The organism is Nonomuraea rhodomycinica (assembly GCF_013363995.1).
GTDB classification, from domain to species: domain Bacteria; phylum Actinomycetota; class Actinomycetes; order Streptosporangiales; family Streptosporangiaceae; genus Nonomuraea; species Nonomuraea rhodomycinica.
The window spans coordinates 1-57,351 of the sequence record NZ_JABWGO010000022.1 but is presented as its reverse complement, the minus strand read 5'-3'; the positions used below and the strand labels follow the sequence as shown (position 1 = coordinate 57,351).

The following is a 57,351-nucleotide window of genomic DNA, read 5'->3' as shown; positions in this document are numbered from 1 at the left end:
CGTTCGTGTCGAACCCGGCGCGCGGCTCCGACGGCCAGCCGCTGGGCTCGGACGGCCAGGACGGCATGGCCGGCCAGCCGTTGTGCTGGGCGGGACCGGACGGGCCGGACGGGAAGGACGGGTGGCCGGGTCCCGGCTGGTAGCCGCCCGCGGTCCAGGTCGGCGTGGGGGCGGGCGACGGCGCGAGCTGCGGGCCGCGGTAGGCGTCCTCCTGCGCGGGGCCGGGCGGGTTCGCGTACGCGGGCGAGGGGTTGCCGAGCAGGGAGTCCGGCAGCAGCACCATGGCGGTCAGCCCGCCGGAGGCGTGCGGCCGGAGCTGGACGCGGATGCCGTGGCGGTGGGCCAGCCGGGCGACCACGAACAGGCCCATCCGGCGGGAGGCCGACACGTCCACGGTGGGCGCGTCGCTCAGGCGCTCGTTGGCCTGGACCAGCTCGTCCTGGGTCATGCCGATGCCCGCGTCGGTGATCGACAGCATGACGCCGCCGCCGTCGATGCGGCTGCCCGACACCGTCACCCTGGTCTCGCGCGGCGAGAACGACAGCGCGTTCTCGACCAGCTCCGCCAGGAGGTGGATGACGTCGTTGACGGCCTGGCCCGCCACCGAGACGCCGTCCGGGACCTGGAGCACCACCCGCTCGTAGTTCTCGACCTCCGAGAGCGAGGCGCGGGTCACGTCCACCAGCTTGACCGGCTGGCTCCAGCGGCGCGGCGGGTCCTGACCCGCCAGCACCAGCAGGTTCTCGCTGTTGCGCCGCATACGGGTCGCCAGATGGTCCAGCTTGAACAGGTTCGCCAACCGGCTCTCGTCCTGCTCACCCTGCTCCAGACCGTCGATCAACGTGATCTGCCGCTCCACCAGCGTCTGACTGCGCCGCGACAGGTTCACGAACATCGCGTTCACGTTCGAGCGCAACCGCGACTCCTCGCCCGCCAGCCGCACCGCCTCCCGGTGGACCTCGTCGAAGGCCCGGGCGACCTCGCCGATCTCGTCGTCGCCGACCACGCCGATCGGCTCCACGTCGGGCACGCCGGCCGTGTCCGAATCCCGCAGCCGCTGGACCGTTTCGGGCAGGCTGCGCCCGGCGATCAGCAGCGCCTCGCGCCGCAGCCGGCGCAGCGGGCCGCTGAGGGAACGTGCCATCAGCACGGTGACCAGTAGGACGAGCACCAGGAGGCCGGCGATCGCGATCGCGAAGACCATCGCGCCCTGCTGCTCGGAGACCTGGACGGTACGGCTGCGCAGCATGATCGAGTCGGCGACCCGCTGCTCGACCTGCCGCATGCCGTCGATGGTCTCGGTGACGGCCGTGAACCACGCCTGGCCGTCGCCGGTCAGGTCGAGTCCGGGGTCGGTGAGCGGCTGCCCGGCGTCCTGCAGGGCCAGGGCGCGGGCCTGGATGAGCTCGGCCCGGTCGACGGCCTGGCCGCTGACCGTGTCGTCGTAGGCCTGGCGCAGCGCGAGCGGCACCTGCGCGCGGAAGGCGGCCAGCTCGCTGTTGCGCTGGGCGCGGGCGGCGATGAACGCGTCCAGCTCGTCCTGGCTGAAGTGGCCGACGGCCAGCGCCGAGACCAGCAGCGCCCGCTGCCGCGACACGTACTGCTTGGCCCGCGACAGGGCGGCGAAGCCGGCGACGGTGTCGGTGAGCTCCTTGTCGACGGCGCCCTGGTCGATGGTGGCGTTGAGGCCGAGGAAGTCGGAGATGGAGCGGTCGTACAGCTCGATGACGGAGGCGACGTTGAGCTTGGACTCGGTCGCGGTCCTGCGCGAGCTGGGCAGCTCGTCGAAGCGGTTCTTGACGCGCACGGCCTCGGCCCGCAGGGGGCTGTCGGAGGCGGCGAGGGCCGCGACGTCGGGGCGCAGCTCGGCGACCAGCCGGTCCACGGTGGAGTACTGGGCGGTAACCGGGTTGCGGTCACCCTTGCGGTCCTGCGCCACGAAGGTGGCGGTGAGGTCGCGTTCCAGCTCGGTCTCGTGGGCCAGTCCGGTCAGCTTTCCGGCCAGGACGGCCGTCTGGTAGACGCGCTCGTACTCGGAGGCGCTGGCGACGGAGGAGACGACGCGCAGGCCGCCGAGCGCCAGCGCCGCGACGGTGGGGATGACGATCAGGACCAGGAGCTTCGTGCGCACGCGCCAGTTGCGCACGATGCCGCCGGGGCCCCGGGCGTGCCCGGGGTGGCCCGCCGGCCCGGTCCGCGTATGGGATGACGGAAAGGACGCCTCGGCGGGTAACCCGGAATCGCCGTTCGCAGGGGGCAATGTAGTTCTCACTGGCCTCCGCAACCTCTCCTTGGATGGCCTTGGTGCAAGAGATCGAATCGTGCCCGTGCTCGTCCGCGTGCCGCCCCCGGCACCGGTGGTCCGAAAACCTATTTATGTTCAACAGATAATTCGACAGCCGGTGTGGCCACACCGGCAAGTCGATCATCTGACATATGTCTCCACGTCCCGACAGTAGCCACACGTTCTCGATGAACGCCAGCCATATCATCACCTATATCTGGACATACCTCCAGAAAAACAGTGTGATCGTTTTTTCGCCAGATATATTGATAATTTCCAGAATCGGGGGACCATGCGCAAGGGTTGCCTGCGCTTTGGGGTGCGTCGAGTGTCGATCACCCCCGTTCAAAGGAGACGCGACATGAGGCTCGCTGCGGCAGGGCGCATCGCCCTGATCGGACTGGTGGCCACCCTTGCCCTGACGAGTTGCTCCAGCACGGACACCAAACCGGGAGATGCGAGCAACGCCAACGGGCTGGAGAAGACCGACCTGCTCATCGGGCAGTACCCGGGAGCGGACTCCGCCCCGCTGTTCATCGCGATCGAGCGCGGCTTCTTCAAGGAGCAGGGGCTCAACGTGAAGACCGAGGCCATCCAGGCCCCCCAGGCCGTGCTGCCCAAGCTGTCCAACGGCAGCATGGACGTGGTCCTCGGCAGCTACGCCACCATCCTGACGATCCAGAGCGAGGGCCTGGAGAAGTTCAAGTACATCGCCGACTCCTACCAGGGGGCCGCCGGCGCCTTCGGGATCATGGTGCGGCGCGACTCCCCCATCAAGAAGGTCGCCGACCTCAAGGGCAAGAAGATCGGCGTCAACGCCCTCAAGGGCCTCGGCGTCCTGACCATGAACCCCCACCTCAAGATCGCCGGCCTTGACCCGACCCCCGGCAAGGACATCCAGTACGTCGAGGTGCCCACCACCAACTGGCTGACGGCGCTGCAGAAGGGCGACGTGGACGCCGTCTGGATGACCGACCCCTACGTCAGCGAGGCCAAGAACAAGCTGGGCGCGACCATGCTGGTCGACACCATGTCCGGCCCCACCGAGAGCCTGCCGATCACCGGCTGGGCCGCCACCGAGAAGTGGGTCGCCGCCAACCCCAGGACCATGGGCGCCTTCCAGCGCGCGATGGCCAAGGCCCAGAACATCGCCGCGACCGACCGCAGCGCGGTGACCAAGATCCTGCCCACCTTCACCAAGATCCCCGCCGCCACCGCCGCCACCATCAACCTCGGCAACTACCCGACCACGCTCAGCGCCCAGCGCATCCAGCGCGTCGCCGACCTCATGGTCGAGTACGGCTTCATCAAGAGCAAGATCGACGTCGCTCCCATGATCGTCACCTCGCAGGGATGACGAGCACGGCCGCCCTGGCGGGGAGGGGGCGCAGCTCCCCCTCCCGCGCCCGGCTCGCGAAGTACCTCCGCCACGCCACCGGTGTGGCGGTCTTCCTCCTCGTCTGGGAGCTGGCCGGCCGCACCGGCCTGATCTCCTGGCTGCCCGCCGCCTCGACGTCGCTGGCCCGGGTGGCGCAGCTCGCCGCCGACCCGGCGTTCCTGGCCGACCTGGCCTCCACGCTCACCGCCGCGGCCGTGGGCCTGCCGCTGGCCGTGCTCGTCGCCGTCCCCGTCGGCCTGCTGCTCGGCACCGTCCCCGTGGTGGAGGAGATGACCCGCGCCATCGTCGAGTTCCTGCGGCCGATCCCGTCGGTCGCGCTGATCCCGCTCGCCCTGTTCTTCTTCCAGCCCGAGATCAACGCCAAGGTCGCGCTCATCGTCTACGCCGCGTCCTGGCCCATCCTCATCAACACCCTGTACGGCGTGCGCGACGTCGACCCCGTGGCCACCGAGACGCTGCGCTCGTTCGGCTTCGGCTCCGGCGCGGTCATCTGGCGGGTCAGCCTGCCGAGCGCGGCGCCGTTCATCTTCACCGGCGTCCGGCTGGCCGCCTCGATCACGCTCATCCTGGCCATCAGCGTCGAGTACGTCGTGGGCGGCGCCGGCGGCATCGGCGCCTTCCTCATCCAGGCGAGCACCGGCATCGGCGCCGACGCGATGGTCGACGTGATCGCGACCCTCGTGTGGGCCGGGCTGGTCGGGCTCGTCGTCAACACGCTGCTCCTGCGCGCCGAGCGGCGGCTCTTCCGGTGGCGGCACGCATGATCGCGACACTCGTCCGGCGGCTCTGGCTGGTGCCCGTGCTCCTGGCATGCTGGGAGCTGCTGGCCCGGGCCCAGGCCAGCCCGTACCTGCCCGCGCCGACCCGGATCGCCTCCTGGATGTACGAGCGGTGGTTCTCCGGGCCGTACGTGCTGACCGAGGAGGCGGTGGACAACTTCGTGCCGAGCCTCGTCCGCGTCGTCGGTTCCTGGAGCGTCGCCGTGGTCGCCGGGGTCGCGCTCGGCGTGGCGATCGGCCGGGTGGCGTGGCTGTCCGACTACGTGGACCCGCTCGTCGAGTTCGGCCGGGCCGTGCCGCCGCCCGCGATGCTGCCCGTCTTCCTGGTGCTGTTCACCATGGGCACCCAGGTGCAGGTGGCGACCATCGTGTTCGGCGTCGTCTGGCCGATCCTGCTCAACTCCATCGACGGGGCGCGCAACGTGGACCCTCTGCAGTTGGAGACGGCCGCGGTCTTCGGCGTGCCCGCCAGGCTGCGGCTGCTGCGCATCATCCTGCCCTCGGCCTCCCCGAAGATCTTCGCGGGCCTGCGGCTGAGCGTGTCGCTGGCGCTCATCCTCATGGTCATCTCCGAGCTGAAGGGCAGCACCGACGGCATCGGCTACCTGCTGAGCACGGCGAGCAACAACGCCGACATGCCCGGGTTGTGGGCCGGCGTGGTGGTGCTCGGCGTCCTCGGCTACGCCCTCAACTCCCTGTTCCTCATGGCGGAGCGCCGCGTGCTGACCTGGCACCGGGGAGCCCGCCGTACCGCGTAGGAGGCGGATGTGACGGACCTGCTGCTGAAGAACGTGCGGGTCGTGACGCATGACCGGAACGAGCCCGTCATGGCCGACATCGCCGTGACCGGCGGGCGCGTGGACCGCGTCGCACCGGGACTGCCCGCGGAGGGCGTGCCCGAGGTCATCGAGGGGGCGGGACGGCTCGCCTTCCCCGGCGTGGTGGACGCCCACCAGCACTGGGGGATCTACAACCCGCTGGCCGAGGACGCCGGCTCCGAGAGCCGCGCCTCGGCGCAGGGCGGGGTCACGACCGCGCTGACCTACATGCGCACCGGCATGTACTACCTCAACCGGGGCGGCGCCTACGCCGACTTCTTCCCCGAGGTGCTGGCGCGGGCCGAGGACCGCGCCTACGTGGACTACGGCTTCCACCTGGCGCCGATGTCCAGCGGCCACATCGGCGAGCTGCCCGACCTGGTCGAGCGGTTCGGCGTGCCGTCGTTCAAGATCTTCATGTTCTACGGCGGGCACGGGCTGCACGGCCGCTCGGCCGACCAGAACGCCTTCCTCATGCTGCCCGAGGGCGAGCGCTACGACTACGCCCACTTCGAGTTCGTCATGCGGGGCGTGCAGGCGGCCCGGGAGCGCTTCCCCGAGCTGGCGAGCGAGATCTCGCTGTCGCTGCACTGCGAGACCGCCGAGATCATGACGGCGTACACGCGGCTGGTGGAGGAGGCCGGCGAGCTGAGCGGCCTGGCCGCCTACAGCGCCTCGCGCCCGCCGCACTCCGAGGGGCTGGCCGTGTTCATCGCCTCCTACCTGGCCCACGAGACCGGTCTCGGCAACGTCAACCTGCTCCACCTGTCCTCGCGCAAGGCCCTCGACGCGGCCGTGCGGATGCAGCGGACCTTCCCCCACATCGACTTCCGCCGCGAGGTGACGATCGGGCACCTGCTGGCCGACATCGAGACGGCCAGTGGCATCGGCGCGAAGGTCAACCCGCCGATCAGGCCCCGCGAGGACGTGGAGGCGCTGTGGGAGTACGTGCTCGACGGCACGGTCGACTGGGTCGTCAGCGACCACGCCTGCTGCCGGGAGGAGCTGAAGTTCGGCGCCCCGGCCGAGGACGTGTTCCTGGCCAAGGCCGGCTTCGGCGGCGCCGAGTACCTGCTGCCCGGCCTCATCACCGAGGGCCGCCGCCGGGGGCTGTCGTGGGGCCGCATCGCCGCGCTCACCTCCTGGAACCCGGCCCGCCGGTACGGCCTGCGCACCAAGGGCACCATCGCCCCGGGCTTCGACGCCGACATCTGCCTGGTGGACCCGGACGCCACCTGGACCGTGCGGGCGGCCGACTCGGAGTCGGCCCAGGAGTACACGCCGTTCGAGGGGTTCGAGCTGAGCGCCAAGGTCACCGACACGTTCGTGCGGGGTCACCACGTGCTCGACACCGGCAAGATCGTCGGCCGGCCCGTCGGCCGTTACCTGCGCCGGCCGGTGGCCTGAGCAGGCGCCGGGAACGACCATCCTGATGTTCAACCATCCCTGACTTCGGTACAGTCAGCCTGTTATCTCCTCATCTCCGGATTCGCCTGTCCTAGGACGTCACTTGCTCGAGATAGACAACCTCACGCACGTTTACGGTCCCGGCAGTCCCAACGAGCACCGCGCGATCGACGGGCTCAAGCTCAGCGTCGCCGAGGGCGAGCTCCTGTGCATCGTGGGCCCCTCCGGATGCGGCAAGTCCACGCTGCTCCGCTCGATCGCCGGACTGATCACCCCCACGGGCGGCGAGATCCGGGTCGACGGCAAGCTGGTGCGCCAGACGCCCGACAACCTGGCCGTGGTCTTCCAGGACTACAGCCGCTCCTTGTTCCCCTGGATGTCGGTGGCCGACAACGTCGCGCTGCCGCTGCGCCGCAGGGACATGGACAAGCGCGCCCGGCGGGAGGCGGCCCAGGAGGCGCTGGAGTCGGTGGGCCTGCTCGGCGCCGCCGAGAAGTACCCCTTCCAGCTCTCCGGCGGCATGCAGCAGCGGGTCGCGATCGCCCGCGCCCTGGCCTACCGGCCCAGCCTCATGCTCATGGACGAGCCGTTCGGCTCGGTGGACGCCCAGACCCGCGAGGACCTGGAGGACCTCGTCCTCAAGGTGCGCGGCCACCACCGCATGACGATCGTGCTCATCACCCACGACATCGACGAGAGCGTCTACGTCGGCGACCGCGTCGTGGTGCTGTCCAAGGCGCCCGCGCACGTGGTGGGCGACCTGCGGGTGGACCTGCCGGGGCCGCGCGACCAGATCACCACCCGGGAGCACCCGGACTTCGTGCGCCTGCGGGCCGAGGTCGGCCGCCTGGTGCGCGGGGTGGACGTCGCGACCCCCGCCTGACCCGCTCCTGGAACGACGAGACGCCGCCGGACCGTGGTCCGGCGGCGTCTGTCGTACGGGCGGGGTCCTCCGCGCCAGGTGTCAGGCGGGCAGGTGGCTGTGCCGCGTGAGCGCGTGCTCGACCAGCGTGATCAGCGTGCTCTTCACCGAGTCGCGGACGCGGGCGTCCAGCCGCACGATCGGGATGTGCGAGCCCAGCGACAGCGCCTCGCGGATCTCGTCGTCGTGGTGGTTGAACTGCCCGTCCCAGCCGTTGATGCCGATGACGAACGGCAGCTTCGCCTCCTCGAAGTAGTCGATCGCGGGGAAGCTGTCGGCCAGGCGCCGCGTGTCCGCGAGCACCACGGCCCCGATCGCGCCGCGCACCAGGTCGTCCCACATGAACCAGAACCGGTGCTGTCCGGGCGTGCCGAACAGGTAGAGGATCAGGTCCCGGTCCAGCGAGACACGGCCGAAGTCCATGGCGACGGTCGTGGTGGTCTTGTTCGGGGTGAGCGAGACGTCGTCGACCCCTGCCGACGCGTCCGTCATCACCGCCTCCGTGGTGAGCGGGAGGATCTCCGAGACCGCACCCACGAACGTCGTCTTGCCCACGCCGAACCCGCCGGCCACGACGATCTTCGTCGAGGTCAGCCCGGCGCTAGAGCCTGCGAAGTCCACTGAGCACCCTTTCGAGCAAGTTGAGGTCCGGCTTTCCCGCGTCCAGCGCAGGCTGGTGCACGCGGATCAGGCCTTCGGACGCCATGTCGGCGATCAGCACCCGGACCACGCCCAGAGGCTGGCGTAAGAGGGCCGAGATCTCAGCAACCGACCTGACGTTCCGGGTCAGTTGAATGATCGCCTGATACTCCGGACTCAGCAGTGATATGTCTTGGTATTCCGACGTCACGGAGGACACCAGCGCCTCCATGGCGAACTTCATCCGCGGCGCCGTGCGCCCCCCGGTCACGGCATAGGGCCGTACCAAGGAGCTCGACTTCTGCGGACGTGGAGCCGCCGGATGCGGCGGAGTGCTATCACCAGCCCAACCCTGACCTGACACCATCTTCTCCTGTCACCGCCCGCTAACGGGGGCGGGCCGCCTGCAGCTCGGCGCGTACGGCAGGCGTGAGCACCTGACCCGCGCGCTCGACGAGCAGCGTCATCTGGTAGGCCACCAGGCCCATGTCACAATCGGGCGCGGCCAGCACAGCCAAACAGGAGCCGTCGCTGATCGACATGATCATCAACAGGCCGCGCTGCATCTCGATGACGGTCTGGGTGACCATGCCGCCCTCGAAGACACGGGCCGCGCCCTGCGTCAGGCTGATGACACCCGAGGCGACCGCGGCGAGCTGGTCCGCCCGGTCCTTCGGGAAACCCTCGGAGAACGCCAGTGGCAGACCGTCCGACGAGACCACGACGGTGTGCGCGACTCCCGGCACGTTGTTGACGAAGTCAGTGATCAGCCAACTGATGCCACGCGCTCCCTGGCTCAGTTCTCTCATTTCTCCTCCTCCTCGTTCCCTTCTCCGCGGGTGAACGCGCGGCCTTGCCGTACACCCTGTTGGAAGCTGGAGAGCCGGCTCCGCAACCTGTCGGGAGAGATCTGTGGCGCGGGTGACTGCACCTGGGGCTCGGCCAGGCTCGCCGTGCCGGGCACCAGGTTGGCCTTCGGCACGCGGCGGGGCAGGCCCGAGGACGTCGTGCCACCCTGCGCGGGCTGGGCCGCGGCCTGGGCGGCCTGGAAGCCGCTGTCGGCGGGCGACGACCACGCGGCGCCCGCACCGGACTCGCCGGGACGGCGGCGCGGCAGGCCGGAGGGGCTCAGGCTCTCCGGCTGGGCGTCCGGCGCGCCTCGCTTGGGCAGCGGCGGCGCCGGCGGCGGGCCGTCGAGGCGCACCGCGGGCTGCACGGCCGTCTCCGACTCCTCGGGCTCCTGCTCACGCGGGCGCAGCACCTCGGGGTCGGGCTTGCGGAACCAGTCGGAGCCCACCGACGAGAAGATCGGCAGGAACTCCTCGCTCGGCGGCTCCATCGCCGAGGTGCGGACGACCGGCAGCGGGCCGGTCATGTCCTGCGAGGAGTACTCGCCCGGGCCGAACGGGTCGAAGCCCTGCTGCCCGTTGGGCGCGAAGGAGTCGGCCGGCTTGACCGTCTCGGCGAAGGACGGCCAGCGGTACTCGTCGCCGAAGGGCGAGCCGCCGTCGTCGCCGAAGGCCGACCGGGACGGCTCGTCACCGAAGGACGGCCTGGACGGCTCGTCGCCGAACGGGGAGCGGGACGGCTCGTCGCCGAAGGACGGCCTGGGCGGCTCGTCGCCGAACGGCGGGCGGGACGGGTCGTCGCCGTACGGGCGGGCCGGCTCGGCGGGGGTGAACAGCGAGGCGGCCGGCTGCTCGCCGAACGACGGCCAGCGCGTCTCCGGCTCCTCGCGCATCGGAGGCGGCTCGGTGGCGAAGGACGGCCAGTTGGGCACGTCCTGGGCGGGCGCCGGGTCGGCGAAGGAACCCCAGCGCTCCTCCTGCGCGGGCGCCGGGTCGGCGAACGAACCCCAGCGCTCCTCCTGCGCGGGCGCCGGGTCGGCGAACGAACCCCAGCGGTCCTCCTGCGCGGCGGCCGGCTGCTCGTCGCCGAAGCCGGGCCAGCGCGGCTCGTCCGGCCGCGGCTGCTCCTCGGCGAACGAGGGCCAGTTGCCGGTGCCGGGTGCGGGCAGCGAGCCGGGCCATTCGGTGTCGACCGGCGCGTCGGAGCGGGGGTCGGCCGCGGCCGTCGGCGAGGCGTAGGCGCCGCTGCCGTTGGAGGCCGCGCCCTCGAAGGAGGGCTCGCCGAACATGCTCGGGTCGAAGTCGGTGAACGCCTCGTACTGGCCGCGCTGCTGCGGCACGCCGCCCGCGCCCTGGGCGCCCACGATCAGCGTGTTGGGCAGCATGACCAGGGCGCTCAGGCCGCCGGTCTCGCGCATGCGCAGCTGGACGCCGACGCCGTGGCGCAGGGCCAGGCGGCCGACCACGAACAGGCCCATGCGGCGGGAGACGGCGACGTCCACCACCGGCGGGTTGGCCAGCCGCCAGTTGGCCTCGGCCAGCTCGTCGGCCGACATGCCGATGCCCAGGTCGTTGATCGTCACGAGCACGCCGCCGTCGACGGCCGAGCTCGTGACCTGCACCTTGCTCTCACGCGGGGAGAAGGAGATGGCGTTCTCGATCAGCTCGGCGAGCAGGTGGACGGCGTCGGTGACGGCCGGTCCGGCGATCTGCACGTTCGAGGGGATCTGGATCTGGACCCGCTCGTAGTTCTCGACCTCGGACAGCGAGGCGCGGGCGACGTCGACCAGCGGCACCGGCTCGCTCCACTTGCGGGCGGCCTCCTGGCCGGCGAGGACCAGGAGGTTCTCGCTGTTGCGCCGCATGCGGGTGGCCAGGTGGTCGAGCCGGAACAGGTTGGCGAGCCGGTTCTCGTCCTCCTCGCCCTGCTCCAGGCCCTCGATGAGCTGGAGCTGCCGCTCGACCAGCGTCTGGCTGCGGCGGGAGAGGTTGACGAACATGGCGTTGACGTTGGCGCGCAGCTTGGCCTCGTCGCCGGCCAGCCGGATCGCCTCGCGGTGGACCTCGTCGAAGGCCCGGGCCACTTCCCCGATCTCGTCGCGGGTGTTGACGCCGATCGAGGGCACCTCGGGCAGCGCGGCGCCCTCGCCCGACTCGCGCAGCACGCGGACGGTCTCGGGCAGCCGGGTGGTGGCGACCTGGAGCGCCTCGGCGCGCAGGCGGCGCAGCGGGCGCACCAGCGAACCGGCCACGCGGGTGGTGATGACCAGGACGAGGAGCAGCAGCGCGAGGATCATCGCGCCGGAGATGATGGCGCTGCGCTGCTCGGAGTCGCTCAGCTCGCGGGTCTCGGTCACGATCCGGGTCGTCAGGCCGTCCTCGACCTTGCGCAGGGCGCTGACCTGGAGCGAGGTGCTCTCGTGCCAGAGGTTGAGTTCGCGGCGCGGGGTGGCGGTGATGTCGAGGTCGCGGATGAGCTTGTACTCGCGCAGCTGGGCCAGGGCGCGCTGGCGCATGGCGTCGGCGCGGTCGATCTGCAGGCCGCGCATGTTCTTGCGGTACGCCTTGAGGTCGTCGGCGCGGGCCTCTTCCTCGAAGGTGGTGAGCTCCTGCTGCTGACGGTTCCAGGAGCCGAGGAAGTCGGACAGGTCGTCGTAGTCGAGCTTGCGTTCCACGAGGGCGACGACGAGGATGCCCTGCTGGCGGGAGACCTCTTCCTTGGCCCGCTGGAGGGCGCCGAGGGCGACGACGTCCGCGCCGATGGCGTCGTCGTCGGTGCCGCCGGCCAGCTCGTCCTGGAGCTTGCTCATGACCTCGATCATGGAGCTGAAGGTGCGCAGGGCGGCTCGGGGCGGGGCGCTGCCGGTCTGGCCGATCGACTGGCGCAGGCCGTCGAGGCCGGTGAGCCAGCGGCGGATCTCCTCCGCCTCTGCCAGGGTGCGCGGCGAGTGCGCGGGGTCGAGCGCCGACACGGCCGCCAGGACGCGCTTGCGCACCGTGTTGACCGCGTCGCGCTGGGTGTTGAGCTGGGCCCGGCGGGCGGAGCGGCGGCCCTCGGCGATGTACCAGGCCGTGAGCGTCCGCTCCTTGCCGAGCTCGTCGGACATCGCGCCGACGGACTGCACCAGCTCGGCGATCTGGGTGAGCCGGCGGTACTCGGCGCTGGTGCCGATCGAGTTGGCCAGCTGGACGCCGGCGAGGAGCACGCCGACGACGGTCGGGATGAGGATCAGCGCGACCAGCCTGGTGCGCACGCGCCAGTTCCCCAGCCGGAACCGGCCGCCTGTGTACTCCTCCGGCCTGGTGTGCCTGGGGTTATCGGTCCTCACTGACTCTCGCAACCTCTCGCCGTACGTGCTCGAAAAATCTGACACGCTTGGGGCGCATGGGATTTGTGCGGGCTGGGTAATTGGAACACAACCCGTACCAGATCAGCCAACCGGACATATCCCATCAAATGCGACCAGACGTGCCATTTGGGTCGCATATCACCGCGCGTCTTCTTAGGCGTCTCTTCAGGCGGGCCGGAACGAGTCCCGCTCCGCCGGCGCCGCGTGCTTGACCATCAGGTGACGGGTCACCGCGTATTCCTGCACCGCCTCCTGGCTCATGTCCTTGCCGAACCCGCTGCCCTTGACCCCGCCGTGCGGGGCCTCGCTCGCGATGGGCAGGTGGTCGTTCACCCACGTCACACCCACGTCGAGACGGTGCGAGACCCGCATCGCCCGGGCGACGTCGCGCGACCACACCGAGGAGGCCAGGCCGTAGCGCGTGTCGTTGGCGAGCCGGACCGCCTCGTCCTCGCCGTCGAAGGGCAGGACCACGAGGACAGGACCGAAAAGTTCCCCTTGAACGATATCGCTCTTCTGATCCACCCCGGCCACGAGCGTGGGCGGGTAGTAGAAGCCGGGACCCTCGGCCGGGGCGCCGCCCTGGAGCACCTTCCCGGCCGCACGCTGCACGAACCCGTGTACGCGATCACGGTGCGCGGCCGAGATGAGCGGCCCGATGTCGGTGGCCGGATCCCACGGATCTCCGGTCACGATTTCGGCAAGAGTCGCCCGAATCGCCTCGATCGCCTCGTCGTGGACGCGGCGGTCGACGTACACGCGGGTGGCCGCCGTGCAGTCCTGGCCCGAGTTGTACGTCGCGCCCATCGCCACGCCCGCGGCCATGGCGCCGAGGTCGGCGTCGTCGAACACCAGCGCGGGCGCCTTGCCGCCGAGCTCCAGGTGGACCCGCTTCAGCGTCCGGGCCGCGCCGGTCATGACGGCCCGGCCGGTCTCGGTGGAGCCCGTGACGCTCACCATGTCCACGCCCGGGTCGGTGACCAGCGCCTCGCCCACCTCGGCGTCGCCCGTGACGACCTGCACCAGGCCACGGGGGGCGCCCGCCTCGGCGAACAGCTCCGCCAGGCGCAGCGTGGTGCGCGGCGTCTGCGGGGCCGGCTTGATCACCACGGCGTTGCCCGCGGCGACGGCCGGCCCCAGCTTCCAGATCGCCATGACCAGCGGGAAGTTCCACGGGGCGATCGAGCCGACCACCCCGACGGGCCGGCGCACCATGATCGAGGTGTAGCCGCGGCTGAACACCCCGGCGCCCGTGCCCTCCAGCGAGCGCGCCGCGCCCGCGAAGAAACGCAGGTTGTCGACGGCGAACGGCAGCTCGCCGTCGCGCACGACGGCGGCCGGCTTGCCGGTGTCCTCCACCTCCAGCCGGGTCAGCTCGTCGCTGTCGGCCTCCACCAGGTCGGCCACGCGCAGCAGCAGCCGCGCGCGCTCGCCCGGGGTCGCCTCCGCCCATTCGGCGAAGGCGGCGCGGGCGGTGGCGACGGCCGCCGCCACGTTCTCGACGGGGGTGTCCGGGACGCGGTCCGTCAGGTCGCCGGTCGCCGGGTTGATCAGTTCACGCATGGTTCTCGCTCCTGGCCGGCTCTCGCCGGCCCGGTCGTCGTTGCCGGCCCGGCTATTCCTGGCCGAGCCGCTCGATGAGGTCGGCCGCCTTGCGCAGGCCGTCGCGGCGGCGGATCTCCTCGCCGGCCGCCGCCAGCCGGGCGCGCAGCCCGGCGTCGCCGAGCAGCCGCTCGACGGCGCCCGTCAGCTCCTCGTCCGTGAAGGCGTAGGTGGACAGCCGGACGCCGTAGCCGAGCTCGTGGACGCGCTGGGCGTTGTCGTACTGGTCCCAGAACAGCGGCAGCAGGATCATCGGCTTGCCGAAGTGCGCGGCCTCGGTGGTGGTGTTGTTGCCGCCGTGGGTGATGACCAGGTCGCAGAGCGGGATGATCTTCGTCTGCGGCAGGAACTCGGCGCCCCACATGTTGTCGGCGAGCTTGATCTCCTCGTGCAGCGGGCCCTTGGAGACGATGTACTGGTGCGGGGTGGTGGCCAGCACGTCGATCACCCGCTGCATCAGCTCCACGTCGGACGAGCCGAGCGAGCCGAGCGAGAAGTAGACCAGCGCGCCCTCGCCCCGCTGGAAGGGCAGCTCGAACGGCTCGTCGGTCTCGCGGACGGACGAGTCGAGCCGGTGCCACGTGGGGCCGAGCGGGCGCTCGGCGGTGTAGTCGAGGATCTCCGGGTAGACGTAGAGGTTCAGGTCGCCCTGGTGGATGAAGTCGAGGTCGGGCAGCGGCTCGGTGCCCTGCTCGACGCACCACTCGTTGAAGGCCGTCCACAGCTCGCGGTGGGTGCGCTCGTACTCGGCGCGGAAGGCGTCCCACTCGGCGCGGTCGTCGGCGGGCAGGCCGGAGAAGACCGGCGCGACGTTCTCGCCGCGCACCTCCAGCGGGTTGCAGGAGACGATGCGGACGAACTTGCGGCCCGCGGTGAGCAGGGCCGGGAACGTGATGACGTTGTCCTCGACGATGACGTCCGGCTGGACCCGCTCGATGATCGCCTTGAGCTGCGGCTCGCAGTACTTCACGCCGTCGATGAGCGACTCCCAGATCGGCTTGGTGACCGTCTCCAGCTGCTCCAGCGTGCTCTTGCGGTACTCGGGCGCGGTCTCGCGGATGAAGTCCTTCCAGAACTGGCCCGGGTCCTGCTCCTCCTCGGCCGGCGGCGCGAGGTCGACCAGGTCCTCCTCGAAGCCGAGGGCCTCCAGCTTGCCCTTCCAGGACGCCTCGGCGGCGAACACGACGCGGTGACCGCGACGACGGAGGATGTCGCCGATGCCGATGCAGTTGTTGGTCGGCCCGTAGGCGCTTTCTGGCATGAACAGGATCGTGAGAGACATCACGCTACTCCGGAGGGGGCGAACTAGTTGAACGTGAATTCAAATACTCATCTAGCGTAGAGGTCAACTTCAAGGCACTATGGTCACGGCTTCCTGAACGGGGGCCGAACAGCTCGGGGGAACGAGGTGGTGAGCATGGCCCAGCGCAAGAGCCGCACCGACCGGCGCATCGACCTGATCGAGGCGGCGCGCCGCGCCATCATCCGCCACGGCATCGACGGGGTCCAGCTCTCCCATGTCGCCGAGGAGGCGGGCCTGACCTCGGGCGCGGTGCTCTACCACTATCCCGACCTGAGCGAGCTGCTGGTCGAGGCCCAGCACGCCGGCATGGAGCGCTTCTACGAGCAGCGGCTGCGCCAGCTCGCCACCGTGACCGACCCGGTCAGGAAGCTCGTCATGACGATCCGCTCCGGGCTGCCCACCGGGCCGCTCGACCCCGACGTGCGCCTGCTCAACGAGCTCGGCGGCGCCGCCGGCCGCAACCGCGTCTACGGGGTGCTGCTCACCTCGCTCTACGACCGTCAGGTGTCGATGTACCAGTCGATCCTCGACACCGGCGCGGCGCTCGGCGTGTTCCGGCTGAGCGGCGACTCGCTGTCGCTGGCCCGCAACCTGGTGGCGCTGGAGGACGCCTACGGGTACCGCATCACGGCCCGCCACCCCGTGATCGGCCCCGACGAGGCGGCCGAGCTGATCCTGTCCTACGCGCGCACGGCCACGGGCAACGACCTCGTCGCCTGAGCCGCGCGCGTGCGGGCCGCTCCCGGCTGCGTCGCTCCCCACTGGACCGGTCATCACGGGACGGGGATGACGACGGCGTCGCGGGCGTCCCAGGTCAGGCGCACCTTCGCGCCCGGCCGTACGGCGCTCGCGCCCTGCACGGCCACCAGCACCGGTTTGGCGTGGCCCGGCACGTCCACCGACAGGTGGGAGACGCCCCCGTAGAAGCTGACGTCCAGCACGGCGCCCTCCAGCCCCTCGGCCGGCCCGTCCGCGCCTTCCCCGGCGTCCTCGGCGCGCTCCTCCGGCTCCTCGGCGGACTCCTGCGCGGCTTCCCGGGCTTCCCGGGCTTCCTGGGCGTCCTGGGCGTCCTGGGCGTCCTGGGCGTCCTCGGTGGACTCCTCCGCGGCCTCGCGCGGGTCCTCGGCGGGCTCCTCCGGCTCCGTGGCCTTCTCCTCCGGCTCCGTCGCCGGCTCGACCGGCTCGACCGGCTCGGCGGCCGGGGCCGCGGCCTCCTCGGGGATCTCGCGCAGCGTGATCTTCTCCGGGCGCACGCACAGCAGCGCGCCGGCGCCCTCCTCCAGCCCGTCCAGCGGCGTCCCGGCCAGCTCGCCCAGCTCGCCCGCGTCCAGCCCGGCCGCGCGGGCCTTGCCCTCGAAGGTGTTGTTGGCGCCGACGAAGCCCGCGACGAACGGGCTGCGCGGACGCTCGTAGAGGGCGACCGGCTCGTCCACCTGGCGGACGCTGCCGCTGTCGAAGACCGCGATCCGGTCGGCCAGCGACATGGCCTCCTCCTGGTCGTGCGTGACGACCACGAAGGTGATGCCGACCTCGTTCTGCAGCCGCTTGAGCTCCAGCTGCATGTCGGCGCGGACCTTCTTGTCCAGCGCCGACAGCGGCTCGTCGAGCAGCAGCAGCCGGGGCCGCTTGACGATGGAGCGCGCCAGCGCCACGCGCTGGCGCTGGCCGCCGGACAGCTGCGCGGGCCGGCGGTCGCCGTGCGCCGACAGGCCCACGGTCTCCAGCACCTCGCCGACGCGCCGCCGGATCTCCTCCCGGGGCAGCTTCTCCCGCTCCAGCCCGTACGCGACGTTCTTGGCCACGGTCATGTGCGGGAACAGCGCGTACGACTGGAACATGAGGCTGATCGGCCGGCGGTTCGGCGGCAGCGCGAGCAGGTCGTCGCCGTCGAGCGTCACCGTGCCGGAGTCGGGCGTCTCGAACCCCGCGATGATGCGCAGCAGCGTCGTCTTGCCGCAGCCGGACGGGCCGAGCAGCGCGAAGAACTCGCCCTGCCCGATCTCCAGGGAGACCCCGTCGAGCGCGGTGACCTGGCCGAACCTGCGGGTGATGCCGTCAATCTTGAGCACGTGCTTCGCCGATCTTGGTCATGCGCTGGCCCGCGATCACCGCGGTGAAGCTCACCAGCAGGAGGATCGCGCCGAGCGCGTTGATCTCGGGGGTCACCCCGAACCGGATCATCGAGTAGATGACGATCGGCAGCGTCTGCTGGAGGTTGCCGATCGTGAAGAAGGCGATCACGAACTCGTCGAGCGACAGCGTGAACGCCAGCATCGCGCCCGCCAGGATGCCGGGGGCGAGCTGCGGGAGCGTGACCTTCAGGAAGGTGGTGACCGGTCCCGCGCCGAGGTCGCGCGAGGCCTCCTCCAGCGACGTGTCGGTGTTCGCCAGCCGCGTGCGGACCACGGCCGCCACGAACGCCATCGCGAACACGCCGTGCGCGAGGATCACCGAGTACAGGCCCAGCGTGAGTTGAATCAGACCGTAGAACAGCAGCAGGCCGATCGCGAGCACGAGGTCGGGCAGCACCGCCGGCATCAGCGCGATCGCGTCGAGCGCGCGCGAGCGGGTGTGCCGGGCCAGGCCGACGGCCAGCAGCGTGCCGAGCACCGTGGCGATCACGGTCGAGCCCGCCGCCACGATCAGCGTGTTCAGCAGGCCGTCCAGCACCCGCTGGTCCTGGGCCAGCACGCCGTACCACTTCAGGCTGAAGCCCTCGTAGGTGTAGGCCGACTTGCCGGAGTTGAACGACATCGCGACGACCACGGCGATCGGCGCGTACAGGAAGACGATCGTCACCCAGAACGGGACGTACAGCAGCCTCGACCTACGCACGGCGGGCCGCCCATGCCTGCGCCAGGAGCAGCACGACCAGCACGGCGACGAGCGCGAGCGCCAGCGCGGAGCCGAACGGCCAGTCGCGGGCCTTGAGGAACTCCGTGCGGATCAGGTTGCCCACCATGACGGACTTGCCGCCGCCCAGCATCTCCGGGATGACGAAGTTGCCGAAGCTCGGCACGAACACGAACAGGCAGCCGGTCAGCACCCCGGGCACGGTCAGCGGCAGCGTGACCTTGCGGAAGGTGGTGAACCCGGACGCGCCGAGGTTCGCCGACGCCTCGCGCAGCTGCGGGTCGAGCTTCTCGATGGCCGCGTAGAGCGGCAGCACCATCAGCGGCAGGTACGAGTAGACCAGCCCGGTGACGATGGCGCCCTGGTTGTAGAGCAGGTCGAACGGGCCGAGGCCGAGGCTCTTCAGCGCGGAGTTGATCAGGCCCGGACCGTTGAGCAGGATGATCCAGGCGTACATGCGGATGATGAAGTTCGTCCAGAACGGGAGCACGATCGCGACGAGCGCGACCGTCTTCCACTTCCGCGGCAGCCGGGCGATCAGGTACGCCGTGGGATAGCCGAGCGCGAGCGCGATCACCGTGGTCAGGGCCGCGATCTGCAGGGACTCGCCGAGCACCCGCAGGTAGAGCGGGTCCATCAGGCGGGAGAAGTTCTCGGTGGTGTACTCGTAGACGACCCCGCCGAAGCGGCCGCGCTGGAAGAACACGTAGCTCAGCACCAGCGCCAGCGGCACCAGCAGCAGCACGACGAGATAGGCGAGGCCGGGGGTCAGGAAGACGAACGCGCCCAGCCGGCGCCGCACCCGCAGGGCGGTCGCCGGCCGGGTCCTAGCCGGGGACATCACAACGTCACTGCGCCGCGACCTCGGTCGACAGGCGCGTGTACTTGGTCGACGCCTGGCCCAGGTCGATGATCGACTCGCCGTTGAGCAGCTCCGCGGGCTTGATGCCGAGCAGCGAGCCCTTGGGCGGGTTCACCCGCTCCATGGCCGCCTTGTTGGGCACCTTGTAGTTGATGTTCTCGGCCGCCCAGCTGTGGATCTCGGGGTCGAGGATGTAGTTGATGAAGGCGTGCGCGGCCTCCTTGTTCTTGGAGGACTTCATGATCACCATGGTGTCCACCCAGAGGTCGCTGCCCTCCTTCGGCACGACGAACTTGATGTTCTGCTTGTCGTTGGTCGTCGGGCACCAGCCGTCCCACGCCTCGACCATGATGGCCTCGCCGCTCGTCAGCTTGTCGCCGAAGGTGGTGTCGTCGTACCCGAGCAGGTGCGGCTTGGCCTTGAGCAGCAGCTCCTTGGCCTTGGCGATCTCGTCGTCCTTGTCGGTGTTGACCGAGTAGCCGAGCGCCTTGAGGGCGGGCAGGGCCAGCCAGCGCTCGGTGGTCATCATGGTGACCTTCTTGTCGGCCCAGGACGGCGGGTTGAGGATGTCGTTCCAGCTCTTCGGCTCGGCCTTCACCAGGTCGCTGCGGTAGCAGATGCCGGTGGTGCCCCAGGTGTAGGGCACGGAGTACTTGTTGCCCTTGTCGTAGGAGAGCTGGGTGGCCTCGGGGTAGAGGTTCGACAGGTTGGGGATCAGCTCGGGGTGGATCGGCTCCAGCAGGCCCTGCTCGTTGAGCGCCTGGGCGTACTGGCCCGACACGAACGCCACGTCGATGCCGCTGTCGCCGCCGGCGGTGAGCTTGGTCATCGCCTCCTCGTTGGTGGCGTGCAGGGCGATCTTCAGGTCCTGGACCTTGAGCTTGGCCTTGACCTTCTCGGGCAGCTCCTTCGGCGTGTACCCGTCCCACACCGTGACGCTGATCGACTGCTTGGTCAGGTCCGCGTTGGGGTTGAGCTGGTCGGCCTCGGCTTTGGGAGCCGAACCCGCGCTCGACGACTCACCACCGCACGCCGCCACGGCGAGCGCGAGGCCGGCCACGGCTACCACGGCCGGAAGACGACGGGTGAACCGGAATCGGGACAAGGCCGCTACTCCTTCTGATGACAAGGGACGAGGGGTCGCGCGACCAACGGACACGGCAGACCAGAGCAGGAGTGTTGCAGCAGAAATCAACATGAGCAAGACTTTTCAGGACATTGCCACCTGGAAGTTTGGTCATGCTGTTGAATCCCGATTCAATATGGGACCGGTTGATCTCCGTCGGTGAGAATCCCCTCACACAGCGGGACCGCGGCCTCACAGCTGCGCTCGTCGCGTCGTTGGCGGACGACGTGCCCGCACCCTTCGCCGTGCGCCGGCTCGGCCCGCTGCCCAGCCTCTCGCACGGCGAAGCCGCCGCCGACACCGGGGTCCCGGCTGAACGCGACTTCGGAGAGCACGTCGATCAGACAAACTATTCGGTGGTGGTGAGTGATCGGGTCGTCGTCAAGTGGCTGACACCCCCGGCGCCGCTGCCCCATCCGGCCCCTGACGTCCTCGCGCACCTGGCCGCGAGCGGTTTCCAGGAGATGGCGCCGCCGTACGCCGCCCTGACTTTGCGCGAAAAGTCGGGTGCTGACGGCGCTTCAGGGGAGCGGGAGGTGCTGCTGGCACTCGTGACGGGGTACCTGCCGGAGGCGCGCGACGGGTGGGAGTGGTGCGTGGACGAGGCCGAGACCGGGCGCACGTCGTTCGCGCGGGACCTCGGCCGCCTGACCGCCGACCTGCACCTGGCCCTGTCCACCTTCCGCCCGCCCACCGCCGCCCCCGGCACCGCGGCCGGCCCGTCCAGCGCCGCGCCCGGCACCGCGGCCGGCCCGCCCGCGCCCTCCCCCGGGTACGGGACGCGGGCCGAGCACGCGCTGCGGGAGGCCCTGGCGCTGACCGGCGGGGAGGACGGCGCGTGGCTGGCGACCCGGGAGGCCGCCCTCCGCCGGGAGCTGGAGCCCCTGCACCGGCCCCTCGGACCCACGCCCCTGATCCGGATCCACGGCGACCTGCACGTGGGCCAGCTCCTGCGGTGGCGCGACGGCTACGCCGTGATCGACTTCGACGGCAACCCGACCGTGACGGGCGCCGAGCCGTACCAGCCGGCCGCCCGGGACGTCGCCCAGCTCGCCACGAGCCTCGAACACGTCGCCCAGGTGGCCGTCAAGAGGCGCGGCACGCCGCCCGAGCACGCCGCCCGCTGGGCCGGCGAGACGCGCGCGGCCATGCTGTCCGCCTACCGCCGCCGCCTGGCCGAGCGCGGCCGGCCCGAGCTGCTGGACGAGGCGCTGCTGCGGCCGTTCGAGGTCGAGCAGGAGTGCCGGGAGCTCGTGTACGCGGCCCGCCACCTGCCCCGATGGCGCTACGCCCCCATGGGAGTCCTGCGCACCTGGTACCCCTGACCCAGGCGGGTCCGGGCACCCGCCCGGCCGCCGCCGTGCCCGCTCCTCACTTCCGTCAGCACCGAACACCGCCGCTCCCTCGGCACCGAACACCGCCGCGCCCACCGCGCGGCGCCGAGCACCACCTGGAGATCCGTTGAACCCCGAGCTGTTCCTGGCCGACCTGGAGGCCAAGCCCGACGCCCTGGAGGCGCTGGCCGCCGACCCGGCCGCCGCCGACCCGTTCGAGGGGCTGCCCCCGGGCGTCGAGCGGGTGCTGTTCCTCGGCATGGGCAGCTCCCGGTACGCGGCCGGCGTGGCCGCCCTCCGGCTGCGCGCCGCGGGGATCGACGCCTACGCCGACTACGCCTCCACCGCCGCCACGTACCCCGCGAACCCCGGCACGCTCGTCGTCCCCATCTCGGCCACCGGCGGCAGCCGCGAGACCCTGGACGCGCTCGCCCGCTACGCCGGCACGCAGGCGTTCGTCCTGGCCCTCACCAACGCCCCCGGATCAGCCGTCACCGAGGGCGCCGACCTGGTGGTGCCGATGCGGGCCGGCGAGGAGCGCGGCGGCGTCTCGTGCCGCACCTTCCAGCACACGCTGGCTCTCCTGCTGGCCCTGGAGTCCCGGCTCACGGGCACGGCCCTCGACCTGCCGGCCCTGCTCCGGCGCACCGCCGAGGCCACGGCCGACCTGCTGGAGCGCAGGAAGGAGTGGCTGCCCACGGCGCTGGAGCTGCTGGACGGTCCGCACGGCGTCTACACCGTCGCGCCGGCCGAGCGGCTGTCGTCGGCCGAGCAGTCGGCGCTCATGGTCCGCGAGGGCCCGCGCCGGCAGGCCGACGCCTGCGAGACGGGCGACTGGGCGCACGTGGACGTGTACCTCACCAAGACGCTCGACTACCGCGCGCTGCTGTTCCCCGGGTCCCGCTACGACGAGCAGGCCATGGACTGGGTGCGGCAGCGCGGCTCGACGGTGCTCGCGGTGGGCGGCGACGTGCCGGGGGCCGCGGCGTCCGTCCGCTACCGGCACGACGACGACCCCGAGGTGGCGCTGCTGACGGAGACACTGGTGGCCGAGCTGGTCGCCGCCCACTGGTGGGCCGCCGCCTGACGGCCGCCCGACCGTACGGTGTACCGTACGAAGGGTGACGACCGAGTACTTCGGCAAGGGCGACCCCGCCCGCAGCCTCGCGCTGCTCTGGCGCACCAGCGAGCGGGCCAGCCGCAAGGGCAAGCCCGACCTGAGCGTGGACCGCATCGTGCGCGCCGCCATCGAGGTGGCCGACGCCGAGGGGCTCCAGGCGCTGTCCATGCGCCGCGTGGCCGAGCGGCTCGGCGTCGGCACGATGTCGCTCTACACGTACGTGCCGGGCAAGCCCGAGCTGTTCGACGTCATGCTCGACACCGTGTACGGCGAGACGGACCGCTCCGAGGACGTGCCCGGCGGGTGGCGGGGGCGGCTGGAGCACGTCGCCCGCGAGAACTGGGCCCTCTACCTGCGCCACCCCTGGCTGTCGCAGGTGGCGGCCAGCCGCCCCGTGCTCGGGCCCCACGGCACCGCCAAGTACGACTACGAGCTGCGCGCCGTGGACGGCATCGGCCTGACCGACGTCGAGATGGACGCGGTCGTCACGCTGGTGACCGGGTTCGTGCACGGCACGGCCCGGGGCGCGGTGGAGGCGTCGCAGGCCGAGCGCGAGACCGGCATGACGGACGAGCAGTGGTGGGCGGCGCACGCCCCGTTCCTCAGCCGCATCGCTGACGTGACCCGCTTCCCGACGGCCACCCGGGTGGGCGAGGCGGCGGGCGAGGCCATGGGCACGGCCTACAGCGCGGAACGCGCCTTCGAGTTCGGCCTCCAGCGCCTGCTCGACGGCATCGAGGCCCTGATCACCCGCCGCACCACCACCTGAGCCCGCCCCAGGCCCGCCTCACCCCAACGCGCCCCTCCCGAGGCCCCCGGCACAACGCGCTGCTCCCCCACCCCACCCTCCCAAGAAGACCTCAACGCAACGCGGACGGAGCGGTCGCGGCGGACAGGAGGATGCCGTCCTGCTCCCCGGTGGGCGGTCGGGTCCAGGTGAGCCCCGGCCCGCCGGAGACCACCACGTGCGACACGACGGTGCGCAGCAGCGCCTCGACGGGCGCGCCCGGCCGCTCCTCGCGGGCCTCGCGGTAGCGGTCGAGCATCCGGGCCAGGTCGATCATGACGGTGTTCTCGCCCTCACCGGCGGAGGACTTCACGGTGATCAGCAGCACCCCCGTCCCCTCCTCGGCCTTCCAGGCGGTGACGCCCGCCGAGGGCGGCGAGCAGACGATCTCCTGGACGGCCTCGGCGAAGTGCCGGCGGTCCATGCCGTCGACCATCCCGTCCAGCCAGGCGGCGCGCAGGTGGAGCACGCCCGGCCCCTCCACCGCCCCGCGCTCGGCCACGAGCTCGCGCACCGCGCCTTCGGGGTCGTGCAGGGCCTCCTCGCCGCGGGCGGCGAAGCCCTCGGCCAGCAGGGGCAGGGAGATCGCGCGGGGCGGGTCAGGGGTGACGACCGCGGACTGGGAGAGCTCCAGGAGCACGGCGTCGCCCTCGTCGTGGAAGGCCCGCAGGCCCTCCGTGAACGCGATCCCGGCCTCCGGGCCGAGGACCGGGCCCCACGTGTGCTCAGGCGCCTTCTGCGGGCCTTCGGCGGCCCTTTCCGCGGCGGGCCGGTCGCGGCGCAGCCACCACGCGACTGCGGCGGCCACGGCGACGGCCGACACGGCGAGCGCGATCCACACCATGCGGTCCACTCCCCCCATCGGAGCCCTTCCGGGCTCCTCGTCCGACAGGGCCTAGCAGCGTAGTGGCGATCGCGACCGCCCCACCTCCCATTTCCCGAAATGTCGCGGAACGGCGGGAAATATCGGGGCAATGGAGGTGAAGGGTGGTTTGCCGCGTCACGAGCCCGCACCAGGAGCCCGGGTCACGAGCCTGACCACGAGCCCGCGTCACCCGCCCGGACCCGGAGCCAGGGGTCACGGGGCTCCGCCGGGCGACCGGGTCAGGAGACCCGATCCGGTACGCGGTCCCGGGCCGCGCTCAGGAGACCGGCGCGGCGCGGAGCCGTACGACGTGCTCGACCAGCGAGATCAGCGTCGCCTTCACCGACTCGCGGTTGCGCGCGTCCGTGCGGACGATCGGCACGTGCGCCGGCAGCGCCAGCGCCTCGCGCACCTCCTCCTCCGAGTGGAGGAACTGCCCGTCCCAGCCGTTGACGCCGACGACGAACGGCAGCTTCGCCTCCTCGAAGTAGTCGATGGCCGGGAAGCTGTCGGCCAGCCGGCGCGTGTCGAGGAGCACGACGGCGCCGATGGCGCCCCGCACGAGGTCGTCCCACATGAACCAGAACCGGTGCTGTCCGGGGGTGCCGAACAGGTACAGGATCAGGTCGCGGTCGAGCGACAGGCGGCCGAAGTCCATGGCCACGGTCGTCGTCTGCTTGTTGGGCGTCATGCCGAGGTCGTCGATGCCCGCGGACGCGTCGGTCATCACCGCTTCCGTGGTCAGCGGAAGGATCTCTGACACCGCCCCCACGAACGTCGTCTTGCCGACGCCGAACCCGCCCGCGACGACGATCTTCGTCGACGTGAGGCCCGGGCTAGAGCCTGCGAAGTCCACTGAGCACCCTTTCGAGCATGTTGAGGTCTGGCTGTCCCTGGCTGAGGCGCGGCTGGTGCAGGCGGACAAGCCCTTCATCGGACATGTCCGCCACGAGCACCCTCGCCACGCCCAGCGGGACCCGGAGGAGGGCCGAGATCTCGGCGACCGACCGGAACGTTCGGCAGAGCTGCATGATGGCCTCCTGCTCGGGAGTCAGCAAGGCCATCTCGTCGTCCGGTATGGACATGGACGAGATCAGCGTCTCCATCGCAAGGTGGTAACGCGGCTCCGAACGGCCGCCGGTCACCGCGTACGGACGGAACAGGGGCTCGTCGTCCCCCGTGCCGTCAGTGCCGTACACGGCCCTCTCCCATGAGTGTCATCGCCTCACCGTGTCCTGGCAGCCTGGAGCTCGGCGCGCAGGGCCGGCGTCAGCGCCTGGCCGGCCCGGTCGACGAGCAGGGTCATCTGGTAGGCCACCAGACCCATGTCGCAGTCGGGCGCGGCCAGCACGGTGATCACCGAGCCGTCGCTGATCGCCATCACGATGAGCAGGCCGCGCTGCATCTCGACGACCGTCTGCGTCACGGAGCCGCCCTCGAAGACGCGGGACGCGCCCACGGTGAGGCTCAGCAGGCCGGCGGAGACCGCGGCGAGCTGGTCGGCCCGGTCGGGCGGGAAGCCCTCAGAGCTCGCCAGGCAGAGACCATCGGCCGAGACGACGACCGCGTGCGCGACACCGGGGGTGTTGCGCACGAAGTCCGTGATCAGCCAGTCGAACCGATGCGCCTCGTGGCTCAGCGTTGTCACGCGTCCTCCCTGGAAAGACGCTCGCTCACTCTCGTTCCTCCTGTTCGCGTACTTCCGCCCGTCCCCTTCGCACTCCCTGCTGGAAGCTGGCCATCCGGCTGCGCATCCGGTCAGCCGAGACCGGCGGCACCGGCGCCTGCCGCTGCTGCCGCTGGGGCTGCGCGGCCTGCGAACCGGCCGTACCCGGGACCAGGTTGGCCTTGGGGGTGCGTTTGGGCAACCCGGCGGCGGTGATGCCGCCGAGGCTGGGGTCGCTGGCCGCGGCCGCCGCACGCCAACCGGCGTCCGCGGCCGTTCGCCACGCTTCCTCCCCAGAGACTACGGCTTGCGATGGGTTGTGCTCATCTCGGCCGGGCGCGGGCGGCGCCTGCTCCCCGGGCGGACGGCGGAACCAGGCCGACTCCACCGACGCGAAGATCGGCAGGTACTCCTCCTGGTCCTTGTCCATCGGGGAGACGTCCACCGAGGGCGGAGCCTCCGGCCTGCGCACGTCGGCGGTGCTGTAACCCGAGGTGGCGGGCGGTGGCGTCGGGTACGCGCCATGACCGCTCGCCGGGGCCGGGAAGCCGTCGCGGCTGGGGAAGCCCTCACGGCTCGGGAACTCGTCGCGGCCTGGGAAACCCTCACGGCTGGGGAAGCCGTCGCGGCTCGGGAAGCCCTCGTGGCTCGGGAAGGCGTCCCTGCGCGGCAGGGACTCGCGCCGGGGCGGGTTCTCCCTGACGGGCCCCTCGACGGCCGGGGACGACGGGAAGCCGCCCGCCCCCTCCTGGCTCGGGTAGGACGGGAAGCCGCCGGGAGTGTCCGGGCTCGGGTACGAGGGGAAGCCGCCGGTGTCGTACGAGGGCTGGCGCAGGGCGCCGCCGTCGGTGTCGGCGGTGAACGGGACGCCGGAGCCGCCCGTGCCGTTGCCGGAGGTGCCGAAGGAGTCGAGGGTGCCGAACGAGCGGAAGGTGCCGTTCTGCGCCGGGCTGCCCTGCCGGCTGCCGTTCGCGCCGGACCCGCCCACGCCGCTGCCCGCCAGCGCGGGACCGCCGAGACCGGGCCCAGCGAGACCGGGCCCAGCGAGACCCGGGCCGCCGACGCCGGGAGTGGTCAGGCCGGAGCCGCCGAACCCGGGGCCGCGCGGCGCGGGCGCGGAGGCGGCCGCTTCGCCGCCGAAGGCGGGGCGCTGCGGCAGCGGCTGCTGGGCGCCGTCGGGGATGAGCGCCGGCGGCAGCAGCACCATGGCGATCAGGCCGTTGCCGTCGCCCTTGCGCAGCTGGACGCGGATGCCGTGGCGCAGGGCCAGGCGGCCGACCACGAACAGGCCCATGCGCCGCGAGACCGACACGTCCACGACGGGCGGCTCGGCGAGGCGGCGGTTGGCCTCGGCCAGCTCCTCCTCGGTCATGCTGATGCCGGAGTCGGTCACCGACAGCAGGGCGCCGCCGCCCTCGATGAGGCTGCTGGTCACGGAGACCTGGGCGTTGCTCGGGGAGAACTGCAGGGCGTTCTCGACCAGCTCGGCCACGAGGTGGACGAGGTCGTTGGCGGCGCTGCCGACCACCGCGGTGGCGCGGTGGACCTTCACCTGGACGCGCTCGTACCCCTCGACCTCGGAGAGCGCGGCGCGCACGACGTCCACGAGCTTGGCCGGCTGGCTGCGCCGCCGGGAGGGCTCGTGGCCGGCGAGGACCAGCAGGTTCTCGGAGTTGCGGCGCATGCGGGTGGCCAGGTGGTCGAGCTTGAACAGGTCGGCGAGGCGGGCGCCGTCCTGCTCGCCCTTCTCCAGGCCGTCGATGAGCGAGATCTGCCGCTCGACCAGCGTCTGGGTGCGGCGCGAGAGGTTGACGAACATCGAGCTGATGTTGCCGCGCAGCTCGGCCTCCTCGCCCGCCAGCCGGACGGCCTGCCGGTGGACCTGGTCGAAGGCCTTGGCCACCTCACCGATCTCGTCGGTGCCCTCGACGCCGATCGGCCGCACCTCGGGAACCACGTCGCCGTTGAGGCGGAGCTTGCGGACCACGTCCGGCAGGCGGAAGCCGGCGATCTCCAGGGCCTCGGTGCGCAGGCGGCGCAGCGGGGTGACCATGGAGCGGGCGATGGCGACGGTGAGCAGCGCCACGAGCAGCAGCAGCGCGAGGATGAGCACACCGGCGATGACCGCGTTGCGGATCTCGGCGTCGCGCAGCTCGGTGCCGCGCAGGGCCACCTTCTTGCTGATGTCGTCCTCCACCGAGTGGAGGGCTTCGATCGTGGAGGCGTTGTCGTTGAACCACTGGTCGGTGGCCGAGACCTTGCGGGGGTCGGTGGAGGCGAGCAGGTTCTGCCGGATGCGGACGCCGGGCGCCTTGCCGCTGGCCAGGGTGACGGCGCGGGACTTGATCAGCTCGGTGTTGTAGTACTCGGGCCGGGTCAGCGCCTTCTGGAGCTGGATGGCGACCTGCGGGCCGGCCTCCTGGCCGACGGTGGCCATGTCGGAGCGCTGGGCGGCGTTGGAGGCGATGAAGCGCTCGACCTCCTTGGAGTCCATGCTGCCGGGCTGGTAGTAGCCCTTGATGAGCTGGACCCGCTGGCGGGAGATCTCCTCCTTGGCCCGGGCGAGCGCGCCCAGGGCGCGGAACTGGCCGATGATCTGCGAGTCGTCGCTGAGCAGGCTCAGCTCGTCGTGCAGGCGCAGCATCGTGTCGAGCAGGGTGTTGTAGCGGGAGGTGTCGCGCTGGCCCTCGGCGCGGGTCCGGGCGAGCTGCTTGACGTCGAGGCGGGCCCGCCGGACGACGTCGAGGACGCGCACGCCGTACGACTCGTCCATCGCGTCCATGTCGGCCTGCACGGTGGAGACGAGCTTGTCGACGGCGGCCTTGCGCTCGGCGTACGGCTTGGCGAGCTTCTTGCGCTGGGCGCCGGAGACGGCCGCCATCCAGCCGCCCGTGTCACGCTCCATGCCCAGCGCCTGGACCAGGTCGCGGATGTGCCCGGCGTCCTCGGCTGCCCGGATGGTGCGTTCGTAGTCGTTGATGCTCTGGATCGACCCGACCACGCGGGCGCCCCCCAGCGCCACGCAGACGACGGTGGGAACCAGGATGAGGGCGGTCAGACGCCATCTCACGCGCCAGTTGCGCAGTCCGATCCGGGGCGACAGGGATCGCCTGTCGCGCGCCCGTCCGGCGGCCTGGCCGCTGTCGGAGTTCCCCGTAGTCACTGCTTCCGCTACCCCTCAATCAATCCCGTGGTCCACGGGTTCTAGGACGTCCACAAGGTATCCGCAGCGTGAGACTAAATACGCAAATCGGATGCAATCGTTACATATGTGACCCGTCCGTCGTGAGTGGTTCAGCGCAGTGCCGCCAGCACCAGATCGCGGACCTGGCCTCGCTGCGCGTCGTCACTGAGAGGACGTCCGGCGCGATCGACCACATAGAAGACGTCCACCGCCTCCGCGCCGAGAGTCTCCACGCGAGCAGCTCTCACGTCAAGACCGCACTCCCCGAACGCCCGTCCGATGCGCCACAGCAGTCCCGGCCTGTCATGGGCCCTGACTTCGACCACCGTGGCGGTCGCCGAGGCGTCGTCCACCAAGGTCACACGGGGTGGAGCCACCGGAACGCGAGGCGCCCTCACATACCGGTTCCGGCGGGCCAGCCGTTGCTCGATGTCAAGACGGCCGGCAAGGACCAGACGGAGGTCGGCCTCCAGCGTCGCCGGATCGGGCGGCGAGCCGTACTCGGGGACGACCGAGAACTCGATCACCGCCGTGGACCCCGCGGAGGCCGCCGACGCCGACCGGACGATCATCCGGTGCGCGGCGAGCACGCCCGCCGCGCTCCACAGCAGCCCGATCCGGTCGGGGGCGACCACCGTGACCGCTCCCCCGTTGACGCGCACGGCACCGCCCCCGTGACGGGCCAGGGCCGCCTGCTCGGGCGACAGGGAGGGCGCCCTGGGCGGCGGCGAGCCCGACAGGACGGAGCGGACACGACGCACGAGATCGGCGACCAGGCCCGCCTTCCAGGCGTTCCAGGCGGCCGGCCCGGTGGCGTGGCCGTCGGCGACCGCGAGGGCCGCCAGCAGGTCCAGCACCTCACGGGAGCCGACCGTGCCCGCGACCTTCTCGATCGTCACGGGGTCGTCGAGGTCGCGCCGGGTCGCCGTCTCCGGCAGCAGCAGATGGTGGCGCACCACCGTGGCCAGGATCTCCCCGTCCGCGGGCGGCAGGCCGATGCGGGCGGCGATGTCGCGCACCACGACCTCGCCCGTCGCCGAGTGGTCGCCGGGCCAGCCCTTGCCGATGTCGTGCAGCAGCGCCGCGATCAGCAGCAGGTCGGGCCGCGACACCTCGCGCGTGTGACTGGCGGCGTTCGCCGCGGCCTCGATGAGGTGCCGGTCGACGGTGAAGCGGTGAATGGGATTGCGCTGGGGCCGGTGCCGCACCCGCTCCCAGTCAGGGAGAATCTTGACAAGGATCCCGGCCTGGTCGAGCTCCTCCCAGACGGGCACGGCGGCGCGGCCGGCCCCGAGGATCGACACCAGCGCGTCGCGGGCCTCGTCCGGCCACGGCACCGGCAGCGGAGGCGACTGGGCCGCCAGGACCGACATCGTCGCGGGCGCCAGCGGCAGGCCGGAGTCGGCCGCCGCGGCAGCGGCGCGCAGCACCAGCAGCGGGTCCTTGCGGGGGTCGGCGCCCCGGGCGAGCACCACCTCGCCGCCGTGCTCGACGACGCCGTCGGCCAGCGGCCGGCGCCCTCGCGGGGCCGGCCCTGACACGAGCCTGTCAACCGTGCGCCAGGTGACGTCGAACGCGTGGGAGATCGTCCGGCCGGCCTCGGCGAGCCGGCGCATCAGCGTCTCGGCGTCCAGCAGGCCGAGCAGCCCGGCGACGGCCTCCTGCTCCTGCAGGACGAGCCGGTCGGCCCCCCGGGCGGTGACGACGTGCAGCGCGTGCCGCACGTCCAGGATGAACTCGTACGCCTCGCGGGCCCGCGGCCCGGGCGCCGAGGCCACCCAGGCGGCGGCCACGGCCTGCATGGCCTGCAGGTCGCGCAGGCCGCCACGGCCGTCCTTGAGGTCGGGTTCGAGGAGGAAGGCGACCTCGCCGCTGGTCTGGGCCCGCTTGTCGGCCGCCTCGCGCAGCTCGCCCAGCCGGCGCCGGGAGTCGGCGCGCCACTCGGCGAGCACCGCCTCCCTGGCCCTGCGGGTCAGCTCCGGGTCTCCGGCCACGTGCCGGGCCTGGATGAGGCCGAGGACCGCCTTCAGGTCGTCGCGGGCGACCGCGACGGCCTCCTCGACGGTGCGCACCGAGTGGTCGAGGCCGACGCCCGAGTCCCAGACGGGGTACCAGACGCGGTCGGCGATCCTGGCGACGTCGTCCCGGCCTCCGTGCAGCAGCACCAGGTCGAGGTCGCTGCCGGGGGCCAGTTCGCCGCGTCCCAGGCTGCCGACGGCGACCAGGGAGACGCCGTCGCCGTCGCTCGCCGTGCGGAAGAGGTCCTTCAGCCAGCGGTCCGTGTCCGCGGCCCGCTCCTTGCGCGCCGCGGCGTACGAGCGAGCTTCTCCCCTCAAGACGTCCCCTCTTCGGGCTCCGTCCGGACGCCCTCGTCTCGCTTGCCGATCTGCCGTGACTCGCCGCTCCGGCGCGGACGCCCGCGTCCGCGCCGGAGCGGCGGTGGCGCCTACAGGGCGTCGGGGCCGCGCTCGCCGGTGCGGACGCGGATGACCGTGTCCACGGGCACCGACCAGACCTTGCCGTCGCCGATCTTCCCGGTCTGGGCCGCCTTGACGATGACGTCGATCACGTCGTCGGCGTCGTCCTCGTCCGCCAGCACCTCCAGCCGGACCTTCGGCACCAGGTCCACCTGGTACTCGGCGCCCCGGTAGACCTCGGTGTGGCCGCGCTGCCGGCCGTAGCCGCTGGCCTCGCTGACCGTCATGCCCTTGATGCCGAACTGCTCCAGGGCGGCCTTCACGTCATCGAGCTTGAAGGGCTTGATGACCGCGGTGATGAGTCTCATGCGTCCACCTTCTTAGGCGCCGGGGTGACGGCGGGCCCGTTGGGGGATGCCACGCCGGAGGCGTGGACGGTGCCGAGGTCGTAGCCGGTCTCGGCGTGGGTGGTGATGTCGATGCCGGTGACCTCTTCCTCGGCCGTGACCCGGAAGCCCATCACCTTGTCGATGATCTTGCCGAGGACCCAGGTGACGACGAAGGAGTAGCCGCCGACGGCGACCGGGCCGAGCACCTGGAGGCCGAGCTGGGTCAGGCCCCCGCCGTAGAACAGGCCCTTGTTCTGCTGATCCAGGAAGGGGTAGGCGGCCAGGAAGCCGAGGGAGACGGCGCCGATGACGCCGCCCACCAGGTGGACGCCGACCACGTCGAGGGAGTCGTCGAAGTCGAGCTTGTACTTCAGGCCGACGGCGTAGGCGCAGACCGCGCCGGCGACCAGGCCGATGAGCATCGCGGCCCAGGGGTCCACGAAGCCGCAGGCGGGCGTGATGGCGACCAGGCCGGCGACCGCGCCGGAGGCGACGCCGAGGCTGGTGGCGTGGCCGTCGCGCATCTTCTCGACGACGAGCCAGGCGCCGGCCGCGACGGCGGTGGCGATCTGGGTGTTCATGAACGCCAGGCCGGCCGTGCCGTCCACCGCCAGCTCGGAGCCGGCGTTGAAGCCGAACCAGCCGAACCAGAGCAGACCGGCGCCGAGCAGCACCAGCGTGAGGTTGTGCGGGCGCATCGGCTCCTTGCGCCAGCCCTTGCGCTTGCCGAGGACCAGGGCGAGGGCGAGCGCGGCGGCGCCGGCGTTGATGTGGACGACCGTGCCGCCCGCGAAGTCCTCGATGCCGAGGGTGTTCAGCCAGCCGGTGCCCCAGACCCAGTGGGCGACGGGGAAGTACACGATCGTGGCCCAGACGAAGCTGAACAGCACCCAGGCGCCGAACTTCGCGCGGTCCGCGATCGCGCCGCTGATCAGGGCGACCGTGATGATGGCGAACGTCAGCTGGAAGGCCGAGAAGACCAGGCTGGGCATGCCCGTGCCGTCGTCCTTGGTCGCCGTGTCGACGAGGCTCTGCAGCCCGACGTGGTCGAGGCCGCCGACGAACTGGTTCAGCCAGGACATGGAATTGTCGCTGAACGCCAGCGAGTGCCCGTAGAGCACCCAGGCGATCGTCACGGTGATGATGGCGACGAACGACATCATCATCATGTTCAGGACGCTCTTGGCCCTGGTCATGCCCCCGTAGAAGAACGCGAGGCCCGGAGTCATCAGCAGTACCAACGCGGTGGCCGTGAGCATCCAGGCAGTCGTGCCGCTATCGATCTTCACGACGCGACCCTCCTTACATATGACGTGTGGCCACAGCGTGTTCGTCCGCGGTTTCATGGCTCGACCAGGCGTGTTTCACGTTCGTGAATCTCGCCTCAGTGGTGTTTCGCGGTTGTTTCGGGCTTTTCACACCCTGCGTTCCGGACATGACGGGCACTACACTTAGGGTTGCCTTACCTAAACGATCAAGGAACCCACATGCGTCTCCGCCTGGCCGCCGCGGCCCTGCTCCCCCTGCTCGCGCTCACCGCCTGCGGCGCCTCCACCCCGTCCCAGGACTCCGGTCCGACCCGGACCGTCAAGCACGCCATGGGCGTCACGAAGGTCCCGGCGGAGCCCAAGCGGGTCGTGGTGCTCGACACCGACAAGCTCGACACGATGGTGTCGCTCGGCCTGACGCCGGTGGGCGCGGCGCAGGCGGCCGAGAGCCAGGCGTGGCCGAAGTACCTGGGCTCCGCCCTGTCGGCCACCAAGCCCGTGGGCACGCTCCAGCAGCTCAACCTGGAGGCCATCATGGCGCTCAAGCCCGACCTGATCCTCGGCACCAAGTTCCGCCAGGCCGCCTTCTACGACAAGCTCAGCAAGATCGCGCCCACGGTGTTCACCGAGAAGGTCGGCGTCACCTGGAAGCAGAACTTCCTGCTCGACGCCGAGGCCCTGGGCAAGAAGGAGCGGGCCGCCGAGCTGCTGTCGGCCTACGAGGCGCGGGCCAAGCAGGTCGGCGCCAAGTTCACCTCGCTCAAGGTGAGCATCGTCCGCTTCATGCCGACGGAGATCCGCATGTACGGTCCCGAGTCGTTCAGCGGCATCGTGGTCGGCGACGCGGGCATCCCGCGGCCCGAGGCGCAGCGGCTGGCCGACCAGGCCGACAAGCGCTTCGGCAAGGTCAGCCAGGAGAACATCGCCCAGGCCGACGCCGACGCCGTCTTCTACAGCGCGTACGGCGAGGCGGCCGCCAAGAGCCAGGCGGCGGTGACCGGCGGGCCGCTGTGGAAGAACCTCGCGGCCGTCAAGGCGGGGCACGCCTACAACGTGGACGACGAGATCTGGATGCTGGGCATCGGGGTCACGGCCGCCGGCAAGATCCTCGACGACCTCGACACCCACCTGACCCCGCTCGTCTGAGCCTCTCCCGGCCCCCCTTCGCTCCTACGAGCGGCGGGTGCGGAGCTTCTGGCGGTTGCCGCAGCGGCTCATCGAGCACCAGCGGCGGGCCCCCGGGCGCGAGGTGTCGAGGAAGATCAGGTAGCAGTTGTCCCCCGCGCACATGCGCACCCGCCCGGCCCGCGGGCCGCTGAACAGGTCGATCGCGTCCCGGGCCACGGCCGACAGGAACTGCGAGGCCGTCACCGGGTAGGCCCAGCCGCGCTCCCGGTCCGCCCCGATCACCGGCACGGGCGGCGGCGCGGCGGCGGCGGCGTTCAGCACCCGCAGATCGTCCCCGGCCGGGGACGCCGCCTCGCCGGGCGGGTCCTCGATCGGGGACGGAACCCCCGGGACGCCCTCGGCCCCGGCGGAGCGCACGGCGAGGCGCCAGATCGCGGCCCGCAGCCGCCTGGCCGCCGTCAGGTCGCCCGGCCCGGCCGTGACCGGCCCCTCGATCCCGAGCCGCGTCAGGGGCGCCCAGGCCGCCAGGTCGGCGGGCTCGCGCAGCAGCTCCCACGGCTCCACGGCCCCGCTGAGCAGGAACTCCAGGCACAGCGTGCCCGCGTCGAACCTGAACCGCTGCCCGTCCCCGCCCGTCAGCAGCATCCCGCTTGCGTCCTCCACGGGAACACTGTAACACTTGACACCACTTAAACCGGTGTCACCCGACTGGAGGAGATCCCCCATGGACGAGCTGATCGCGCTGACCGAGAAGGCGTGGGAGGCCAACCGGAACGGCGACGCCGCCTTCTACGACCGCTTCCTCACCGAGGACGTCCTCAGCGTCTCGCCCTGGGGCGTGGTGACCGACCGCGCCGCCATCCTCAGGGGCTTCGCCGAGAACCAGAACCCGTACACGCGGACCGACCAGTCCGACCACCGGGTGGTCATGCTGACCGAGGACAGCGCGATCCACACCAGCACCGTCGAGATCGACATGCTCGTCGGCGGCACCACCGAGCGGACCATGCGCGTCTACGCGACGACCTCCCTGGTGCGCCGGGACGGCGAGTGGAAGGCCGCGCACTTCCAGATCACCCCCGCGCCCGAGCGCTGACCGGCCCCCCGCCCCAGGGTGCACGGGCGCTCAGGCGCCCGCTCTCGCGCGCTCGGACTCCCAGAAGGCGCGCAGGTGGGGCACCAGCTCGGCGGCCCGCTCCTCGGGGAAGAACAGCCGTCCGCCCTCGATCTCCACGACCCTCCTGACGCCGGGGATCGTGTCGCGCAGCCACCGCGCCCACCGCGTCTCGAAGAAGACGTCGCCCGTGCCCCACACCACGAGCGCGGGCACGGCCAGCAGGGTGAGCGCCGGCTCGATGGCGATCATGTCCTTGGCGTCGATCGAGGTCAGCAGCCGTTCGAACGCCTTGCCGCCGCCCGGCTTGCCGAAGATGGGCCGCAGGTACGCCTCGACGACCGCCGCCGGGTCGTCGAGGCGTTCGTAGCTCTGGCCGTACGCGGTGGCCGACAGCAGCTCCGGCCGGTCGAGCACGGCCCCGACGAGCCCGGCCAGCTCCCCCCGCTCGGCCAGCTCGACCGTCGGCCGGAACGCCGGGGGCGGCGTGTCGTCGTGGACGTCGCAGTTGGTCAGCGTGAGCGTGCGCAGCCGCGCGGGGTGGCGGACGGCGAGCTGCTGGGCGACGGCGCCGCCCGTGTCGTTGGCGACCAGGTCGACCGGGCCGAGCCCCAGCGCGGCGCAGAACTCCTCGACCGCGTCCGCGAGCGCCGGCAGCGACAGGTCCTGGCGGATGTCGCTGCCGCCGTGCACGGGCAGGTCGGGCGCCACGCAGCGGCGCTCGCCGCGCAGCTCGGCGACGACGTGCCGCCACAGGTGCGAGCTGGTGCCCACCCCGTGCAGGAACAGCGTCACGGGCCCTTCGCCCTCGTCCACGTACGTCAGCCCGGCGACCTTGGCCATGGCGTCCTCCACTCCCCCGGGCCTTGGGGCCCGCAAAACAGACCGACTGTCGGTCTGGAAACTAACCGACCGAGAGTCGGTATGTCTAGAGTGGGGACATGAGTCCCAGGGCAGAGCGCGGCGCCGCCACGCGCGAGAAGGTGGTCGCCATCGCCCGCCGCCTGTTCGCCGAGCACGGCTACGAGGGCACCTCGATCGAGGCCGTGCTGCACGAGTCGGGCCTGAGCCGGGGCGCGCTCTACCACCACTACGCGGGCAAGGACGCGCTGTTCGAGGCGGTGCTGGAGGCCGTCGAGGCGGAGACGGGCCGGGCGATCCTCGCCTCGGTGCGGGGCGTCGAGGATCCCCGTCAGGCCCTGGTGACGGGCTGCCTGGAGTGGATGCGACTGGCGGGCGACCCGGTGGTGCGCCGCATCGTGCTGATCGACGCGCCCTCGGTGCTCGGCTGGGAGCGCTGGCGGGCCATGGAGGAGCGGTACGCGTTCGGCATGCTGAAGGCGGCGTTGCAGGCGGCGGAGGCGGTGCCGGAGGAGTTCGCCGACCTGCACGCGCACATGCTGCTGGCGGCCGTCAACGAGAGCGCGCTGCTGGTGGCGCGCGGCGGCGGCCCCGAGGCGGCCCAGGCCGCCCTGGAGGACTTCCTGCGCCGCGTCCTCGGCCCCACGCCCTGAGGACAGGACGCCGGGAGGGCCGAGGAGGCGGCGGGCGGGTCAGGCGGCGGCGGTGGCCATGCGGCGCAGCCGCGCCAGCGCGTCGCGCTCGATGCGGCGGGCGCGGTCACGGCCGATGCCGTAGCGCTCGCCCACCTCGGTCAGCGTGTGCTCGCGCCCGTCGACCAGCCCGTAGCGCCAGCGCAGCATGTCACGCGTGTCGCCCTCCAGGCCGGTCAGCCACTCGTCGAGCCGCTCGCGCTCCAGGATGTCGATGGCCTGCTGCTCCGGGTCGGCCCAGGTCTCGTCGGCGATCATGTCGCCCAGCTCGGTCTCGTCCTCGTCGCCCACGCCGAGCTGGAGCGACACCGGGTCGGAGGCCCAGCGGCGCAGCTCACGCACCCGCTCGATGGGCAGTTCGAGGATCTCGGCGAGGTCGTCGTCCGTCGGCTCGACGTCGAACTCGGCCAGCATGTCGCGCCGCACCCGCATCAGCCGGGTCATCTGCTCGCCGGCGTGCGTGGGCAGCCGCACCGGCCGCGCCTGCTCGTGGATGGCCCGCCCCACCGACTGCCGGATCCACCACGTGGCGTACGTCGAGAACTTGTAGCCCCGCTTGTAGTCGAACTTCTCCACCGCCCGGACCAGCCCCAGGTTGCCCTCCTGGACCAGGTCGATCAGCGGCATGCCCCGCCCCGAATACTTCCGCGCCACCGCGACGACCAGCCGCAGGTTGGCCTGGATGAACTCGTCCTTCGCCCGCCGGCCCGACACCGCCAGGCGCTCCAGCTCCTCGTCGGCCGCGTCCCCGATCCGCGGCTCCGAGCCCCCGCTGTCGAGCAGCTGCTCGGCGAAGAGGCCCGCCTCGATGCGCTTGGCGAGCTCGACCTCCTCCTCCGCCGTGAGCAGCGGGACCCGGCCGATCTCGGCCAGATACGTCCCCAGCAGATCGCGCTCGGCGACGTGCTGCTCCTGCGTGCGACTCCCCGTAGGCCTTGCCATCCCCAGGCACCTCGTTCCGCAGCTGCTTGTATAACCCGGCAACGTCCGGCGAGATGCAAAGATTCCCTAAAGGGGTACGACCAGCGGACGGTTCTGGATGTCCTCCTCAAGGAGGAGACCGGCCTGGAAGACCTGGTGAACGAGGGGGACGCCGGGCCGGTAGGCGAGGTGTACGTACGAGGGCGCGTCGAGGACCACGAGATCGGCCCGGGCCCCCGGACGCAGCCAGCCTACGTCCGTACGGCGCAGCGCGCGCGCCCCGCCGTACGTGGCCGCCCGCACCGCCTCCAGCGGCGTCATCCCCATCTCCCGCACGGCCAGCGCGACGCAGAACGGCATGGAGGAGGTGAACGACGAGCCGGGGTTGCAGTCGGTGGCCAGGGCGACGGTCACCCCGGCGTCGAGGAGCCGCCGCGCGTCGGGGTACGGCGAGCGGGTGGAGAACTCCGCCCCGGGCAGGAGCGTCGCCACCGTGCCGGAGGAGGCGAGCGCGTCCACGTCGGCGGCGGTCAGGTGGGTGCAGTGGTCGGCCGAGGCCGCCCCCAGCTCGCAGGCGATCAGCACGCCGGGGCCGGGGCCGAGCTGGGCGGCGTGCACCCGGGCCTGGAGCCCGGCCGCGATCCCGGCCCGCAGGATCTCCCGCGTCTGGTCGCCGTCGAAGGCCCCCCGCTCGCAGAAGACGTCCACCCACTTCGCGTACGGCGCGCAGGCCGCCAGCATCTCCCCCGTGACCAGCCGCACGTAGTCGTCGGCCGACGTGCCGGACGGCACCACGTGCGCCCCGAGGAACGTCGTCTCGTCGGTCAGCCCGGTCGCGATCTCCAGCGAGCGCCGCTCGTCCTCGACGCTCAGCCCGTAGCCGCTCTTGATCTCGACCGTGGTGGTGCCCTGCGCGAGCATCTCGGCCACCAGGGCGGCGGCGTGGGTGGCCAGCTCGGCGTCGCCGGCCCGGCGGGTGGCCTCCACCGTGGACCTGATGCCGCCCGCGGAGTACGGGCGGCCGGACATGCGGGCCTCGAACTCGGCGGTCCGGTCGCCGGCGAAGACGAGGTGCGCGTGGCTGTCCACGAACCCCGGCACGACGCACCGGCCCCCGGCGTCCACGCGCCGGTCGGCCTGGGGCGCCTCGGCGGCGGGCCCCACCCAGGCGACGCGCCCGCCCTCGGCGACGAGCGCCGCGTCCCGGAGCTCCTCGCGCTCCGGGTCGGCCGTGTAGAGCAGCCCGATCCCGTCGATCAGCGTCGCCGTCATGGCGTCCCTCCCCTGGCGTTCCCGCCCGTCGTCCCGCGGATACCGTAGGTCGTCATCGCAGCCGTCCGATCGCCTCGGCCAGCATGGCGCCCACGTCGCCCAGCACGTGCCGGCCGTCGCTCACCACCCGCCGGCCCCCCGAGATCACCGAGTGCACGTCCGCCGCCGTCGCCGCGTACACCACCGCCTCCGGCGTCGCCCCAGCGCCGGCCGTACGGACCGTGTCCAGGCGCACCGACACCAGGTCGGCCCACGCGCCCGGCACGAGCATCCCCGCGTCCGGGAACCCGAGCGAGGTGTGGCCCGCGGTGGTGGCGGCGGTCAGCAGCTCGGCGGCCCGCCAGTGGCCGCGCCGGTGGCTGGCCAGCCGCTCGTCCAGCTCGACGCCCCGCGCCTCCTCGAACAGGTCGATCACGGCGTGGCTGTCGGAGCCGAGCGTGATCGGCGAGCCCCGGTCGAACAGCGCGCGGGCGGGGCCGATGCCGTCGGCGAGGTCGCGCTCGGTGGTGGGGCACATGCAGACATGGGTGCCGGACCGGCCGAGCAGCTCGACGTCCACCTCGGTCAGGTGGGTGGCGTGGACGGCGGTGGAGCGCGGGCCGAGGGCGCCGTGCTCGTGCAGGATCCGCACGGGGGTCGCGGCGTACATCTCGACGCACGCCGCGTTCTCGGCGACCTGCTCGGAGACGTGGGCGTGCAGCGGCACGGCGTGCCGGTGAGAGAACTCGGCCACCACGGGCACGTGCTCCGGCGGCACCGCGCGCACGGAGTGGACGGCCACCCCGATCTCCACGCCGGACCGCCCCGCGTAGGCGGCGGCCAGGTCCTCGGCCCGCTCCGCCCACCGCTCGGAGTCGCCGTCGCCGAAGCGGATCTGCGCGCCCGACAGCGGTTCGCCGAACCCGCCCGTCAGGTAGCAGGCGTCGAGCAGCGCGATCCGCAGCCCCGCCTCGCGGGCGGCCTCGACGAGCGCGTGGCCCATGGCGTTGGGATCGTCGTAGGGCCGCCCGTCCGGCCCGTGGTGCAGGTAGTGGAACTCGCCGACGCAGGTGATCCCGGCCAGCGCCATCTCGGCGTAGACGGCGCGGGCGAGGGCGAGGTAGCCGTCGGGGTCGAGGCGGGCGGCGACGCCGTACATCTGCTCGCGCCAGGTCCAGAAGTCGCCGCGGCCCGTCTGGGTGACGCCGCGCAGCGCCCGGTGGAAGGCGTGGGAGTGGGCGTTGGCCAGGCCCGGGACGGTGAGCCCGGCGAGCCGCTCGGCCCCCGCGGGCTCGCCGCGGGTCACCCGGGTGATCCGCTCGCCGTCGATCTCGACGAGCACGCCGTCGGCGACGCCCTCGGGCAGCCAGGCGTGCTCGCACCAGTACGTCAGCGGCACAGGTCCTCCAGGACGCTCGCGAGCACGGCGACCCCGGTCTCGCAGTCGGCGGGGTCGGCGTGCTCCTCGGGCGAGTGCGAGACGCCGGTGGGGTTGCGGACGAACAGCATCGCGGTGGGCACGCCGGCCGCCGCGAGGATCCCGGCGTCGTGCCCGGCGCCGGTCGGGAGCACCGGCACGGGCGCCACCTCGGCCCGCACGCGGTCGCGGGCGTCTCCGGGCGCCGCCGCCGGACTGGCAAGCTCGCGGGCCTCTCCGGGCGCCTTGTCCGACCCGGCGAGGGCGCGGGCCTCTCCCGGCGCCGCTTCAGGGCCGGCGAGGGCGCGGCCGGCGACGGCGGCGAGACGGTCGCGCAGTCCCGCCTCGAAGTCCACCACCGGCGTCCACGACTCCTCGGCCGCCTCCACCCCGGCCGCCTCGGCGAGCTCGGCCACCAGCGCCCGCACCTGCGTCTCGGCGGCCCCGCGCGCGTCGAGCCAGGCTGACACCAGGCCGGGCACGGCGTTGGTGTTGCCCGGCGAGATCCGGGCCCGGCCCACGGTCGCGACCACGCCGTGCCGGACCGCCGCCTCGCGGGCCGCGAGCACCATGCGGGCGAACGGCAGCATCGGGTCGTCGCGGTCCTCCAGCCGGGTGGTGCCCGCGTGGTCGGCCCGGCCGCGGAAGTCGAAGCGCCAGCGGCCGTGCGGCCAGATCGCGCTCGCGACGCCGACCGGGCTGCCCGTGGCGGCCAGCCCGCGGCCCTGCTCGACGTGGAGCTCCACGAACGTGCCGACCATGCCCAGGGTCTCGTCGTCCTTGCCCAGGTCGCCCGGCCGGCGGCCGGCCCGGGTGAGGACGTCGGCGAGCGTGTCGCCGGCGTCGTCGGTCAGCCCGAGCGCCCGGTCAGGGGCGAGCGCCCCGGTCAGCAGCCGCGACCCGACGCACGGCACCCCGAACCGGGCGCCCTCCTCGTCGGTGAAGCAGGCCACGCCCAGCGGCCTGGCGGGCCGCACGCCGCGCCGCCGCAGCAGGTCGAGGGCCGCGAAGGCGGAGACCACGCCGAGCGGCCCGTCGAAGGCGCCGCCCTGCCGCACGGAGTCGAGGTGGCTGCCGGTGACGACGCCGGGCTCGCGCGACGGGTCGCCCCACCACGCCCACAGGTTGCCGTTGCGGTCCTCGCGCAGGTCGAGCCCGAGCCGGCCGGCCTCGCCCCTGAACCACTCGCGCAGCTCGAGGTCGGCGGCCGACCAGGCGTCCCTGACGTAGCCGTTGGTGGAGGGGTCGCGTCCGATGCGCGCGAGGTCGTCCAGCATGGTGCCACTGTAGTGAATGAAGCCATTCAGTGGGGCGGCGGGTGATCAGTCGGCGCGGCGGGTGGTCAGGCGACCGGGCCCCCGCTGGGCCGCAGCGTGATCTCGGTGAGGTGGGCGTCCGGGCCGGCGTTGACGGCGGCCAGCACGGCGCGGGCGACCGTGTCGGCGCGCAGGTAGCGGTCCGGCTCGTACGCGCCGCCCTCCTGGTCGCGCACGCTGCGCTGCATGTCGGTGTCCACGCGGCCCGGGTAGACGGTCGTCACCCGCAGCTCCGGCTCCTCCAGGCGCAGCGCGTCGGCGAAGGCCCGCAGGGCGAACTTGCTGGCCGCGTACGCGCCCCAGTTGGGGTTGGCGCGCTGCCCCGCGCCCGAGTTGACGCAGATCACGTGCCCGCGGGCGGCGCGCAACGCGGGCAGCAGCAGCCGGGTCAGCTCGGCCACGGCCACGACGTTGATCTCCATCGTGCGCCGCCAGGTGTCGGCGGTCAGCTCCGCGACGTGCCCGAGGAGGGCGACGCCGGCACTGTGGACGAGCAGGTCGAGCCGCTCCACGCCGGCCACGTCGGCGGGGCCGACCTCGGTCAGCTCGACGGGCCACGGCCGGGCGTCGGGCAGCTCGCCGGCCAGCTTGCCCAGGGCCTCGGCGTCGCGGCCACCGAGCAGGACGTGGTGCGTGGGCGCCAGCGCCCGGGCGACGGCCTCGCCCACTCCCCGGGAGGCGCCGGTGACCAGCGCCGTCGGTCGTTCGGTCATGCGCAGCAGTTTACGACCGGGACACGTACGCGAATCTTGAGCTGCCGGGGGGCGCCGCCGCCGATGACGCCGGCGCCCGGGTGGATGGCGCGGGATCGCCGGCCGGCCGTACCCGCCTGTCAGTCGGGGTCGCCCTGGACGAACGTCCCGGTCTCGTCGGTCATCCGCTCGTACTCCTCCAGCCGCGCCTGCGTGCGCAGCGGCGCCGCGTCGGCCATGGCCTCCACCAGGGCCATGGCCAGGGCCAGCGGCGCGGCGTGGGAGTCGAACACCAGCCGGTCGCCCACGGGAGCGTCCAGCACGATCTCGGCGGGGAAGCCCGGCTTGTCGGTGATGACCGCCGTGCGCAGGCCGAGCTTGCCGGCGTACTCCAGGGCCTGGACCGCCTCCACCGGGTAGCGGGGCAGCAGCACCGCCACCACCCACTCCGCCCCGGCCCGGCGGGCGGCGTGCAGGCCGTCGGCCAGCTCCGACCCGCCGTGTGTGAGCAGCCGCACGTCGGGGTGGATGCGGCGGGCGTAGTAGGCGAACGTGGTGGCGAGCCCCGACGAGACGCGCAGCCCGAGGACGACCAGCGGCTCGGTCGCGGCCAGCGCCTCGCCCGCCTCCTTGAGCGGCAGCGACGCCAGGCGCTCGCGCAGCAGGGTGAGGTTGCGGATCTCGTTGTCGAAGGCGCCGCGCAGCAGGCTGTCCCGCGGCGCCTCGACCGCGCCGCCCATCACCATGGGCCGCAGCGCCTGCCGCAGCTCCGGGTAGCCGGCGAAGCCCAGCACGACGGCGAACCGGGTCACCGACGGCTGGCTCACGCCCGCCCGCTCGGCCAGCTCCACGCTGGACAGGAAGATGGCCTCGTCGAGGTGCTCCGACAGGTAATGGGCGATCCTGCGCTGCACGGGCGACAGCCTCCGGCCGTTGAGCAGCGGCTCCATCGCACCGTGATATCCACCCACCACGCCACCTCTAACACCACGCGGGCCGCATTATCATCCCTCGCACCACCGGCGGCCGTCCCGTTCCTCTCCCCGAAGGGCCCGGAACGGCCGCCGGCGACGCCGTCAGGACTCCCGCATCGGGATGCGCACGCCGCGCTCCTGCGCGACCCGCGCCGCCTCGTCGTAGCCGGCGTCCACGTGCCGCATCACGCCCGTGCCCGGGTCGTTGGTCAGCACGCGGGTGACCTTCTCGCGGGCCAGGGCCGTGCCGTCGGCCACCGTGACCTGGCCTGCGTGGATCGAACGGCCCATGCCGACGCCGCCGCCGTGGTGGATCGACACCCAGGCGGCGCCCGAGGCGGTGTTGAGCATGGCGTTCAGCAGCGGCCAGTCGGCGATCGCGTCGGAGCCGTCGGCCATCGCCTCGGTCTCGCGGTACGGCGAGGCGACCGACCCGCTGTCGAGGTGGTCGCGGCCGATGACGACCGGAGCCTGGAGCTCCCCGGAGGCCACCATGTCGTTGAACCGCTCGCCCGCCAGGTGCCGCTCGCCGTACCCGAGCCAGCAGATGCGCGCGGGCAGCCCCTGGAAGTGCACCTTCTCCCCGGCGGCGCGGATCCACCGCGCCAGCGGCTCGTTGTCCGGGAACAGGTCGAGGACGGCGCGGTCGGTGGCGGCGATGTCGGCCGGGTCGCCGCTCAGCGCCGCCCACCGGAACGGGCCCTTGCCCTCGCAGAACAGCGGCCGGATGTAGGCCGGCACGAAGCCGGGGAAGTCGAAGGCCCGCTCGTAGCCGGCCAGCTGCGCCTCGCCCCGGATGGAGTTGCCGTAGTCGAACACCTCGGCCCCGGCGTCCTTGAAGCCGACCATGGCCTCGACGTGCCGGGCCATCGACTCGCGGGCGCGGCGGGTGAAGGCGGCCGGGTCCTTGTCGCGCTCGGCCGCCATGTCCTCGAACGCGACGCCGACCGGCAGGTACATGAGCGGGTCGTGGGCCGAGGTCTGGTCGGTGACGATGTCGATCTCGGCGCCGCGGGCCAGCAGCTCGGGCACGGCCTCGGCGGCGTTGGCGACGACGCCGATGGACAGCGGGCGGCGGGCGTCGCGGGCCTCGTAGGCCAGGCGCAGCGCCTCGTCCAGCGAGGACGCCTGGACGTCGAGGTAGCGGTGCTCGATGCGGCGCGACACCGAGCGCGGGTCGCAGTCGAGGCAGATGACGACGCCGCCGTTGAGGGTGACGGCCAGTGGCTGGGCGCCGCCCATGCCGCCGAGGCCGGCCGTGAGCGTGATCGTCCCGGCCAGCGACCCGCCGAACTTCTTCTCGGCCACGGCGGCGAACGTCTCGTACGTGCCCTGCAGGATGCCCTGGGTGCCGATGTAGATCCACGAGCCCGCGGTCATCTGCCCGTACATCGTGAGCCCGGCCGCCTCCAGGCGCCGGAACTCCTCCCAGTGCGCCCAGTCGGGCACCAGGTTGGAGTTGGCGATCAGGACGCGCGGCGCCCACTCGTGGGTGCGGAAGACGCCGACCGGGCGGCCGGACTGGACGAGCAGCGTCTCGTCGCCCTCCAGCGTCGTCAGCGTCCTGACCAGCGCGTCGAACGACGCCCAGTCGCGCGCCGCCTTGCCCGAGCCGCCGTAGACGACCAGCTGCTCGGGGTGCTCGGCCACCTCCGGATCCAGGTTGTTCTGGAGCATCCGGAGGGCGGCCTCCTGGGGCCACCCCTTCGCGGTCAGCGTGGTGCCTCGCGGCGCGCGCACGGTGCGGCTCATGCGACCTCCTGAATGAAGGCATTCATCTATGTCTCTGGAAGAGTAACAATGCCTCAGGACACCAGGAACTGGGTGGCCGCCAGCTCACGGTAGAGGTCGTCGTGGCCGACCAGCTCCTCGTGCGTGCCGGACGCCCGTACGCCGCCGCCCTCCATGACGACGATGCGGCCCGCGTTGGTCACGGTGGACAGGCGGTGCGCGATGACCAGCACGGTGGTCTCGGTGGCGACCTCGGCGATGACCTCGCGCAGCCGCAGCTCGTTGACCGCGTCGAGCTGCGAGGTGGCCTCGTCCAGCAGGAGCAGCCGGGGCTTGCGCAGCAGCGCCCGGGCGATGGCGACCCGCTGCCGCTCGCCGCCGGACAGCAGCACGCCGCGGTGGCCGACCGGCGTCTCCAGTCCCTCGGGCAGCCGGGCGACGAGGTCGTCGAGGCGGGTGCGGGCGATCGCGCTCCACAGCTCGTCCTCGGCGGCGCCGGGGGCGGCGAACAGGAGGTTCTCGCGCAGGGTCCCGGCGAGCACGGGCGCGTCCTGCTCGACGTACCCGAGGGCGGCGCGCAGCTCGGCGAGCGGCCAGTCGCGGATGTCGCGACCGCCGACGAGGATGGACCCGGACTGGTGGTCGTAGAAGCGTTCGAGCAGGGCGAAGACCGTGGACTTGCCGGCGCCGGACGGCCCGACGAGCGCGGTCAGCCCGCCCGCGGGCACCTCGAAGGTCACCCCGTCGTGCACGGCGGGCCGGTCCTCGCCGTACCGGAACACCACGTCCTCGAACCGCACCCCGACCGGCTCGGCCCGTTCCGGAGCCGTGGAGCGCTCCTCGACGCGGGCGGCGGGGGCCGCGGGGGCGGCGACCGGCTCGGCGGGCAGGTCCTCGATCTCCTTGATCCGCTTCATCGCGGCCAGGCCCTGCTGGAGCTGGACGGCTCCCTCGACGAGCTGCCCGATGGGCGCGACCAGGTAGAACAGGTACAGCAGGAACGCGATCAGCGACGAGATCGCCAGCGCGCCGGACGCGACCCGCGACCCGCCGACCGCGAGCACGCTGAGGAACGCGAGCTGCACGGCCATCCACGTGGCCACACCGGCCAGCGAGGTCCACCCGGCCACCTGGAGCCCTCGGGCGCGGGCCCGCTCGGCCGCGTCGCCGACGACCGCGATCTCCCGCTCCTCGGCCCCGCTCGCCTTGACCGTCCGGTACGCCTGGAGCGCCCGGTCGAGGACGGCGCCCATGTCGCCCACCGCCGTCTGGGCCTCCTGCTGCGCCCGCTGGATCCGCGGCATGATCAGCGCCGTCATGCCGCCGATCACGACGACCACGAGCAGCGTGACGAGCAGCAGCACGCCGTCCATGGCCGCCATCATGACCACGGCCCCGACGAGCATGAAGACCGCGCCGACGGAGTTGACGATGCCGTTGGTCAGCACGGCCCGCAGCAGGGTCGTGTCGCCGGTCACCCGGGACAGCAGGTCGCCGGGCTTGAGCCGGTCCACGTCGGCCACCTTGAGGCGGAGCATCCGGTCCACGAGGCGGCGACGGGCGCCGAGCACGATGCCCTCGCCGGTGCGCTCCATGAGGTAGTTGCCCCCGGCCGACACCACGGCCCCGACCAGGACCGCCACGGTGAGCCCGGCGAGCGGGCCGGCGATCGACCCGCCCTGCCCGAAGGCGTCCACGACGTACTTGGCCAGCAACGGCATGGCGAGCCCCGCCACCGAGCCGACCAGGCCCAGTAACCCCCCGATGACGAGGATCCCCCGGTGCGGGCGAACGTAGGAGAGCAGCTCCTTGATCACCACGCCTCCTTTCGCGACACATCTCGATCAATCCTGAAACGCCCAACGAACGGGCGCGCACGTTCGGCACCCGTCAACCTAAATTGACGACCAAAGTATGTCAACTTCGGTTGACGCTCCGCCCTCCGGACTCCTCCCCGAGGAGGAGGGCTTCGCGATCTCCCCGCGGAGACCTCGCGATCGGCCACACCCGAACGCGCCCGGGACGTTCCGCGACGAGGACCGCCGCGGCACCGGCACGTTCCCGGACGACAACGGCCCCCTCACCTCGCTCGACGACGTCGGCCCTGGCGCCGGTCCGGCGCTGCGCTCGGTCACCGCCCTCTGGTCCCGGGGCTGGCGAGCCGGCGGAGGCGTCCCTATAGTCATGTCCATGAGTAGTCATCGACATGACTATGAGGGATGACGGGTGGCCCTCAGGCACGCGGTGCTGGCGGCGCTGCTCGACGGCGAGCACAGCGGCTACCAGCTCGCCAAGATCTTCGACGTGGGCGTGGCCAACTTCTGGTACGCCGCCCCCCAGCAGCTCTACGCCGAGCTGGCCCGGCTGGAGGCCGACGGCCTGGTCAGCGGCCGGGAGGTCGTGCAGCACGGCCGGCCGAACAAGCGGGTCTTCACGGTCACCGAGGCGGGCATCGCCGAGCTGGCCGCGTTCGCCGCCGCGCCCGGCAAGCCGCTGCTGATCCGCTACGACCTGGCGGTCAAGGTGCACGCCGTGGACGGGCTCGACCCGGCCCCGGTGATCGCGCAGCTCCTCGAACGGGCCGAGGAGGCCGCGGCCAAGCTGGAGCTGTTCGAGCGGACACTGCGCCGGCTGCGGGGTGACCTGGCCGAGGAGGAGTTCCTGCGCCGGGGCGAGCGCGTCGGCCCGTACCTGTCGTGCCTGGGCGGGTGCCGGCTGGAGCGGGAGATGCGCGACTGGTGCCTGGCCACGGCCCGCGTCCTGACCGAACGCGCCGCCACGCCCGCCGGCGCCGACCGGCCCGCAGACCCCGCACCGTCCGTCCCGTCCGTCGCCGACCGGCCGGCGACGAACAGCGAGCGAGAGGACCCGCGATGACCCACACGCGTTACGTCGCCCTCGGCGACAGCCAGACCGAGGGGCTCGGCGACGCCGACGAGGCCGGCGGCCTGCGCGGCTGGGCCGACCGGTTCGCCGAGCTGCTCGCCGAGCGCGAGCCCGGCCTGCTCTACGCGAACCTGGCCGTGCGCGGCCGGCTGGCCACCCAGGTGCGCGACGAGCAGCTCGCCCCCGCCCTGGCGCTGCGGCCCGACCTCGCGACCGTCATGGCCGGCATGAACGACCTGATCCGTCCCCGCTTCGACGCCGCGGCGGTGGCGGACGCGCTGGAGGACATGTTCGCGGCGCTGACCGGCGCGGGCGCGACCGTCCTGACCGTGACCTTCCCGGACGTCGGCCGCATCGTCCCCATGGCCCGTCCGCTGCTGCCCCGGGTGATCGACCTCAACGCCCGCGTCCTCGCCGCGGCCGAACGGCACGACGTCCTGGTCGTGGACACGTTCCCGCACGCGGCCGTCACCGACGCGCGGCTGTGGAGCCTCGACCGGCTGCACGCCGGCCCGCTCGGCCACGCCCGCATCGCCGCAGCGATGGCGCACACCCTGGGGCTGCCCGGCAGCGACGACTCGTGGACCCTTCCGCTGCCCGCCCTCCCCCGGCCCACTCCGTGGCGGGTGGCGCGGGGAGAGCTGCGCTGGTTCGCGGAGTTCGCCGCGCCGTGGGTCCGCCGCCGCCTGCGCGGCCGTTCCTCCGGCGACGGCCGCACGGCCAAGCGCCCGGCCCTCCTGCCCGTCGCCCGCCCCGTCGCCGCGGAGCGAGAGGCCGCGCCGGTCGCGGACTGAGAAGCCGGGCCGGTCGCGGAGTGAGAGGCCGGGCCGGTCGTGGAGTGAGAGGCCGGGCCGGTCGTGCGGCCGTCCGGGGACGGCCCGGTGTCAGTCGATCTCCGGTACGTCCGGGTCGTCCACGTCGGTGTCGCCCTCCTCGGCCCGGCGCAGCTTGACGTCCTCCACCCACGCCAGCGCGAAGCCCCGCACCCCGGCGACCTCGTCCGGCGCCACCCCGGCGGCCTCGAAGTCCTCGTCCGGGATCAGCTCGGCGAACTCCAGCCGCATCACCAGCTCCGGCAGCGAGAACGCGGCGACGTGCGGCCGGCCCAGCGCCTCCAGCTCCCGGAACGAGCGGCCCCCGGCCGCCGCCGCGACCCCCGCCAGGTCACCGGCCAGGCCGCGCTCGTGCAGGTCGCGCACCATGAGGCCGACCTGCTCGTCCGAGGCGGTCTCGTCCAGGCCCCCGCCCGAGCCTCCGTCCACGACCTCGTCCCTCATGGTGACTCCTCTCTCAGGGGAGCCGGCGGCCGCGCCGCGTGGACGGCAGGTCGTGCCGGCCCGACACGAACTCCTGGAAGGCGATCTTGGCGGTGATCACCGGCCGGCGCCACCGCTCCTCCCGGTGGACGGCCTTGGCCATCTTGCGCGACGAACGTCCGGCGAAGAACCAGTGCGCCCACGGCGACCCGGGCCGCGCCAGCCGGACGGCGCCCACCATGAGCAGCACGGGCACGAACAGGCCCACGAGCCCGGTCCAGATCTTGCCCTTGAGCAGGGTGACGACGGCCAGCACGAGGTTGGCCACGATGAGCACGGCGGGGTTGACGGGGGTGCCGTAGTCCCAGCTCAGCGGGCGCAGGCCCATGAGCAGCAGCCCCGTGACGGCGACCGCGACGAACACCGCGTCGACCGAGGTGCGCCCCTCCTCCTCCCAGTACACGTCGTGCAGGTGCAGGATGAGCGCGAACTCGTCGAGCACGAGCGCCGAGCCGATCCCGAAGATCGAGGCCGCGGCGGCATAGCTGACCTGCGACGCCGACGAGACGATCAGTCCGGTGACGCCGCCCACGAGCATGAGCACCACGCCGAAGACGACGTGGTGGATGTGCATCTCCCCGACGTTGACGTCGCGGAACCAGCCGATCTTCGCCCTGATCAGCCGGACGTTGATGCGGGTGGCGACGAACGAGACGATGAGCGCGACGAAGAAGCAGAACAGCGGCAGCCGTCCCGTCGCGATGATGCTCTGCTCGAACCAGTTCCCCATGACCTCGTCTTCGATGCTACGAGCCCGCCATACCCATATGTGGCGAAAACGATCTCAGGAGAGGAACGCGCGAAGCAACGCGGCGGTGCCCTCCAGGTGCTCGGCGACGGCGCGGCGGGCCGCCTCGGGGTCGCCGGCCAGGATGGCGGCGACGATCGCCTGGTGCTGGCTCGCCGCGTGTTCCAGGTTGACCTGGAGCATGGGGATGGCGTTGAGCAGGTCGCTGACCCGCAGGCGGGCGTCGGCGCAGGTGGCGGCGAGCAGCGGGGAGCCGGTGAGCTCGGCGATCGACAGGTGGAAGGCGGTGTCGAGGCGCCGGTAGTCCTCGACGCGGGCCTCGTCGAGGTCGGCCAGGCGGCGCCGCAGCACCGCCCGCTGCTCGTCGGTCAGCTCGCTCGCGGCCAGCACGGCGGCGGCGCCGCACTCCACCGCCATCCGGAACGTCAGGGCGTCCGTCAGGTCGGCGGTGCCCATGTCGGCCACGACGCGGCGCAGGTCACCCGTTCCCGGCTGGGGCGGGACGTAGGTGACGAACGCGCCGCCGTAGCGGCCCCGCCGTACGTCGAGATAGCCCGCCTCCTGCAGGGCCCTGATGGCCTCGCGCAGGGTCACCCTGCTGATGCCGAGCTGGACGGCGAGCTCGCGCTCGGGCGGGAGCTTGGCCCCCGGCGCGACCACGCCGAGCTTGATCGCCTGGAGGAGCCGTTCCACGGTCTCCTCGAAGGCGTTGCCCGCCCGCACCGGGCGGAGCACCGTCATCAGTCGCGCAGAGTCGTCCACTGTGTCCTCGGGGCGTGTCACCGGCCCGGCCATCGGGCACCGTCTCCTGGGGTCTTGACAATCCATCCCACCATGGACCTCAATGGTCTAACACTAGCCCAATCAACGGGAAAGCGCGTCATCCGGATGGGAGCGAGCACGTGAGCGAGGTGAACACGCCAGGCGGGCCCGGCCTTCTCGGGGTGGAGGAGCTGCGCGAGGAGGTGGCGGCCGGGCGGATCGACACCGTGCTGCTCGCCATCGCCGACATGCAGGGCCGGCTGCAGGGCAAGCGGCTGTCCGCGCGGTACTTCCTGGAGGAGGTCCTGCACCACGGCTCCGAGGGCTGCAACTACCTGCTGGCCGTGGACGTGGACATGAACACGGTCTCCGGCTACGCCATGTCGTCCTGGGAGCGGGGCTACGGCGACTTCGTCATGCGCCCCGACCTGTCCACGCTGCGCCGCGTCCCGTGGCAGGAGGGCACGGCCATGCTCATGGCCGACCTGGCGTGGGAGGACGGCTCCGACGTGACCGCCTCGCCCCGGCAGATCCTGCGCCGCCAGCTCGCCCGCCTGGCCGAGCACGGCCTGGACGCCTACGTCGGCACCGAGCTGGAGTTCGTGGTCTACGACGACAGCTACGAGGACGCCCAGCGGCGCGGCTACCGCGACCTGAACCCGGCCAACCTCTACAACGTCGACTACTCCCTGCTCGGCACCGCCCGCGTGGAGCCCCTGCTGCGCCGGATCCGGCGCGAGATGGAGGGCGCCGGCATGTACGTCGAGTCGGCCAAGGGCGAGTGCAACCTCGGCCAGCACGAGATCGCCTTCCGCTACGACGAGGCGCTGCGCACCTGCGACAACCACGCGATCTACAAGAACGGCGCCAAGGAGATCGCCGCCCAGGAGGGCCGCTCGATCACCTTCATGGCCAAGCCGAACCAGCGTGAGGGCAACTCCTGCCACATCCACATCTCGGTGCGGAGCCGCGACGGCGATCCGGTCATGGCGGGCGACGGGGCGTACGGGATGTCGGAGCTGGGCGCGCGCTTCATCGCCGGGCAGCTCGCCTGCATGCGGGAGCTCACGCTGCTGTTCGCGCCGAACATCAACTCGTACAAGAGGTACGTGCCGGGCAGCTTCGCGCCGACCGCGGTCAAGTGGGGCGTGGACAACCGGACCTGCGCGCTGCGCCTGGTGGGCCACGGGCCGTCGCTGCGGGTGGAGAACCGGGTGCCGGGCGGCGACGTCAACCCGTACCTCGCCGTGTCGGCGCTGGTGGCGGCGGGGCTGCACGGCATCGAGAACGAGCTGCCGCTGGAGGAGCCGTTCGGGGGCAACGCCTACGCCTCGGGCGCCGAGACCGTGCCGCACACGCTGCGCGACGCGCTGGCCCTGTTCGAGGGCTCCAAGCTGGCCCGGGAGGCGTTCGGCGAGGACGTGGTCGAGCACTACGCCAACTGCGCCAGAGTGGAGCTGACCGCCTTCGACGCGGCGGTGACGGACTGGGAGCTGTACCGCGGCTTCGAACGGATGTGAACGGACTGTGACGGGCAAGGCATGAAGATCATCAATCCGGCGACCGAAGAGGTCGTCGCGGACGTCGAGATGGCCGACGCGGCCGAGGTGGACCGCGCGGTGGAGCGGGCCAGGCGCGCCTACGCGTCCTGGCGCGAGGTGGCGCCCGGGGACCGGGCGCGGCTGCTGCGCCGCTTCGCCGACCTGGTGGACGCGCACGGCGAGGAGCTGGCGCGGCTGGAGACGGCCAACGCCGGCCACCCGATCGGCAACTCCCGCTGGGAGGCGGGCGCGGTCCGCGACGTGCTGCACTTCTACGCGGGGGCGCCCGAGCGCAACCACGGCAAGCAGATCCCGGTGCCCGGGGGCGTGGACGTCACGTTCCAGGAGCCGCTGGGCGTCGTGGGCGTCATCGTGCCCTGGAACTTCCCGATGCTGATCACCAGCTGGGGCGTCGCGCCGGCGCTCGCGGCGGGCAACACGGTGATCGTCAAGCCCGCCGAGTGGACCCCGCTGACCGCGCTGAGGCTGGCCGAGCTGGCCCTGGCCGCGGGCCTCCCCGAGGGGGTGCTCCAGGTGCTGCCTGGGGCAGGGGAGGTGGCGGGGGCCCGGCTGGTCGAGCACCCGGACGTGGCCAAGATCGTGTTCACCGGCTCGACCGAGGTCGGCAAGGAGATCGCGGCCAAGGCGGCGGCGCACGTCAAGCGCGTCACGCTGGAGCTCGGCGGCAAGTCGGCCAACATCGTCTTCGCCGACGCCGACCTGGACAAGGCCGCCCGCAGCGCCCCCTACGCGGTCTTCGACAACTCCGGCCAGGACTGCTGCGCCCGTTCGCGGCTGCTCGTCCAGGCCGAGGTGTACGACGAGTTCCTCGACCGCCTCGCGCCGGCCGTGCTCGGCCTCAAGGTGGGCGACCCGCTCGACGAGAGCACCGAGATGGGGCCGCTGGTCAGCGCCGAGCACCTGGAGCGGGTGCGCGGCTTCGTCGAGGACCGGCCCCACCTGCAGGGCACGTGCCCGCAGGGCAAGGGCTACTGGTTCCCGGCGACGGTCCTGACCTCGAAGGTCACCGACCGCGCCTTCACCGAGGAGATCTTCGGGCCGGTCGTGTCGGTCGTGCCGTTCGCCGACGAGGCGGAGGCCGTCCGGATCGCCAACGACACCCGTTACGGCCTGAGCGGCTCCATCTGGACGCGCGACGTCGGGCGGGCGCTGCGCGTGGCCCGAGCGGTCGAGGCCGGCGCCCTGTCGGTCAACTCCAACTCGTCGGTGCGCTACTGGACGCCGTTCGGCGGCTTCAAGGAGTCCGGCCTCGGCCGCGAGCTCGGCCCCGACGCCCTGTCCGCCTTCACCGAGACCAAGAACGTCTTCATCTCATCGGAGTGACACTCATGCAGCGTTTGCAGGACCGCGTCGCCGTCATCACCGGCGCGGGCAGCGGCATCGGGCTGGCCACGGCCCGCCGGTTCGCCGAGGAGGGCGCCCGGGTCGTGTGCGTGGACGTCGACGAGGAGGCGGGCACCAAGGCCGCCTCCGAGGTCGGCGGGCTGTTCGTGCGGGCGGACGTGACCAGCGAGGCCGACGTCGAGCGCATGTACCGGACCGCGTTCGACACCTACGGCAGCGTGGACGTCGCGTTCAACAACGCCGGCATCTCGCCGCCCGACGACGACTCGATCCTGGAGACCGGGCTCGACGCCTGGCGGCGCGTCCAGGAGGTCAACCTGACCAGCGTCTATCTGTGCTGCAAGCACGCCATCCCGTACATGCGGCGCCAGGGCAAGGGCTCGATCATCAACACGGCGTCGTTCGTGGCGGTCATGGGGTCGGCGACCTCGCAGATCTCCTACACCGCCTCCAAGGGCGGCGTGCTCGCCATGTCGCGCGAGCTCGGCGTGCAGTTCGCCCGCGAGGGCATCCGGGTCAACGCCCTGTGCCCGGGGCCGGTCAACACGCCGCTGCTCCAGGAGCTGTTCGCCAAGGACCCCGAGCGCGCCCAGCGCCGGCTCGTGCACGTGCCGGTCGGCCGCTTCGCCGAGGCGTCGGAGATCGCCGCCGCGGTGGCGTTCCTGGCCAGCGACGACTCGTCGTTCATCACGGCGTCGGAGTTCCTCGTCGACGGGGGCATCTCCGGCGCGTACGTGACGCCGCTGTAAGGAGGTGCTGATCGTGTCCCGTCCGGTCATCGGCATCACGACGTACGTGGAGCCGGCCCGTTACACCGTCTGGGAGCTGGACGCCGCGCTCCTGCCGTTCATGTACGTGGAGCAGGTGGTGCGGGCCGGCGGCCAGCCGGTGCTGCTGCCGCCGGCCGGCGAGCCCGGCCCGGTGGTGACGCGGCTGGACGGGCTGATCCTGGCCGGCGGGGGCGACATCGACCCCGCCCACTACCAGGAGGAGCCGCACGAGCGGGTCAGCTACGTCCGCGGCTTCCGCGACGACGCCGAGTTCGCCCTGCTGGAGGCGGCGCTGGAGCGGGAGCTGCCCTACCTGGGCGTCTGCCGCGGGCTCCAGGTGCTCAACGTCGCGCTCGACGGCAGCCTCCACCAGCACCTGCCGGACGTGGTGGGCCACACCGAGCACTCCCCCGGGCCGGGCGTGTTCGGCCACCTGCCCGTACGGCCCGTGCCGGGCTCCCGGCTGGCCAAGGCGATCGGCACGGAGCCCGTGGAGGTGCCGCACTACCACCACCAGGCCGTCGACCGGCTCGGGCTGGGGCTGAGCGTGACGGCCACGGCCGCCGACGGCACGGTGGAGGCCGTGGAGCTGGACGACCACCCGTTCGCCGTGGCCGTGCAGTGGCATCCGGAGGCGGCGGCCGACGGCGCCCTGTTCGAGGCCCTGGTCGCCGCCTGCTGAGGCGCGGGAGGCGGGGCGCGGCGCCCGCACGCGACAACAGCCCCGTTCCGGCACTAGGCTGGCGGGCATCACCGTCGAAACCGTGCGGGAGAGCGCCCTGACCGCCATCCAGGGCCCCTGAAGGAGCAAGCCCTCCCCGCGAACCTCTCAAGGCAAAGGACCGCGCGGACGAGGTGACCTCTGGAAAGCAGGCCCGCGGGCCTCGCCGAAGGTGAAAGTCCGGCAAAGCCCGGGCGAAGCTCTCAGGCATCCATGACAGAGGGGGAGGATCCTGGCATCCGACCCTGCCCTGAGGTGCGAAATGTCCCGACCTACACCGTTGCGAGACGTCCACGAGAGTCTCGGCGCGACACTCACCGACTTCGCCGGATGGCTCATGCCGCTGCGCTACGGCAGCGAGTCCGCCGAGCACAACGCCGTGCGGACCGCGGCCGGGCTGTTCGACCTCTCGCACATGGGCGAGATCTTCGTCACCGGGCCGCAGGCCGGCCAGGCGCTCGACTACGCGCTCGTCGGCCACCTGTCGGCGCTCGTCCCGGGCCGGGCCCGCTACACCATGATCGTCAACGAGCGCGGCGGAGTGCTCGACGACCTCATCGTCTACCGGCTGGGCGACGAGGAGTTCATGGTCGTGGCCAACGCCTCCAACTACGCGAAGGTGGCCGCCGAGCTGGCCGATCGCGCCAAGCCGTACGACGCGGTGGTCGAGGACCGCTCCGACCGGTACGCGCTGATCGCCGTGCAGGGGCCGCGCGCCCAGGAGATCCTCGCCACCCTCACCGACGCCGACCTGCCCGGACTCAAGTACTACGCGGGGCTGCCCGGCGTGGTCGACGGCCGGCAGGCGCTGATCGCGCGCACCGGCTACACCGGCGAGGACGGGTTCGAGCTGTTCGTGGCCAACGAGGACGCCGTGCCGCTCTGGCACGCCCTCACGCGGGCCGGCGAGCCGTACGGGCTGCGGCCGGCCGGCCTGTCCAGCCGTGACACGCTGCGCCTGGAGGCGGGCATGCCGCTGTACGGCAACGAGCTGGGCCCCGACCTGACCCCGTTCGACGCCGGGCTGGGCAGGGTGGTGAAATTCGACAAGCCGGGCGACTTCGTCGGCAGGTCGGCGCTGGAGGCGGTCAAGGACACGCCGCCGCGCCGCCGGCTCGTCGGTCTGGTCGCCCGGGGCCGCCGGGTGCCCCGTCACGGGTACCCGGTCACCCGGGACGGTGCCGTCGTCGGCGAGGTCACCAGCGGTGCCCCTTCCCAGACTCTGGGCAAGCCCATCGCGATGGCCTACGTCGACACCGGGGCCGGCGAAGGTCTGGCCGTGGACATCCGGGGCAGCCATGAGGCGATGGACCTCGTGGAGCTGCCTTTCTACAGGAGGAACAAGTGAGCGAAATCCCTGACGAGCTGAGCTACACCAAGGAGCACGAGTGGGTGGCCGGCGTTGACGAGGCCATCACGGTGACGATCGGCATCACGGCGTACGCCGCCGAGGCCCTTGGCGACGTGGTGTACGTCCAGCTCCCCGACGCGGGCACGACCGTCGCGGCCGGTGACTCGGTCGGCGAGGTGGAGTCCACCAAGTCGGTGAGCGAGATCTACTCCCCCGTCGGCGGCGAGGTCGTCGAGGTGAACCAGGCCGTGGTGGACGACCCCTCGCTGGTCAACAACGACCCGTACGGCGAGGGCTGGATGTTCCGCGTGCGCGTCGAGGGCGACCCCGAGGACCTGCTCTCGGCCGAGGAGTACACAGCCCTCACCTCGGGCGAGTCCTGACCCACCCGCCGGGGCCCGCCGGGCCCCGGCCCTGCTGAAGGGGCGCACATCAATGGCGATCAGCGTCTTCGACCTGTTCAAGGTCGGCATCGGCCCGTCGAGCTCGCACACCGGCGGCCCGATGGCCGCCGCGCACAAGTTCGCGCGCGGCCTCGACCAGGACGGCCTGCTGGACCAGGTCGCCCGCGT

General features: G+C 72.2%; 51 protein-coding genes, 2 pseudogenes and 2 riboswitches (1 of these 55 only partly in view). Of the genes and pseudogenes, 21 read left to right on the top strand and 32 right to left on the bottom strand.

What is annotated here, in order from left to right:
- A protein-coding gene (locus HT134_RS43620; RefSeq protein WP_312888899.1) for a sensor histidine kinase crosses the window boundary here: on the bottom strand, window positions 1-2,131 show its 5' portion. Its footprint begins 593 nt before the window's first position; 2,131 of the gene's 2,724 nt are visible here — the first part of the coding sequence; its start codon is at window positions 2,129-2,131; its stop codon lies beyond the left edge, outside the window.
- Between the two features lie 514 nt (window positions 2,132-2,645).
- Here HT134_RS43620 and HT134_RS43615 point away from each other — a divergent pair.
- The 5 genes from HT134_RS43615 to HT134_RS43595 all read left to right on the top strand — a co-directional run bounded on the left by HT134_RS43615 (window position 2,646) and on the right by HT134_RS43595 (window position 7,570).
- Window positions 2,646-3,641, top strand: a complete 996-nt coding sequence (locus HT134_RS43615; protein WP_175606378.1) for an ABC transporter substrate-binding protein — start codon at window positions 2,646-2,648, stop codon at window positions 3,639-3,641.
- Complete coding sequence (locus HT134_RS43610) at window positions 3,638-4,447, top strand: ABC transporter permease (protein WP_175606377.1); 810 nt, start codon at window positions 3,638-3,640, stop codon at window positions 4,445-4,447. Before HT134_RS43615 ends, HT134_RS43610 begins: the two co-directional genes overlap by 4 nt.
- Window positions 4,444-5,220 (top strand): ABC transporter permease, encoded by a 777-nt coding sequence (locus tag HT134_RS43605; protein WP_175606376.1) that lies wholly within the window; start codon window positions 4,444-4,446, stop codon window positions 5,218-5,220. Before HT134_RS43610 ends, HT134_RS43605 begins: the two co-directional genes overlap by 4 nt.
- A gap of 9 nt (window positions 5,221-5,229) precedes the next feature.
- A complete protein-coding gene (locus HT134_RS43600; protein WP_312888898.1) occupies window positions 5,230-6,687 on the top strand; it encodes a dihydroorotase in 1,458 nt (485 codons plus the stop codon).
- Window positions 6,688-6,790: 103 nt separating this feature from the next.
- The gene (locus tag HT134_RS43595) at window positions 6,791-7,570 is read left to right on the top strand and encodes an ABC transporter ATP-binding protein (protein WP_175606375.1); all 780 of its coding nucleotides are present in this window, start codon (window positions 6,791-6,793) and stop codon (window positions 7,568-7,570) included.
- Between the two features lie 81 nt (window positions 7,571-7,651).
- On the opposite strand, the gene HT134_RS43590 is transcribed toward HT134_RS43595, so the two are convergent.
- The 6 genes and pseudogenes from HT134_RS43590 to HT134_RS43565 form a co-directional block, all read right to left on the bottom strand.
- On the bottom strand, window positions 7,652-8,203 hold the full coding sequence (locus tag HT134_RS43590; protein WP_175606382.1) for a GTP-binding protein: 552 nt from the start codon (window positions 8,201-8,203) through the stop codon (window positions 7,652-7,654).
- 7 nt (window positions 8,204-8,210) lie between these two features.
- Complete coding sequence (locus HT134_RS43585; protein WP_235996047.1) at window positions 8,211-8,615, bottom strand: DUF742 domain-containing protein; 405 nt, start codon at window positions 8,613-8,615, stop codon at window positions 8,211-8,213.
- A 19-nt stretch (window positions 8,616-8,634) separates the two neighbouring features.
- Window positions 8,635-9,057, bottom strand: coding sequence for a roadblock/LC7 domain-containing protein (locus HT134_RS43580; protein ID WP_055507217.1), 423 nt, complete (start codon window positions 9,055-9,057; stop codon window positions 8,635-8,637).
- A complete protein-coding gene (locus tag HT134_RS43575) occupies window positions 9,054-12,350 on the bottom strand; it encodes a sensor histidine kinase (RefSeq protein WP_175606374.1) in 3,297 nt (1,098 codons plus the stop codon). The genes HT134_RS43580 and HT134_RS43575 overlap by 4 nt, the downstream gene beginning before the upstream one ends.
- A 261-nt stretch (window positions 12,351-12,611) precedes the next feature.
- A pseudogene (locus HT134_RS43570) lies at window positions 12,612-14,015 on the bottom strand (aminobutyraldehyde dehydrogenase); the annotation flags it as partial.
- 46 nt (window positions 14,016-14,061) lie between these two features.
- On the bottom strand, window positions 14,062-15,309 hold the full coding sequence (locus HT134_RS43565) for a glycosyltransferase (protein ID WP_246366585.1): 1,248 nt from the start codon (window positions 15,307-15,309) through the stop codon (window positions 14,062-14,064).
- 156 nt (window positions 15,310-15,465) lie between these two features.
- Between HT134_RS43565 and HT134_RS43560 the strand changes: the two genes are divergently transcribed.
- Window positions 15,466-16,071, top strand: a complete 606-nt coding sequence (locus HT134_RS43560; RefSeq protein WP_175606371.1) for a TetR/AcrR family transcriptional regulator — start codon at window positions 15,466-15,468, stop codon at window positions 16,069-16,071.
- A 53-nt stretch (window positions 16,072-16,124) separates the two neighbouring features.
- Here the strand turns inward: HT134_RS43560 and HT134_RS47975 are convergent, their stop codons facing one another.
- Genes HT134_RS47975 through HT134_RS43540 form a run of 4 tightly spaced genes read right to left on the bottom strand, consistent with a single transcriptional unit; the run spans window position 16,125 to window position 20,171 of the window.
- The gene (locus HT134_RS47975; protein ID WP_312888897.1) at window positions 16,125-17,420 is read right to left on the bottom strand and encodes an ABC transporter ATP-binding protein; all 1,296 of its coding nucleotides are present in this window, start codon (window positions 17,418-17,420) and stop codon (window positions 16,125-16,127) included.
- Entirely contained in the window at window positions 17,407-18,186 is a 780-nt protein-coding gene (locus HT134_RS43550; protein WP_175606370.1) for an ABC transporter permease, read from the bottom strand. Before HT134_RS43550 ends, HT134_RS47975 begins: the two co-directional genes overlap by 14 nt.
- Complete coding sequence (locus HT134_RS43545) at window positions 18,179-19,045, bottom strand: ABC transporter permease (protein ID WP_175606369.1); 867 nt, start codon at window positions 19,043-19,045, stop codon at window positions 18,179-18,181. Before HT134_RS43545 ends, HT134_RS43550 begins: the two co-directional genes overlap by 8 nt.
- 7 nt (window positions 19,046-19,052) lie before the next feature.
- Window positions 19,053-20,171, bottom strand: a complete 1,119-nt coding sequence (locus tag HT134_RS43540) for a polyamine ABC transporter substrate-binding protein (protein ID WP_175606368.1) — start codon at window positions 20,169-20,171, stop codon at window positions 19,053-19,055.
- A 248-nt stretch (window positions 20,172-20,419) separates the two neighbouring features.
- Here HT134_RS43540 and HT134_RS43535 point away from each other — a divergent pair, with 248 nt between their 5' ends.
- From HT134_RS43535 to HT134_RS43525, 3 genes are all read left to right on the top strand, one after another.
- On the top strand, window positions 20,420-21,517 hold the full coding sequence (locus HT134_RS43535) for an aminoglycoside phosphotransferase (RefSeq protein WP_175606367.1): 1,098 nt from the start codon (window positions 20,420-20,422) through the stop codon (window positions 21,515-21,517).
- 136 nt (window positions 21,518-21,653) lie between these two features.
- Window positions 21,654-22,613, top strand: coding sequence for an SIS domain-containing protein (locus HT134_RS43530; RefSeq protein WP_175606366.1), 960 nt, complete (start codon window positions 21,654-21,656; stop codon window positions 22,611-22,613).
- 34 nt (window positions 22,614-22,647) lie between these two features.
- Window positions 22,648-23,415, top strand: a complete 768-nt coding sequence (locus HT134_RS43525; RefSeq protein WP_175606365.1) for a TetR/AcrR family transcriptional regulator — start codon at window positions 22,648-22,650, stop codon at window positions 23,413-23,415.
- 91 nt (window positions 23,416-23,506) lie between these two features.
- On the opposite strand, the gene HT134_RS43520 is transcribed toward HT134_RS43525, so the two are convergent.
- The 8 genes and pseudogenes from HT134_RS43520 to HT134_RS43485 form a co-directional block, all read right to left on the bottom strand.
- On the bottom strand, window positions 23,507-24,286 hold the full coding sequence (locus HT134_RS43520) for a hypothetical protein (RefSeq protein ID WP_175606364.1): 780 nt from the start codon (window positions 24,284-24,286) through the stop codon (window positions 23,507-23,509).
- Between the two features lie 289 nt (window positions 24,287-24,575).
- Window positions 24,576-25,154, bottom strand: coding sequence for a GTP-binding protein (locus HT134_RS43515; RefSeq protein WP_175606363.1), 579 nt, complete (start codon window positions 25,152-25,154; stop codon window positions 24,576-24,578).
- Complete coding sequence (locus HT134_RS43510; RefSeq protein WP_175595572.1) at window positions 25,135-25,497, bottom strand: DUF742 domain-containing protein; 363 nt, start codon at window positions 25,495-25,497, stop codon at window positions 25,135-25,137. Before HT134_RS43510 ends, HT134_RS43515 begins: the two co-directional genes overlap by 20 nt.
- A 26-nt stretch (window positions 25,498-25,523) precedes the next feature.
- Window positions 25,524-25,946 (bottom strand): roadblock/LC7 domain-containing protein, encoded by a 423-nt coding sequence (locus tag HT134_RS43505; protein WP_175595573.1) that lies wholly within the window; start codon window positions 25,944-25,946, stop codon window positions 25,524-25,526.
- Between the two features lie 25 nt (window positions 25,947-25,971).
- On the bottom strand, window positions 25,972-29,034 hold the full coding sequence (locus HT134_RS43500) for a sensor histidine kinase (protein WP_175606362.1): 3,063 nt from the start codon (window positions 29,032-29,034) through the stop codon (window positions 25,972-25,974).
- Between the two features lie 224 nt (window positions 29,035-29,258).
- Window positions 29,259-31,508: pseudogene (locus HT134_RS43495) on the bottom strand ([protein-PII] uridylyltransferase); the annotation flags it as partial.
- Between the two features lie 86 nt (window positions 31,509-31,594).
- Window positions 31,595-31,933 carry a P-II family nitrogen regulator gene (locus HT134_RS43490; RefSeq protein ID WP_175595575.1) on the bottom strand — a complete coding sequence of 113 codons (339 nt, stop codon included), beginning with the start codon at window positions 31,931-31,933 and terminating at the stop codon, window positions 31,595-31,597.
- Window positions 31,930-33,243 (bottom strand): ammonium transporter, encoded by a 1,314-nt coding sequence (locus HT134_RS43485; RefSeq protein ID WP_175606360.1) that lies wholly within the window; start codon window positions 33,241-33,243, stop codon window positions 31,930-31,932. The genes HT134_RS43490 and HT134_RS43485 overlap by 4 nt, the downstream gene beginning before the upstream one ends.
- A 198-nt stretch (window positions 33,244-33,441) precedes the next feature.
- On the opposite strand from HT134_RS43485, the gene HT134_RS43480 reads away from it, so the two are divergent.
- The gene (locus tag HT134_RS43480; RefSeq protein WP_175606359.1) at window positions 33,442-34,368 is read left to right on the top strand and encodes an ABC transporter substrate-binding protein; all 927 of its coding nucleotides are present in this window, start codon (window positions 33,442-33,444) and stop codon (window positions 34,366-34,368) included.
- 24 nt (window positions 34,369-34,392) lie between these two features.
- On the opposite strand, the gene HT134_RS43475 is transcribed toward HT134_RS43480, so the two are convergent.
- Window positions 34,393-35,013: a CGNR zinc finger domain-containing protein gene (locus HT134_RS43475; RefSeq protein ID WP_312888896.1), complete on the bottom strand. Its 621-nt coding sequence runs from the start codon at window positions 35,011-35,013 to the stop codon at window positions 34,393-34,395.
- 61 nt (window positions 35,014-35,074) lie between these two features.
- Between HT134_RS43475 and HT134_RS43470 the strand changes: the two genes are divergently transcribed.
- Window positions 35,075-35,446, top strand: a complete 372-nt coding sequence (locus HT134_RS43470; protein WP_175606358.1) for a YybH family protein — start codon at window positions 35,075-35,077, stop codon at window positions 35,444-35,446.
- 30 nt (window positions 35,447-35,476) lie between these two features.
- Here the strand turns inward: HT134_RS43470 and HT134_RS43465 are convergent, their stop codons facing one another.
- Window positions 35,477-36,307, bottom strand: a complete 831-nt coding sequence (locus HT134_RS43465) for an alpha/beta fold hydrolase (protein ID WP_175606357.1) — start codon at window positions 36,305-36,307, stop codon at window positions 35,477-35,479.
- 98 nt (window positions 36,308-36,405) lie between these two features.
- Between HT134_RS43465 and HT134_RS43460 the strand changes: the two genes are divergently transcribed.
- Entirely contained in the window at window positions 36,406-36,978 is a 573-nt protein-coding gene (locus tag HT134_RS43460) for a TetR/AcrR family transcriptional regulator (protein ID WP_175606356.1), read from the top strand.
- 39 nt (window positions 36,979-37,017) lie between these two features.
- Here the strand turns inward: HT134_RS43460 and HT134_RS43455 are convergent, their stop codons facing one another.
- The 8 genes from HT134_RS43455 to HT134_RS43420 form a co-directional block, all read right to left on the bottom strand.
- Window positions 37,018-37,959 (bottom strand): sigma-70 family RNA polymerase sigma factor, encoded by a 942-nt coding sequence (locus HT134_RS43455; RefSeq protein ID WP_175595581.1) that lies wholly within the window; start codon window positions 37,957-37,959, stop codon window positions 37,018-37,020.
- A gap of 66 nt (window positions 37,960-38,025) precedes the next feature.
- On the bottom strand, window positions 38,026-39,210 hold the full coding sequence (gene hutI / locus HT134_RS43450) for an imidazolonepropionase (RefSeq protein ID WP_175606355.1): 1,185 nt from the start codon (window positions 39,208-39,210) through the stop codon (window positions 38,026-38,028).
- A gap of 52 nt (window positions 39,211-39,262) precedes the next feature.
- Window positions 39,263-40,588, bottom strand: a complete 1,326-nt coding sequence (locus tag HT134_RS43445; protein ID WP_175606354.1) for a formimidoylglutamate deiminase — start codon at window positions 40,586-40,588, stop codon at window positions 39,263-39,265.
- Window positions 40,579-41,883, bottom strand: a complete 1,305-nt coding sequence (locus HT134_RS43440; RefSeq protein WP_175606353.1) for an allantoate amidohydrolase — start codon at window positions 41,881-41,883, stop codon at window positions 40,579-40,581. Before HT134_RS43440 ends, HT134_RS43445 begins: the two co-directional genes overlap by 10 nt.
- Window positions 41,884-41,948: 65 nt before the next feature.
- Window positions 41,949-42,635: an SDR family oxidoreductase gene (locus tag HT134_RS43435; protein WP_175606352.1), complete on the bottom strand. Its 687-nt coding sequence runs from the start codon at window positions 42,633-42,635 to the stop codon at window positions 41,949-41,951.
- A 119-nt stretch (window positions 42,636-42,754) separates the two neighbouring features.
- Window positions 42,755-43,564, bottom strand: a complete 810-nt coding sequence (locus HT134_RS43430; protein ID WP_175606351.1) for a MurR/RpiR family transcriptional regulator — start codon at window positions 43,562-43,564, stop codon at window positions 42,755-42,757.
- 126 nt (window positions 43,565-43,690) lie between these two features.
- A complete protein-coding gene (gene hutU / locus HT134_RS43425) occupies window positions 43,691-45,340 on the bottom strand; it encodes a urocanate hydratase (protein ID WP_175606350.1) in 1,650 nt (549 codons plus the stop codon).
- A 53-nt stretch (window positions 45,341-45,393) separates the two neighbouring features.
- The gene (locus tag HT134_RS43420) at window positions 45,394-47,139 is read right to left on the bottom strand and encodes an ABC transporter ATP-binding protein (RefSeq protein WP_175606349.1); all 1,746 of its coding nucleotides are present in this window, start codon (window positions 47,137-47,139) and stop codon (window positions 45,394-45,396) included.
- A 406-nt stretch (window positions 47,140-47,545) separates the two neighbouring features.
- Here HT134_RS43420 and HT134_RS43415 point away from each other — a divergent pair, with 406 nt between their 5' ends.
- Both HT134_RS43415 and HT134_RS43410 read left to right on the top strand, forming a co-directional pair.
- Window positions 47,546-48,196 carry a PadR family transcriptional regulator gene (locus HT134_RS43415; RefSeq protein ID WP_175606348.1) on the top strand — a complete coding sequence of 217 codons (651 nt, stop codon included), beginning with the start codon at window positions 47,546-47,548 and terminating at the stop codon, window positions 48,194-48,196.
- Complete coding sequence (locus HT134_RS43410; protein WP_175606347.1) at window positions 48,193-48,999, top strand: SGNH/GDSL hydrolase family protein; 807 nt, start codon at window positions 48,193-48,195, stop codon at window positions 48,997-48,999. Before HT134_RS43415 ends, HT134_RS43410 begins: the two co-directional genes overlap by 4 nt.
- Window positions 49,000-49,089: 90 nt before the next feature.
- Here HT134_RS43410 and HT134_RS43405 read toward each other — a convergent pair whose 3' ends face one another.
- Genes HT134_RS43405 through HT134_RS43395 form a run of 3 tightly spaced genes read right to left on the bottom strand, consistent with a single transcriptional unit; the run spans window position 49,090 to window position 51,010 of the window.
- Window positions 49,090-49,482 (bottom strand): hypothetical protein, encoded by a 393-nt coding sequence (locus HT134_RS43405; RefSeq protein ID WP_175606346.1) that lies wholly within the window; start codon window positions 49,480-49,482, stop codon window positions 49,090-49,092.
- Between the two features lie 13 nt (window positions 49,483-49,495).
- Complete coding sequence (locus HT134_RS43400; protein WP_175606345.1) at window positions 49,496-50,251, bottom strand: hypothetical protein; 756 nt, start codon at window positions 50,249-50,251, stop codon at window positions 49,496-49,498.
- 54 nt (window positions 50,252-50,305) lie between these two features.
- The gene (locus HT134_RS43395; protein WP_175606344.1) at window positions 50,306-51,010 is read right to left on the bottom strand and encodes a FadR/GntR family transcriptional regulator; all 705 of its coding nucleotides are present in this window, start codon (window positions 51,008-51,010) and stop codon (window positions 50,306-50,308) included.
- Between the two features lie 170 nt (window positions 51,011-51,180).
- On the opposite strand from HT134_RS43395, the gene HT134_RS43390 reads away from it, so the two are divergent.
- From HT134_RS43390 to HT134_RS43360, 7 genes are all read left to right on the top strand, one after another.
- Entirely contained in the window at window positions 51,181-52,551 is a 1,371-nt protein-coding gene (locus tag HT134_RS43390; RefSeq protein WP_175606380.1) for a glutamine synthetase family protein, read from the top strand.
- A 21-nt stretch (window positions 52,552-52,572) separates the two neighbouring features.
- Window positions 52,573-53,916: an aldehyde dehydrogenase family protein gene (locus HT134_RS43385; RefSeq protein ID WP_175606343.1), complete on the top strand. Its 1,344-nt coding sequence runs from the start codon at window positions 52,573-52,575 to the stop codon at window positions 53,914-53,916.
- Window positions 53,917-53,921: 5 nt separating this feature from the next.
- Window positions 53,922-54,686, top strand: coding sequence for a 3-oxoacyl-ACP reductase (locus HT134_RS43380; protein WP_175606342.1), 765 nt, complete (start codon window positions 53,922-53,924; stop codon window positions 54,684-54,686).
- A gap of 13 nt (window positions 54,687-54,699) precedes the next feature.
- Window positions 54,700-55,389, top strand: coding sequence for a gamma-glutamyl-gamma-aminobutyrate hydrolase family protein (locus HT134_RS43375; protein ID WP_175606341.1), 690 nt, complete (start codon window positions 54,700-54,702; stop codon window positions 55,387-55,389).
- Window positions 55,390-55,464: 75 nt separating this feature from the next.
- Window positions 55,465-55,562: riboswitch (glycine riboswitch) on the top strand.
- Window positions 55,563-55,658, top strand: a riboswitch (glycine riboswitch).
- Window positions 55,659-55,690: 32 nt separating this feature from the next.
- Entirely contained in the window at window positions 55,691-56,776 is a 1,086-nt protein-coding gene (gene gcvT / locus HT134_RS43370; RefSeq protein ID WP_175606340.1) for a glycine cleavage system aminomethyltransferase GcvT, read from the top strand.
- Window positions 56,773-57,162 (top strand): glycine cleavage system protein GcvH, encoded by a 390-nt coding sequence (gene gcvH, locus HT134_RS43365; RefSeq protein ID WP_175606339.1) that lies wholly within the window; start codon window positions 56,773-56,775, stop codon window positions 57,160-57,162. The genes gcvT and gcvH overlap by 4 nt, the downstream gene beginning before the upstream one ends.
- Window positions 57,163-57,214: 52 nt before the next feature.
- On the top strand, window positions 57,215-57,351 hold a 137-nt coding region (locus tag HT134_RS43360; RefSeq protein WP_281387916.1), incomplete at its 3' end, for a serine dehydratase beta chain.

Excerpts from the sequence above, each read along its gene's own strand:
- HT134_RS43615 (WP_175606378.1), top strand. The coding sequence starts at position 2,646 with ATGAGGCTCGCTGCGGCAGGGCGCATCGCCCTGATCGGACTGGTGGCC.
- HT134_RS43610 (WP_175606377.1), top strand. The coding sequence starts at position 3,638 with ATGACGAGCACGGCCGCCCTGGCGGGGAGGGGGCGCAGCTCCCCCTCC.
- HT134_RS43605 (WP_175606376.1), top strand. The coding sequence starts at position 4,444 with ATGATCGCGACACTCGTCCGGCGGCTCTGGCTGGTGCCCGTGCTCCTG.
- HT134_RS43585 (WP_235996047.1), bottom strand. The coding sequence starts at position 8,615 with ATGGTGTCAGGTCAGGGTTGGGCTGGTGATAGCACTCCGCCGCATCCG.
- HT134_RS43580 (WP_055507217.1), bottom strand. The coding sequence starts at position 9,057 with ATGAGAGAACTGAGCCAGGGAGCGCGTGGCATCAGTTGGCTGATCACT.
- HT134_RS43565 (WP_246366585.1), bottom strand. The coding sequence starts at position 15,309 with ATGCCAGAAAGCGCCTACGGGCCGACCAACAACTGCATCGGCATCGGC.
- HT134_RS43560 (WP_175606371.1), top strand. The coding sequence starts at position 15,466 with ATGGCCCAGCGCAAGAGCCGCACCGACCGGCGCATCGACCTGATCGAG.
- HT134_RS43545 (WP_175606369.1), bottom strand. The coding sequence starts at position 19,045 with ATGTCCCCGGCTAGGACCCGGCCGGCGACCGCCCTGCGGGTGCGGCGC.
- HT134_RS43490 (WP_175595575.1), bottom strand. The coding sequence starts at position 31,933 with ATGAGACTCATCACCGCGGTCATCAAGCCCTTCAAGCTCGATGACGTG.
- HT134_RS43480 (WP_175606359.1), top strand. The coding sequence starts at position 33,442 with ATGCGTCTCCGCCTGGCCGCCGCGGCCCTGCTCCCCCTGCTCGCGCTC.
- HT134_RS43470 (WP_175606358.1), top strand. The coding sequence starts at position 35,075 with ATGGACGAGCTGATCGCGCTGACCGAGAAGGCGTGGGAGGCCAACCGG.
- HT134_RS43465 (WP_175606357.1), bottom strand. The coding sequence starts at position 36,307 with ATGGCCAAGGTCGCCGGGCTGACGTACGTGGACGAGGGCGAAGGGCCC.
- HT134_RS43460 (WP_175606356.1), top strand. The coding sequence starts at position 36,406 with ATGAGTCCCAGGGCAGAGCGCGGCGCCGCCACGCGCGAGAAGGTGGTC.
- HT134_RS43455 (WP_175595581.1), bottom strand. The coding sequence starts at position 37,959 with ATGGCAAGGCCTACGGGGAGTCGCACGCAGGAGCAGCACGTCGCCGAG.
- hutI (WP_175606355.1), bottom strand. The coding sequence starts at position 39,210 with ATGACGGCGACGCTGATCGACGGGATCGGGCTGCTCTACACGGCCGAC.
- HT134_RS43440 (WP_175606353.1), bottom strand. The coding sequence starts at position 41,883 with ATGCTGGACGACCTCGCGCGCATCGGACGCGACCCCTCCACCAACGGC.
- HT134_RS43435 (WP_175606352.1), bottom strand. The coding sequence starts at position 42,635 with ATGACCGAACGACCGACGGCGCTGGTCACCGGCGCCTCCCGGGGAGTG.
- HT134_RS43430 (WP_175606351.1), bottom strand. The coding sequence starts at position 43,564 with ATGGAGCCGCTGCTCAACGGCCGGAGGCTGTCGCCCGTGCAGCGCAGG.
- hutU (WP_175606350.1), bottom strand. The coding sequence starts at position 45,340 with ATGAGCCGCACCGTGCGCGCGCCGCGAGGCACCACGCTGACCGCGAAG.
- HT134_RS43410 (WP_175606347.1), top strand. The coding sequence starts at position 48,193 with ATGACCCACACGCGTTACGTCGCCCTCGGCGACAGCCAGACCGAGGGG.
- HT134_RS43405 (WP_175606346.1), bottom strand. The coding sequence starts at position 49,482 with ATGAGGGACGAGGTCGTGGACGGAGGCTCGGGCGGGGGCCTGGACGAG.
- HT134_RS43400 (WP_175606345.1), bottom strand. The coding sequence starts at position 50,251 with ATGGGGAACTGGTTCGAGCAGAGCATCATCGCGACGGGACGGCTGCCG.
- HT134_RS43395 (WP_175606344.1), bottom strand. The coding sequence starts at position 51,010 with ATGACGGTGCTCCGCCCGGTGCGGGCGGGCAACGCCTTCGAGGAGACC.
- HT134_RS43385 (WP_175606343.1), top strand. The coding sequence starts at position 52,573 with ATGAAGATCATCAATCCGGCGACCGAAGAGGTCGTCGCGGACGTCGAG.
- HT134_RS43380 (WP_175606342.1), top strand. The coding sequence starts at position 53,922 with ATGCAGCGTTTGCAGGACCGCGTCGCCGTCATCACCGGCGCGGGCAGC.
- gcvT (WP_175606340.1), top strand. The coding sequence starts at position 55,691 with ATGTCCCGACCTACACCGTTGCGAGACGTCCACGAGAGTCTCGGCGCG.